The organism is Serratia sp. FS14, from assembly GCF_000695995.1.
Taxonomy (GTDB): domain Bacteria; phylum Pseudomonadota; class Gammaproteobacteria; order Enterobacterales; family Enterobacteriaceae; genus Serratia; species Serratia nematodiphila.
Genome location: NZ_CP005927.1, coordinates 2,581,600 through 2,639,270, shown reverse-complemented (window position 1 = coordinate 2,639,270; position 57,671 = coordinate 2,581,600). Strand labels below are relative to the sequence as shown.

Below are 57,671 nucleotides of genomic sequence, written 5' to 3'. Positions count from 1 at the left end.
GGGCGGTGCTCGATCTGGCGCAGGCGCGGGATCCGTCGCTCGCCGACTGGATCGCCACCGCCGCGACCTTCCCCTGCACCATGGTGGATCGCATCGTGCCGGCCGCCACGCCGGCCACGCTGGATGAGATCGCCGCCGCGCTGGGCGGCGTGCGCGACGAATGCGCCATCGCCTGCGAGCCCTTCATTCAATGGGTCGTGGAAGACAACTTCACCGCCGGACGCCCGGCGTGGGAGTTGGCCGGCGCCCAGTTGGTCAGCGATGTGCTGCCGTTTGAACACATGAAGCTGCGCATGCTGAACGGCAGCCACTCGTTCCTGGCATACTTAGGCTACCTGGGCGGCTACCGCTATATCAACGAGTGCATGGCGGATGAGCACTACCGCCGCGCCGCCCTGCGGTTGATGCTGGACGAACAGGCGCCAACGCTGAGCGTCACCGGCATCAGCCTGCCCGATTATGCCGCACAGCTTATCGCGCGCTTCAGCAATCCGGCGCTGCAACACCTTACCTGGCAGATCGCCATGGACGGCACGCAGAAGCTGCCGCAGCGGCTGCTGGATGCCGTGCGCTGGCATCTGCGGCACGGCGGCGACTATAGCGGGCTGGCGCTGGGCGTGGCGGGCTGGATGCGTTACATCGGCGGCGTCGATGACGCCGGTGAGCCGATCGACATTCGCGATCCGCTGGCAGACCTGCTGCAACAGACGATCGCCGCCACAACGGACGATCGACGGCGCGTAGCGGCGCTGTTGGCGTTGAAATCGGTATTCGGCGAAACGCTGGCGGCGCATGCGGCGTTTAGCGAAGCGGTGACGCAAGCCTATTTATCGCTGCGCGATCGCGGCGCGCGTGAAACGGTGAAGGAGTGGGTAATGCGGTGAGGAGCCTGCAGGGCCGAGAATAACCATGCCGGCGTAACGTTACGCCGGCATGGCGGAACGACTTAACGATAAACGACCGTCATAACAGCGAGTTTCTTCTGTTGGTCTACCCACTTCATTTCGGTTGTGCCTAGATTTAGCGGAAGTTCTTTGCGTGTAGTATCAAAACCTGACAACGCTTGCTGGGCCTGATAACGCTGGCCGTTGCGGTAACATTGCGTATTCGCCTTAGAATCTGCAATATTGACCGTGCAAGGACTTTCAACGATAGAACCGACGAAGCGAATTACCCCACCGGCCACTCCTGCCTGACTCACTGCCGTCCATGAAAACAACATTCCTACGATCAAAAATAACCGAAAGGTATTCATGGCAACCTCATTTTTAGTTAAGCCAATTTAACCATAGAGGATCTTGTTAGGAATAATCGCAAGGAAAGGGACGAGATTTGATCGTTAATCTCGTCATTAACAATGTAAAAACAAGCTACTAACAAAAGTTAACCGCATCTAATACAGGGTTTTATCTAAGAATTTTCTTGTTATAAACGGTGGATTTTGTCGGTTGAAAAGCGCATGGTGACGTGCAAAATTTGCGAGATAGAGCACAAATTAAATCGCGGCCGTTTCACCGACACGGCTGCGTAACTCATTTATTAAGCAGGTTAATTTTTGCGCCAGGAATTATTAATGACCAAAACCAATTTGATTACCGGTTTCCTCGGCAGCGGCAAAACCACCACTATCCGCCATTTGCTGGCTCATAAGCCCGAACATGAACGCTGGGCGGTATTGGTCAATGAATTCGGCGAGATCGGCATCGACGGCGCGCTGCTGGCAGACAGCGGCGCGGTGCTCAAAGAGATCCCCGGTGGCTGCATGTGCTGCGTCAACGGCCTGCCGATGCAGGTGGGCTTGAATATGCTGTTGCAGCAGGCCAAACCGGATCGGCTGCTGATCGAGCCGACCGGGCTCGGGCATCCGAAACAAATCCTGTCGCTGCTGACCCAGGAGAGCTATGCCGGCTGGATCGATTTGCAGGCCACCCTGTGCCTGCTGGATGCCCGCCAGCTCAGCCAGCCCCGCTACCGCGACAACGAAAACTTCCGCGATCAGCTGGCCGCGGCCGACATTATTTTGGCCAGCAAAAGCGATACCTACCGGCCGGAAGACAGGCTGGCGCTGGAGGCCTGGAAGGCGCAAGACCCGCTGCAGCGACCCTGCTACGCCATCGCGCAAGGCGAAGCGGATGTCGCGCTGTTGTCACTTCCGCGCACGAATCGTACAGAATTGCCGGACGCGCAGCATCATCATGGTCAGGCGAAAAAGCAGGGGCTGGCGGCGCTGCGGCTGCCGGAGCACGCCCGCTGGCGGCGAGCGTTGAATGAAGGGCAAGGCTTCACCAGCTGCGGCTGGATTTTTGACGGCGATACCCGGTTCGACACCGTCGGCTTCATGGAATGGGTGCGACTCGCGCCGGTCGAACGCGCCAAAGGCGTGGTACGCATCCCCGAAGGCACATTGCTGATCAATCGTCAGGGGCAGGATCTCAACATCGAAACCCGCCCGGTCGCGCCGCTCGACAGCCGAATTGAGCTTATCCACAGCGAAAATGCCGATTGGAATGCCCTGCAATCCGCCTTGTTTAAGATTCGTTTAAGTTAGACCCCGTACCGTTGCCCCCCGGTTGCCGCAGGGCTGCCGGGTTTTATTTCGTTTTCATTTTTCCAACAGGTTATGTCATGACACGCCGCAATTTACCCCTCATTCTCTTCTTCAACTTACTGGGCGTTGCGCTGTTTCTGTCCTGGTTCCTGCCGGCCAATCACGGCGGCTGGTTTACCCTGGATTCGGCGATTTTCTTCTTCTTTAACCGCCATCTGGCCACCGACCCGGCGTTTTTACACCTGGTCGCCATCACCAACAACCGCGCGTTCGATGTGATTTCGCTGCTCGCCATGGGGCTGCTGTATCTGTACTTTTATCTGAAGCAGGACGCCGCCGGCCGCCGCCGTCTGGTGATCACCGGCGTGGTGATGCTGCTGACCGCCGTGGTGCTGAACCAGCTTGGCCACCTGCTGCCGGTGAAACATCCAAGCCCCACCCTGACCTTTGACAATATCCATCGCGTCAGCGAGCTGACCGGCATCCCCACCAAGGACGCTTCCGGCGACAGCTTCCCCGGCGACCACGGCATGATGCTGATTATTTTTTCCTGCTTTATGCTGCGCTATTTCGGCCGCGGCGCCTTCGCCGTCGCCCTGCTGATTACGTTGGTCTTCTCATTGCCGCGCGTGATGATTGGTGCCCACTGGTTTACCGATATCGCCGTCGGCTCATTGTCCGTGGTGCTGGTTGGCGCCAGCTGGGTGCTGATGACGCCTTGCAGCGACTGGATCGTCGATCGGTTGAATCGCCTGTTGCCCGGTAAGCACCGCCCCGGCCAACCATAATTTGTGTCTATGACTCATGCCGGGAGGCTTACGCCTCCCGCCCTCTTCCCCTCGCCGCGCGCAAAAATTTCCCCACCGTTCGTTAACGCTTTTGCAACCTGATTTCACGCCAGATTCATACATCGGACAATTGGCGTTTTTTATATGAAGATTTACATTATGTTACATCACAAATTCATATAAAAAAGACGGGAAAAAGGCTCGCAATCCCCTATTGGTTCCGGTAATCTCAGATGCGTTTGTGCCTGGTTTAAGTCGAATCAGTATGAAATCCGATAAAAATGTGCGTTCTCGCACGTTTTCAACGGTAACTGGTTGTCGATGCAACAGGTGCGGACTAGGCTCGTTTCGTTTGGCATTTTTCAGGTAGCGACTTTCGTCGTTAAGGACTTCAAGGGAAAACAACAACAATGGTCAAATCTCAACCGTTTCTGAGATATTTTTTGCGGGTAGTCCCTGCAATTGCCGCTGCGGTTATGCTGTCAGCGTGCAGCTCGACTCACACTTCGAACTTGAATAACGCACAAACTGAGATGCGTGCAGTTAATGACAAAGACGGTCTTTTACTGCAAGCCTCTCAGGATGAATTCGAAGCGATGGTCCGCAACGTTGACGTCAAGTCAAAGATTATGGATCAGTATGCGGATTGGAAAGGCGTTCGCTACCGCTTAGGCGGTGACACCAAGCGCGGCATCGATTGCTCAGCGTTTGTACAGCGCACCTTCCGCGAACAGTTCGGCATGGATTTACCGCGTTCGACCTATGAACAGGAAGATCTCGGCAAGAAAATTCAGCGCACCAAGCTGCGCGCCGGCGATTTGGTGCTGTTCCGCGCCGGTTCTACCGGGCGCCATGTCGGTATCTATTTAGGCAACGATCAGTTCGTTCACGCCTCCACCAGCAGTGGGGTCATGATTTCCAAGCTGACCGATAACTATTGGAATAAACGTTATCGAGAAGCGCGCCGGGTGCTGACCAACGGTTAACGGCGCAACGCCCTGAAGATCCTGAATACCAAACGAGCGATAAGCGCCGCCCACGGGCGGCGTTTTTTTTTGGTTGTCGAACAGGTATCATCAAAATTGATCCCTGCCTTATCGTCACCTTTCCCTGCTTAACGCCGCCGCACGCCATTATTTTGATAAACTGTTGGCGGGAAATCGCCCCGTCGAGGAAAAACTCGCCTATTATCGTCAGATGACGGCAACGGCGCCCCGGCGTTATTTAAAACGTTTCCGCTGATATTATGCGCATGATATTTCTGTCGGCGACGCCGCATATTTAAATGGCGCCGCCGGTTGGTACGGGATAAAAAGGCAAAAATGAAAAAAAAGCCGTTGGCACAATCCATTAACTGGCTGCGCGACACGCCTGACGCCCGGTTGCAGAGGACTCGGTTATGGGCTTGAAAAGAGCTTTCGCCCGCAGCGTGTCTCACCGACAACGCAGCCTGGCTAAAAGCGGTGTCGCCGCCCTGGTATTTTTTACGCTATTCACCGCGGTCACGCTTTCTTTGATCAACCACCAGCGCACGCAATATCAACATAAGGTCGAAGCGCGCACGCAAAAGTTCACGCTGGGTTATATCTCGCATCTGACGGCGGTGATGCGGCAAATGATGCCGCTGCTGGACAAGCCTTGCCTCTCCAGCCAGTCGGATATTACCTACCAGGCGGCCTTTACCAGCGGCGTGCGCACCTTCCTGTTGGTGAAGGACGGCTACGCCTATTGCTCCTCCGCCACGGGCGACATGATGTTGCCGATGAAAAATATCTACCAGGATATCGACTGGGATCTGCCTTTGGATCTCAAGCTGCAGCAGGGTACGCCGATGGTGCCAAATAAACCGGCGGTTGCGGTTTGGCTGCGACATCCCGGCGAAAAGGCCACCGGCATCCTCGCTACGCTGGACATCGATCTGATGCCCTACCTGCTGTTCACCTCGCACGACGAACAGGCGCCGGGCATCGCCATCGTGATGGGCAACCGCGCGCTGACCACTTTCAGCCCGAACCTGATGCCGGTCAATCAGCTACCGAAGGGCAAGGCGGATACCCTGACGCTGCCCAATCTGCCGCTGACCATCCTGTTCTACAACGAGAAACTGACCCCCAACGACATTCGCCTGACGCTGCTGGGCAGCCTGGTGCTGTCATTGATGACCGGCGTACTCTGCTACTACATGCTGCTGCTGCGGCAAAGCCCGGAACGCGCGCTGCTGCGCGGCATCAAGCGCAACGAGTTCTTTATCGAATACCAGCCGGTGTTCCATATCGATAGCAACAGCATCGGCGGGCTGGAAGCGCTGATCCGCTGGCAGCATCCGATCGAGGGCCGCATCCCGCCCGATGTCTTTATCCCCTACGCCGAAAGCAACGGGCTGATCGTGCCGCTTACCCGCCACCTGTTCAGGCTGATCGCCGAAGATGCGCCACAGCTCGCCAAAGCGCTGCCACGGGGAGGTAAAGTCGGCCTCAACATTTCCCCCGCCCACCTTAGCGCACCGTCGTTTCACCAGGACGTGTATGAACTGTTGACGCAGCTGCCGGGCGATTACTTTACGCTGGTGTTTGAAATCACCGAACGCGGCATGGTGGAAGAAGAGAGCGCGCTGACGGAGTTTGACTGGCTGCACAAACAGGGCATCGAGATCGCGGTGGATGATTTTGGCACCGGGCACAGCGCGCTTATTTATCTTGAGCGCTTCACCATGGATTATCTGAAGATTGACCGTGGCTTCGTCAACACCATCGGCCAGGATACGGTCACCGCGCCGGTGCTGGATGCGGTGATCTCGCTGGCGAAAAAGCTGAAAATGCTGACGGTGGCCGAAGGCGTGGAAACCGCCGAGCAGATGCAGTTTCTGCAAGAACACGGCGTCAACTTCATGCAGGGGTACTACTTCAGCAAGCCGCTGAGCATCGATGATTTCGTCGCTTACTGCAATGCTAATCAGGTCTTTGATTATCAGGAAAAAAATAGTTAATCTTTAAGCATCTTTACCCTGCGCCCGTCCGAAGAATGTTATGCTGGGCGCAGGTTGTACTTTATTCCACAGCAGGAGCTTACCGTCTGATGTCCGTGCGCATTTTCGCTGCTCTGGTGCTCTCGGCACTGAGCTTCGGTCTGCGGGCCGAAGCCCTCAACGAAAGCTACGCTTTCGCCCTTCTCGGTGAACCGAAATACGCCACCGACTTCAGCCATTTTGACTACGTCAATCCGGCGGCGCCCAAGGGCGGCGACGTGCGACTGGCGGCCATCGGCACCTACGACAACTTCAACCGCTTCGCTACCCGCGGCGTGCCCGGCGAGCGCACGATGGAGCTGTACGATACGCTGTTCACCAACTCCGACGACGAACCCGGCAGCTATTACCCGCTGATTGCCGAATCGGCCCGTTTCCCGGCCGACATGCGCTGGATGGAATTGGATATCAACGCCCGCGCGCGCTTCCAGGACGGCAGCCCGATCACCGCCGCCGACGTGGCCTTTACCTTCAATAAATTCATGACCGAAGGCGTGCCGCAGTTTCGCTCCTATTACAAAGGCGTCACGGTCAAGGCCATTTCCCGGTTGACGGTGCGCATCGAGCTGCCTAAGGCGAACCGTGAGCAAATCCTCAGCCTGCTCAGCCTGCGCGTATTGCCGGAAAGCTTCTGGAAAAACCATAAGCTCAACGAACCGCTCAGCACCCCGCCGCTCGCCAGCGGCCCGTATAAAATCGGCGATTATCGCCTCGGCCAGTACATCACCTATCAGCGGGTGCGCGACTACTGGGCCGCCAATCTGCCGGTAAACCGCGGCCGCTACAACTTCGACAGCATTCGCTACGATTATTATCTGGACGATAAGGTATCGCTGGAAGCCTTCAAGGCCGGCGCCTACGATTTCCGCATCGAGCCGTCGCCCAAGAGCTGGGCCACCCAATATCAGGGCGGCAACTTCGCGCGCAACTACATCATCAAGCAGGACGAGACCAACCAGGCGGCGCAGAATACCCGCTGGCTGGCGTTCAATCTGCAAAAACCGCTGTTCGCCGATCGTCGGGTACGGGAAGCGATCGGCCTGGCTTTCGATTTTAACTGGATGAACAAGGCGCTGTATTACAACGCCTATCAGCGCGCCGACAGCTATTTCCAAAACACCGCCTACGCCGCCCGCGGCTACCCGGACGCCGCTGAACTGGCCTTGCTGGCACCGCTCAAGGGCCAGATACCGCCGGAGGTATTTACCAGTATCTACCAACCGCCCTCCTCCGACGGTAGCGGCAACGATCGACAAAACTTGCTGAAGGCGACCCAACTGCTGAAAGAAGCCGGTTGGGTGGTCAAAAATCAAAAGCTGGTCAACGCCAAAACCGGCCAGCCGTTCACCTTTGAACTGATGCTGCTGAGCGGCAGCAACTTCCAGTACGTGCTGCCGTTCCGCCACAACCTGCAGCGGTTGGGCATCGAGATGCAAATCCGCGAGATTGACGCCTCGCAGTACACCCGCCGCATGCGCGAGCGCGATTTCGACATGATGTCGACGGTGTATATGGCGATGCCGTTCCCCAGCGCCGATCTGCAAATTCTGTGGGATTCGCAGTACATCGATTCCAGCTATAACACCCCCGGCGTCAAAGATCCGGCGGTCGACAGCCTGGTCAGGCAAATCGCCGCCCATCAGGGCGACGAAAACGCCCTGTTGCCGCTCGGCCGCGCGCTGGACCGGGTGCTGACCTGGAACAACTACATGCTGCCGATGTGGTACTCCAGCCACGATCGCTACGCCTATTGGGACAAGTTCTCCACGCCGTCGGTCCGCCCGGCCTATGCGATCGGCTTCGACAACTGGTGGTACGACGTCAACAAGGCGGCGCGCTTACCGGCTCAGCGGCAATAAGGAGTCGGAATGGCGGCCTATCTGATACGCAGACTGTTACTGGTGATCCCCACGCTGTGGGCGATCATCACCATCAACTTTTTTATCGTGCAAATCGCCCCCGGCGGTCCGGTCGATCAGGCCATCGCCGCCATTGAGCTGGGGCACGGCAGCGGGTTTGGCAGCGGCGGTGTCGGCGAAGGCCTGGGCCACGCCCGGACGGGCATCGCGGCTGGCGACGGCCAATATCGCGGTTCGCGCGGCCTGGATCCGGAGGTGATCGCCGAGATCACTAAGCGTTACGGCTTCGACAAACCGCTGCACGAGCGCTACTTCACCATGCTGTGGAACTATATGCGCTTCGACTTCGGCGACAGCCTGTTTCGCGGCGCTTCGGTGATGCAGCTGATCGGCCAGAGCCTGCCGGTATCCATCACGCTGGGCCTCTGGAGCACGCTGATCATCTATCTGGTGTCGATCCCGCTCGGCATCCGCAAAGCCGTCCACAACGGCAGCGCGTTCGATACCTGGAGCAGCACGCTGATTATCATCGGCTACGCCATTCCGGCTTTTCTGTTCGCCATTCTGATGATCGTGCTGTTCGCCGGCGGCAGCTACCTGGACTGGTTCCCGCTGCGCGGCCTGGTATCGAGCAACTTCGACACCCTCTCATGGCCGGCGAAGATCGCCGACTACCTGTGGCACATCACCCTGCCGGTGCTGGCGACGGTGATCGGCGGTTTCGCCACCCTGACCATGCTGACCAAGAACTCATTCCTCGACGAGATCCGCAAACAGTACGTCACCACCGCCCGCGCCAAGGGGCTGGACGAGAAAAAAATCCTGTACCGCCACGTGTTCCGCAACGCCATGCTGCTGGTGATCGCCGGTTTTCCGGCCACCTTTATCAGCATGTTCTTCACCGGCTCGCTGCTGATTGAAGTGATGTTCTCGCTCAACGGCCTGGGGCTGCTGGGCTACGACGCCACGCTGCAGCGCGACTACCCGGTGATGTTCGGCACGCTGTATATCTTCACCCTGATCGGCCTGCTGTTGAATATCCTCAGCGATATCACCTACACCCTGGTCGATCCGCGCATTGACTTCGAGGCTCGCCAATGAGCCGCCTTAGCCCGATCAACCAGGCGCGCTGGGCGCGTTTTCGCCGCAACCGCCGCGGCTACTGGTCGCTGTGGATCTTTTTGGTGCTGTTCACCCTGAGCCTGGCCGCCGATCTGATCGCCAACGACAAACCGCTGTTGGTGCGTTATGAAGGCCGGTTGTACCTGCCGTTTATGATTAGCTACAGCGAAACCGCCTTCGGCGGCGAACTGAATACCGAAGCCGACTATCAGGATCCGTTCGTGCAGCGGCAGATCGAACGGCACGGCTGGGCGGTCTGGGCACCGATCCGCTTCAGTTACGACACCATCAACTTCGCCACCGAGGTGCCCTTCCCTTCGCCGCCTTCGCGGCACAACCTGCTGGGCACCGACAGCAACGGCGGCGACGTGCTGGCCCGGGTGCTGTACGGTTTTCGCATTTCGATGTTGTTCGGTCTGGCGCTGACGCTGTTTTCCAGCCTGATCGGCGTGTGCGTCGGCGCGACGCAGGGGTATTACGGCGGGCGTTTCGATCTGTGGGGGCAGCGCTTTATCGAAGTGTGGTCGGGCATGCCGACGCTGTTTCTGATCATTCTGCTGTCGAGCATCGTCCAGCCCAATTTCTGGTGGCTGCTCGGCATCACCATCCTGTTCGGCTGGATGAGCCTGGTGGGCGTGGTGCGCGCCGAATTCCTGCGCACCCGCAATTTTGACTATATCCGCGCCGCGCGCGCCATGGGCGTGCCGGATCGGGTAATCATGTCCCGCCATATGCTGCCCAACGCCATGGTGGCGACGCTGACCTTCCTGCCGTTTATCCTCTGCGGCTCGATCACCACCCTGACGTCGCTCGATTTCCTCGGTTTCGGTCTGCCGATAGGCTCGCCGTCGCTCGGCGAATTGCTGCTGCAAGGCAAAAACAATCTGCAGGCGCCGTGGCTCGGCATCACCGCCTTCCTGGTATTGGCAGTGCTGCTGTCGTTATTAATCTTTATCGGCGAAGCGGTGCGCGACGCCTTTGACCCCAGCAAGGCGCATTGATATGGCCACTCCTTTGCTCGCTATTCAGGATCTCAGCATCGCCTTCCGTCAGGGCGACAGCGTCACGCCGGTGGTCAACGAACTCTCGCTGCAAATAGCGCCGGCGGAAACGCTGGCGCTGGTGGGAGAATCCGGCTCCGGCAAAAGCGTCACCGCCCTGTCGATACTGCGTCTGCTGCCCGCGCCGCCGGTGGTTTACCCTGCCGGCGATATTCTGTTCAACGACGAGTCGTTGCTGCATGCGCCGGAGACTGACCTGCGCAAGGTGCGCGGCAATCAGATCGCGATGATCTTTCAGGAACCGATGGTGTCGCTTAACCCACTGCACACCATCGAGAAACAGCTGGCGGAAGTGCTGATGCTGCACCGCGGCCTGCGGCGCGAAGCCGCGCGCGCAGAGATCGTCGAATGCCTGGAGCGCGTCGGCATCCGTCAGGCCAAAAAACGGCTGCAGGATTATCCGCACCAGCTGTCCGGCGGCGAACGCCAGCGGGTAATGATCGCCATGGCGGTGTTGACCCGCCCGAAACTGCTGATCGCCGACGAACCCACCACCGCGCTCGACGTGACTATCCAGGCGCAGATCCTGACGCTGCTGCAAGAATTGAAGCAGGAAATGGGCATGGGGTTGCTGTTCATCACCCATAATCTGAATATCGTGCGCCGCCTGGCGGACAACGTGGCGGTGATGCGCCAGGGGCGCTGCGTAGAGCAAAACGGCCGCGCGCAGCTGTTCAGCCGGCCGCAGCATCCCTACACACAGCAGCTGCTGGCCGCCGAAGACGTCGGTGAGCCGCTGCCGCTGCCCACCGCGCGCCCCGGCGACGAGCGGCCGCTGCTCAAGGTGGAAGATCTGCAGGTGCGCTTCCCCATTCGGCGCGGCCTGCTGCGCCGCACGGTGGATTATCACTATGCGCTGAAATCGTTGAGCTTCGAGCTGCGCGCCGGGGAAAGCGTGGGGCTGGTGGGAGAATCCGGCTCGGGTAAAAGCACCACCGGGCTTGCGTTATTGCGTCTGCTGGCCTCGCAGGGCGCCATCTGGTTCGACGGCGAACCACTGCACCCGCTCACGATGAAGCAGATGCTGCCCTACCGCAGCCGAATGCAAATCGTCTTCCAGGATCCTTATTCCGCCCTGAATCCGCGCCTGAACGTGCAGCAGATCATCGCCGAGGGGCTGGAAGTGCACCAACGGCTTAGCGCCGAGCAGCGGGAGCAGCGCGTGATCGAGGTGTTGCGGGAAGTCGGCCTGGATCCGCAGCTTCGCCACCGCTATCCCACCGAGTTTTCCGGCGGCCAGCGCCAGCGTATCGCCATCGCGCGCGCGCTGATCCTGCAACCGCAGCTGCTGATCCTCGACGAGCCGACCTCTTCACTGGATAAATCGGTGCAGGCGCAGATCCTGACGCTGCTGAAATCGCTGCAGCAACGCCACCGGTTGGCTTATCTGTTCATCAGCCATGACCTGCAGGTGGTGCGTTCGCTATGTCACCAGGTCATCGTACTGCGACAGGGGGAAGTGGTTGAACAGGGAGACTGCCGGGCGATTTTCGCGGCGCCCGCAGCCGACTATACCCGTCAACTGCTGCAGTTGGCGGATTAGCGGCGAATTCAGAAGGGGTATTGCGCGCTGAGCGGTTCGGCGATCGCGGCACCGACGTTTTTCAGGCGGCACATGGTGGCGCTCTCATCGCTGCGCAGCACGAACAGGCAAGGTTCCCCTTCCCATTCGACGATCGCACAGTCGACCTGAATCTCCTGCAGCGACAGATTGAGCTGTTGCATTACCTGCCAGGCCTCGGCCCCTTCATGGCTGAGCAGCTTCAGCCCAATCAGGTTGTTATCTTCGTCTATTCCGTTAAACGGAATCGGTTCGACCTTCACGCCGGTGAAACCGGATAGCCAACGATAACTTTGCGGCAAGCGATGCACTACCGAAAGTTGGATACTCTCCACATGAAATCCCTAGTTTGAAAAGGTGAAACACTTTTACCTGACAGGGTTACTAAGTTATAGCCGTTGACTCCCGACTCTGCCGCGCACAAATGTTATTTAAATGTAAATTTTGCCGCAAGCCATTAACCTGACCCCGTGCTTGCCGATGCCGTGCCACTTTTTGGCGCGCCGTGCGGTGTTATTTCACGGCATTTTGCGACTCAGCTCGCATTTTTGCGTTATATGTAACCCTTTCCCGCAGCGATCTCAACTCTTTTTTCTTGCAATGCGACTACTTTTTCGTCGCCATATTTTTACAATGAAGAAACATCTTACCCGTCACGTTAGCGCCGCCACCGCTGCTAATACTTTGATTTACATCAATCCTAATACAAACCCCCCGCGCGGCTCAGCCGACAGCGCGCCGCGCCTCCCGGGGAATATTGGGCGGCACGGCGGCGGAATTTTTTAACAAAAAGCACACAGGTGAGAAAGCGGTCAATTGATTAGCTTGCGTATATTTAGCAACAAATTTTTCATTGCCGGTTGCACCCTGAAATGGCAGGGCGCAACCCCGTGACGATGCGGAGCGACACGCCCCGAATCGGGAGAACGTCAGGCTGCGCGATCGCGCGGCCGGCTGGCGTAAACATAGAACAGCACCGCCACTATGCTGCACAGCGCCATCGAGGTGACCATTGGCCAAGCGCTTTTGCCCGGCGCCATCGACAGCACCGCCCCCACCAGCGCACCGATGCTGAAGCGCAACGTGCCGGCCAGTGAAGAAGCGGTGCCCGCCATATGCGGAAAATCATCCAGGATCACCGCCATGGCGTTGGAGGAGATCATCGCGATGCACCCCAGATAGACCGCAACGCCGAGCACCAGCGCCCAGAAGCCCAGGCCCACGGTGCTCACCGCCATTAGCCACAGCCCCATCGCCAGCTGTACCAGCAGCCCCAGCTTGAACATCTTGACCGCGCCGAAGCGCCGCACGTTGCGGCTGTTGATCAGCGTCGTCAGGAACAGGAAGACGATGTTCAGCGCAAAATAGTAACCGAAATGCTGCGGCGAAACGTGGTTCAGTTCGATGTAGACGAACGGCCCGGCGCTGAGGAACGAGAACATGCCCGCAAACGAGAAGGCGCTGGCCAACATGTAACTCAGCACCCGCTTATGGCGGAACAGCGAACCGAAGTTGCCCAGCGTGGTGCGCAGGTGGAACCGCTGGCGCCGCTCTTTCGGCAGCGTCTCCTTGATGAACAAGGCCACCAGCAGCGAACCGATCAGCGCCGCGGCGCCCATGGTCCAGAAGATGGCGTGCCAGCTGAACCACAGCAGCAGCGCACCGCCGATCATCGGCGCCAGCAGCGGCGCAATGGTCATCACCAGAATGACGAACGACATCATGCGCGAGAACTCATCCTTGGTGAACATATCGCGCATCAGGGCGTTGATCACCACGCTGGCGGCGGCCGCCGCCAAACCGTGCAGGAAACGCAGCCCGATCAGTTGATCGATCGACTGCGCCATGGCACAGGCGCAGCCGGCGATGGCGAAGATCAGCGTTCCCCACAGGATCACCGGCTTGCGGCCGATGCTGTCCGACATCGGCCCATAGAACAGCTGCCCGAAGGCAAAGCCGAGCATATAGGCGCTGAGCGTCATCTGCACGCTGCCGGACTCGACGCCAAACTGAGCAGCGATCACCGGCATACTGGGCAGGTACATGTCGATGGCCAACGGCATCAACATGGACAACAGGCCCAGAATGAAAATCAAACCGAGATGAGAGGTTCGGTTCTGTTGCACGTTCCACGACTCCTTAATCGGCCGCAATCAATGATCGGTTATCAGTCCTGCAGGTGCGGCGCGCCCACGCTGGCGATCTCTTCTTCTGTCAATGGGCGGTATTCGCCCGGCGCCAGATCGTCATCCAGCACGATGGCGCCGATGCGCTCGCGGTGCAACGCGATCACCCGGTTGCCGACGGCGGCGAACATCCGCTTCACCTGGTGGTAGCGCCCTTCGCTGATGGTCAAGCGCACCACGTGCTCGTCGACCTGCTCCAGCGTCGCCGGCCGCGTCAGATCTTTCTCGTTGTGCAGTTGCACCCCTTCAGCGAAACGCTGCGCGGTGTCTTCCGCCAACGGGTGCTCCAACGTGACCAAATAGGTTTTCTCGCAGTGGTGGCGCGGCGACGTGACACGGTGCGACCATTGACCGTCGTCTGTCATCAGCACCAGCCCGGTGGTGTCGATATCCAACCGCCCGGCGGCGTGCAGCTTGTACGCGACCGGCTCATCGAGGAAATACAGCACCGTCGGATGATCGGGATCGTCGGTAGAGCAGACGTAGCCCTGCGGTTTGTTGAGCATGAAATAACGCGGGCCGTTCTGCTGCTGCAGCGGATTGCCGTCGAACGCCACTTCTTGCTCCGGGGTCAGTTTGACAGCCCCGCTCTTCACTACCTCACCGTCCACGGTGACGCGTTTAGCCCGAAGTTCGCGCGCGACCAGCGCACGGCTGATGCCTAACTGCTGAGATAAAAACTTGTCCAATCGCATGGGATCTGCTTTGCCTGTCGTTGTTATGATCGCATTGATCGTATTGCCAAAATATGACGCCCGCCGTTGCACCGGGTGCAAATAGCAGGTTCAGGGGGGGAATCGCGTGGGGGAACAGCGATTGCTGTCACACAAGTATAGCGACACAACGCGTTGCCCGACAGAGGTAATTTTCACGCTTCTCGCACCGCGCGTGCGCAGAAGGCATAATAGTAGAAATTTTTCGGCCGCCCGGGGCGTAAAATGTCGCTGTTTCTGTGGGAACGGGGGCGACAAGACCTGTACCCGGCGGCCCATTCCACTCTACGGCGTTCATTTTATGGCCTTTACCCTACGCCCCTACCAACTGGAAGCGGTCGAAGCCACCATCAACCATTTCCGGCGGCGTCCCGAACCGGCGCTGATCGTGCTGCCGACCGGCGCCGGCAAAAGCCTGGTGATCGCCGAACTGGCGAAGCGAGCCCGTGGGCGGGTGCTGGTGTTGGCGCACGTCAAGGAACTGGTGGCGCAAAACCACGCCAAATACTGCGCCTACGGCCTGGAGGCGGACATCTTCGCCGCCGGTCTGCAACAAAAAGAGAGCGCCGGCAAAGTGGTGTTCGGCAGCGTGCAGTCGGTGGCGCGCAACCTGCCGCTGTTCGACGGCGCCTTTTCGCTGCTGATCGTCGATGAATGCCACCGCATCAGTGACGACGACGACAGCCAGTACCAACAAATCATCCAGCATTTGCAGAAAACCAACCCGCAGCTGCGGCTGCTGGGGTTGACCGCCACGCCCTATCGTCTGGGCAAGGGCTGGATTTACCAGTATCACTACCACGGTTTTACCCGCGGCGACGGCGCCAGCCTGTTTCGCGACTGCATCTATGAGCTGCCGCTGCGCTATATGATTAAGAACGGCTTCCTGGTGCCGCCTGAGCGGCTGGACATGCCGATTGTACAGTACGATTTCAGCCGGCTGGAGGCCAGAAGCAACGGCCTGTTCAGCGAAGCGGATCTGAACCGCGAGCTGAAGCGGCAAAACCGCGTCACGCCGCACATTATCAGCCAGATTGTGGAGTACGCCGACGATCGCAAAGGGGTAATGATCTTCGCCGCCACCGTCGAGCACGCCCGCGAGATCCACGGCCTGCTGCCGAACGGCGAGGCCGCGCTGGTCAGCGCAGAAACGCCGCCCGCCGAGCGCGATGCGCTGATCGAGGCGTTCAAACAGCAGCAGTTGCGCTATCTGGTCAACGTAGCGGTATTGACCACCGGTTTCGACGCGCCGCACGTCGATCTGATCGCGATCCTGCGCCCGACCGAGTCCGTCAGCCTGTATCAGCAGATCGTCGGCCGCGGGCTGCGGCTGGCGCCCGGCAAGGAGGATTGTCTGATCCTCGACTATGCCGGCAACCCGCACGATCTGTTTACGCCTGAGGTCGGCGTCAGCAAGCCGCACGGCGACAGCCAGCCGGTGCAGGTGTTCTGCCCGGCCTGCGGCTTCGCCAATCTGTTCTGGGGCAAGTGCACCGAGAACGGCGATATCATCGAGCACTACGGCCGCCGCTGTCAGGGCTGGCTGGAAGACGACGACGGCCACCGCGAACAGTGCGATTACCGCTTCCGGTTCAAGAGCTGCCCGCACTGCGGCGCGGAGAACGACATCGCCGCACGCCGCTGCCATCAGTGTCAGGAGGTGCTGGTCGATCCCGATGACATGCTGAAGGCGGCGCTGAAGCTGAAAGACGCGCTGGTGCTGCGCTGCGGCGGCATGGAACTGCAGAGCGGCCGCGATGACAAGGGCGAATGGCTGAAGGCCACCTATTACGACGAGGACGGCACCAGCACCAGCGAGCGCTTCCGCCTGCAGACGCCGGCGCAGCGCAAAGCCTTCGAGATGCTGTTCCTGCGCCCGCACCAGCGCGCGCCGGGCGTGCCGTTCGCCTGGCACACCGCCGCCGACGTGCTGGCGCAACAACAGGCGCTGCGCCATCCGGATTTCGTGGTGGCGCGCAAACGCGGCCAGTTTTGGCAGGTGCGCGAGAAAGTGTTCGATTATCAAGGCCGTTTCCGCCGCGCCAATCAATTGACCTGAGCGAACGGTCCCCAATCTGGACAGGTTTTCGTTGCCCTGCAGGCGGCTTTCCGTTAAAATGCCGCGCGCTTTACCTGGGCCTGCCCAGCGTTAAAGCGGATTCCCGAACTTGCTACTTGGGTCGCCTGTAGCAGGGTAAATTTTCTTTTAAGAGAAAAAACAATGTTCACTATCAATGCAGAAGTACGTAAAGACCAGGGTAAAGGTGCGAGCCGCCGCCTGCGTGCAGCAAACAAATTCCCAGCTATCGTTTACGGTGGCAAAGAAGCTGCAGTTTCCATCGAATTGGACCATGATTCTGTTAAGAACATGGAAGCTAAACCAGAATTCTACAGCGAAGCAGTAACTCTGGTTATCGACGGTAAAGAAACCAAAGTTAAGGTTCAGGCTGTACAGCGTCACCCGTTCAAGCCAAAACTGGCTCACATCGACTTCGTTCGCGTTTAATCGCTACGTTTTCGAACCTTTCGGGACGCCGAAATAAAGAACGCCGCAATTGCGGCGTTTTTTATTGTCTGCGATCCGGCGCGCTTACTTGCCGCTGCCGGTCCGGCGCTGCAGCTGATCGCGCAGGTTCGGCGGCGTGCCTCTGATGGTCAGCGTGTCGGTGGCCGCATCCCAGAAAATGCGCTCGCCCAACAGCATGGCGTCGAAATTCAGGCTGATGCCGCCGCCGCTGCCGGCAAATTTGGTCAGCTGGCGCAGCGTGCCGCGATCCGCCGGGAAGCTTTCCTCCAACTCATACCCTTGCTCGCTGGAGAACTGCATGAAGTCTTTCTCACCGACCGGCGACAGCTCCTGCGACAGGGCCTGCAGTTCAATCTCTTCGCCCGCCTGCAGCTGTTCGTTGCAGTAGCTGTACACCTGTTGGCGCACCGACTGGCGCTCGTTCTTGTCCAACTGCGCATCGGCGCAGTAGTCGTCCACCGCCTGCAGCAGCCCGCGGTTTTGCGCCTTGGTGTCCAACCCTTCGGACGCCGCCAGGAAATCCATGAAGAAGTCGGCGACCTTGCGGCCTACGCGCCCGCGCAGGAAGGTCAGATAGCGGGTCGATTCCGGGTTGGTTTCCCATTCGGTCAGATCGATGCGCGCGACGATATCGGCGTTGTTGATGTCCAGATAGTGCGTGGTGTTGATATCCAGCTCTTCGTTGACGCGCATGCTGTTACGGCTGTTCAGCACCGCGATCAGCAAGTACTCCACCGCCAGATAACGGTATTGGCCGAACAGCACCACGCCGCCTTCGGCAAACGGATACTTCGCCAGTTCGTCGCGCAGGCGGCCGGTCGCCGCGCGGCTGAAGGCCAGAAAGTCCTTATCGTCCTTGCGGCAAGTGCGCAGCGCTTCCGCCAGTTCGCTGCCTTCGTTGAACAGGCCCAAGGCCTTGCTCTTGGCGCTGTAGACGCGATGCAGTTCCGTCATCATTTCTTCCACCGCCGCGTTGGTGGGAAGCAAGGTATCGCGCAACACCACGTCCAGCGTTTGCTCGTCGCGTTTCACCAATTGGTGCAGAGCGATCTGGTCGATATCCAGACTCATGATAAATCCTCCTGTTCTTTAGGCGCGTATTCAAACACTGAAGACCCCGCCCTGCAATACTAAAAAGCTGCGGCCAACCGGAAAGGCGCAGCGGGGCCCCGCCCCGGCGCGGGCGAACAATTTCCCGAATGACAGGAAGTGATAAAAGAGCGGAAAATCACTGCCCTATACGGTAAGATAGGGCACTTTGCAGATTACTAAGCGCAATTTTATGCCACAATCATCCCGTTACAGTGACGAACACGTTGAACAACTGCTCTCAGAGCTGGTCAATGTTCTGGAAAAACACCATACCCCCACCGATCTTTCCCTGATGGTGCTGGGCAACATGGTCACTAATTTGATCAACACCAGCGTTGCCCCCGCGCAGCGGAAAACCCTGGCGAGATCGTTCGCGGAAGCCTTGCAGGCTTCTGTCCGTGAAGATAAAGCACATTAATATTGACTTATGGTGACAAACCGTCAGCGTTATCGTGAAAAAGTCTCCCAGATGATCAGCTGGGGGCACTGGTTCGCCTTATTCAACATCCTGCTCGCCCTTGGGCTGGGCAGCCGCTACCTGTTTGTCACCGACTGGCCCGCATCCCTGCTGGGCCGGGTCTATGCCTTTGTCAGCCTGCTGGGGCATTTCAGCTTTATCGTGTTCGCCGGCTATTTGCTGGTGATCTTCCCGCTCACCTTCGTGGTGATGTCGCAGCGGCTGCTGCGATTTATTTCCGCCGCGTTGGCCACCATCGGGCTCACGCTGTTGCTGGTCGACAGCGAAGTGTTCTCCCATTTCCACCTGCACCTCAATCCGGTGGTGTGGGATCTGGTGGTCAACCCGGATCAAAGCGAGCTTTCGCGCGACTGGCAGCTGATGTTTATCTGCGTGCCGGTGATCTTCCTGGTGGAGATGCTGTTCGGCACCTGGAGCTGGCAGAAGCTGCGCAGCCTGAACCGCCGCCGCTTCGGCAAGCCGCTGGCGGCGCTGTTTATCAGCGCCTTTTTCGCGTCGCACCTGATTTATATCTGGGCCGACGCCAACTTCTATCGCCCGATCACCATGCAGCGAGCCAACCTGCCGCTCTCGTACCCGATGACCGCGCGCAAGTTCCTCGAGAAACACGGCCTGCTCGACCAGCAAGAGTATGAGCGCCGTCTGGTGCAACAGGGCAACCCGGAAGCGGTGTCGGTAGAGTATCCGCTCAGCAATCTCAGCTACGGCGATAAAGGCAGCGACTATAACCTGCTGATGATCGTAGTGGACGGCATTCGCGCCAAAGACGTGGCGCAGGACATGCCAACCCTGACCCGCTTCGCCCAGGAAAACGTGCGTTTCAGCGATCACTACAGTTCGGGCAACCATGCCGATACCGGGCTGTTCGGCCTGTTCTACGGCATTTCCCCGACCTATCTGGACAGCGTGCTCGCCGGCCGTAAGCCGTCGGCACTGATCAATGCGCTCGGCGATCGGGGCTACCAGCTGGGGCTGTTCTCCTCCGATGGCTTCAATGCCAGCCTGTACCGCCAGGCTCTGTTGACCGACTTCTCGCTGCCGACGCCGGCGCCGCAAAGCGACGCCCAAACCACCCAGCAATGGCAACGTTGGTTGGCAGACCAGGGTAGCAAAGAGCCGTGGTTCTCCTATATCAACTTCAGCGGCGCCGAGCCGACCGAAGGCGACAAAAAACCGGTTCCGGCCGACTTTATTCGGCGCTACCGCACCGGCGCGCAAGATGTGGATGCCCAGATAGGCCAGGTGCTGGACACGCTGAAACAGCGCGGCCTGCTGGATAAAACCGTGGTGGTGATCACCGCCGAGCACGGCGTCGAGTTCAACGACAGCGGCAAAGGCCAATGGGGCGCCGGCACCGCCTTCAACCAGGCGCAACTGCAGGTGCCGTTGGTGATCCACTGGCCGGGCACCCCGGCGCAGACCATCAGCAAGCTGACCGGCCATAACGACGTCATGCGCACCTTAATGCAACGCCTGCTGCACGTGCAAACCGCGCCGAAAGACTATTCGCAAGGCGAGGATCTGTTCACCGCCCAGCGCCGCAACAACTGGATCGCCACCGGCGATGGCAACCAGCTGGTGATCACCACGCCGACACAAACGCTGATGCTGGACAACAGCGGCAACTATCGCGTCTACGATCAGAACGGCGATGAGATAAAAGACGAGAAACCGCAGCTTGCTCTGCTGTTGCAGGTGTTGACCGATGTAAAACGCTTTATCGCCAACTAACTGCTTAAAACTAAAGCAATCAAGTGGCGAGGCGCTTGCATTAACATCGGGAATCGGTAGTATGATTTTTCATAGCGTCGGCATGTAGCGCAGCCTGGTAGCGCACCGTCATGGGGTGTCGGGGGTCGGAGGTTCGAATCCTCTCATGCCGACCAAATTTAAGAAAACCTGCTGTTACAGCAGGTTTTTTTCGTCTGCCGTTTACGCGGAAAGTTTGACGATCGCCGCCGGAATACCCTGACGCACCGCCGCACCGGTCACCCAATCCAGCCAGGTATTCGGCACTTCGCGCGTCGGATCGGCAAACCCCAGATCGTTGAGGTTGATGCCGGCGGCGATGCGCTCATCCATCGCCAGCGGTTCGCCATCCAGGTAGTGCTGGCTGGCCCCCATCTCCCGGTGGCCGTAGCCGTGTTCCACCGCGATCACGCCGGGCATCACCCCCGCCAGCAAGCTGATCTGCGCCTCGCGGCTGCCGCCCGGCGTGCTGATGCGCACCCAATCACCGTGTTGAATACCGAAACGCGCCCCGTCCGCCGGGTTCAAGGCCACCAGGTTCACCGGCTTCACGTCGTGCAGGCGCCGGATCACCGCGGTGGAGCTGCTCATCACATTCGATTTGAAGGACATCAGGCGCAGCGGCCACTGCCGTTCTGGGTAGAGCGCTTCCACCGCGCGGCCGTCCGACAAACGCGCCGGGTAGCAGGTGGGACAGCCGCTGAAACGCTCGCCGGTGATCGCATGCCGGTGCTTCGCCACTTCCGCATTCCAGATCTGCAGCGGTTTCTCCCAGCGGTTGCCCACGCTGCCGTCGCGGCGGCCGCTGTCGTGATCGGCGAAGCGGCCGCCGCGGCTGTAGATAAACGCCACGCGGTCGATCTCATCGGCGCGCAGCGTCTGCGCCAGCTGCGGCAGCAAGCGATCGACACCGCTCAGCGCCAGTTCGTCCGCCCTCGCGGCCGGCACCGGCGCCTTGCCGGCAAACGCCACGTTGGCGGCGGCGCGCAGATAATAATCCTCGGCACGGTTGAGCGGCAGCAGCCCGCCCTGGCCGTCGCCGATAGCGCGATCGCCGAACCCCGGCAATGCCAGGCGTTTGGCGATGGCAATGCAAAACGACTCCATGGAAATCGGCTGCCCTTGCGCCGTTTGCGCAGTCGCCGGCGTCACTATCGGCCAGCGCGCGGTGGTGGTCTTACTGGCGACGCCGCCCCAGGGGGCGCTGAACCCCCAACTCTCAAAATTATGGGTGTCCGGGACGATATAGTCGGCCAACGCCGTCGTTTCGTTGATAAACGCATCGATAGCGATAAACAGCGGCAAACGCGCCGGATCTTTCAATCGTTCCTCCGCCACGCCGCGCAACCCGGCGATGCCGTACAAGGGGTTGGTCATGTTCGAGATCCAGGCTTTCAGCCCGTACGGGTACCCTGCCAGCGCCGAGGTCAGCAGCTCGGTCAACTGCCCGGCGACGAACGGATACCAGGGCGCTTTGGCCGGCCAGGGCGAAATGCCCGCTGCCGCTTTTTCGCGGTATTCGTCGGAGGTTTCATAGGCGGCCCTGCTGCGCGCGATATTCAGCCCTTTCGGTTTTACCAGGCCAGGAAACTCGACCAGGTTATAGCGCGGCCCCTCGGCGAAGCCGTTGAATTTACCGCCGCCGACGAACACGCCCCCCGCCAGGCTCAGGTTGCCGATCAGCACGTTAAGCATCATCACCGCCCAGGTATTGTAAAACCCGTTCGCCGCCATCATCCCGCCATGGGCGATCACTGCCGCCTTGCGCCCGTGGGCGGTAAAGGCCTCGGCCAGTGCCGCGATGCGTGCCACCGGCACACCGCATTGCCGGCTGTACGCCTCCGGCGACAGCTTGTCGGCGGCCTCTTTCAAACACTGGAAGCCGCTTTTCACCTCCACCTGCGCGCCATCGTACAGCGTCACCGTACGGGTTACCCACAGCTCGGCGTTGTCGCACGTCTCGGCCGCCACCAGCTCACCCGCGCCGTTGACCACCAGCGGCGACGCCGACCCGGCGCCGTTGAGATCGGCCAGCGTCAGGTGCTGCCCCGCGCGCGGATGCTCGCTCTCGGCGATCACCAGATGCGTGGCATTGGTCCAGCTCTTCTCGCCGGCGCATTGCATGGCGGCCTCCGACGGGATGGCGAGATAATCGGCCTGATAACGCCGGTGGTCGAGGATCCAACGGATCATCGCCATCGCCAGCGCCGAGTCGGTACCCGGCAATATCGGGACCCAATGGCCATGATCGTCCGCCAACGTGGTGGTCAGCGGCAGCGCCGGCGCCACCACCGCATAACGGAATTCGCTGCGCAATCTGGCGCTGGCCAATTGCCGGGCCTGGCGCTTGAACGGGTTGCCGGACTGCGCCGGTGAGGTCCCCATAAACAGCGCGAATTCGACCTGTTCCCAGTCCGGTTTCACGTGCGGGTTCTTGTCCAGATCGTTCATCAACGCGCCGGAACCGGCACGGTAGGCCAGCCCGCAGTAAGCGCCGTGCGCGCCGAAGTTTTTGCTGCCGAAACTGTTCTGGGCGAAGCGCCGCAGGAAGCTATCGCGCCCATCGTCACCGGCGTTGGTCACCAGCAGCTGATTGGCTTTCGGCCCCAGCCCCGGCTGTCGGGCATCGATCGGCGTCTCCAGATCGCGGATCGCCCGCAGGCCGTCCACATGCCCCTCGCCGAACAGATCGCCGCCTTCCACCACTTCAGCGATCAACTGCTCGAAGCTGATGCGCTGCCACTTGCCCTCGCCGCGTTTGCCGACGCGCTTCATCGGCTCCAGCACGCGCAGCGGGCTGTAAAGCCCCTCCAGCAGCGTGGCGCCGCGTGCGCAGGCAGTGGAGCGGGCATCGAGGCCGCGTTCGCCACCCAACTGCGCCAACGCGTCCTGCAGCGGCAACGCAGAGTCGACGTGCCGTTCCTGAGACAGCGGATGATAAGGGTTGCCGGCAATGCGCAATACCCGGTCGGTCTGCCTGTCCACCCGTACCCGCACGCCGCATTGCGTCCAGCAGCCGAAACACTGGGTCATCGAGATGGCCTGTTGCGGATTGCCTTGCCATTCCGGCATTGCCCGCCCTTCGGGCGGCAGGGAGTTGCCGTTGATGCGATCCAAAGTCACCCGCCCTGAGGTGCCGTGAATCAAGCCGTCGATCGCCCGTTTGGCGACTTCGCGATAGCTCAGGCCGAAAGCGGACAATCCGCCGAAGGCCAGGCCCACTTTCAACCACTGACGCCGGGTGAGTTTAGCCATGTTGTTTTCTCCGCAGTAAAAACGCCTGTGCTTCACGCACCATGATCATTAACGCCAGCCACAAGCCGAAGGTGCCGACGATCGCCAGCAAACCGTCGGTGCCGAGCGGCAGGCTATAAGAGGAGTTAGACGCGCTGTATTTCGGGATGGTTTGTACTTCGATCAACAGCGTCCAGCGCATCAGCCAGCTCAGCACCAGAGCACCGGCCACCAGCAGCGGCGCACCGCCGCGCGGCAAGCGCCGATAGCCGGCCCAGGCGGCGCACGCCAGCGTCAGCCCCCACAGCGCAATCCATCCTGCGGCATACCGGCGCGCCATCGCCTGCGTCTGCAGCCAGTGGCGTACCGCCGCGCCGGATAACGTATCGCCGCATACCCACAGCAGGATCGCCCCGCCGAGCAGCAGCAGTGTCAGCAATATCCCGCGCGCCAGCGGCGCCTGCAGACCGGGCCGTTCGCGCATCGCCAGCAGCAGCAAAGCCAAGAGCGCCTGCAGCGCGCTGAGGAACATCACGATCGGAAACCCGTAGCTGAACCAGATTGGGCGGGCGCGCACGATGGAAACCTCTCGCCCGGTGTACAACAGCAGGCCGATAGCCACCAGCGCGCAGGCGGGCGCTATCCCACGCAACAGCGCAACCGGTCTGCCCGTCAGCCGCGTAAATTCAATCGCGATAAACCACAGGCCGATCAGCAGGGTAAACAGCGGCAAGAACAGCGCGCCCCACGGCATCCACGACCAGGGCGTCGGGTAGGCGTAGAAATGCCAGAAACGGGCGGTTTGATGCAGGTCGGCGGTCAACGCCAGCGGCGCGGTAATGGCGCACGTCAGCCCGATAAACAGCGCCATGCGCTCCAGATGCGCGGCGTTATCTCCACCGCGCCAGCGCCACACGCAGGCCAGCAGCGCGGCGCAGGCGGCGATGCCGATAAAGAAGAAATATTGTACGGCCCACGGCAGCCAGCTCACCGCCTGCGGCTGGCTCAGCACTTCTGCGATCATCAGTTGGCGGCTCATCGTCTTTCTCCCCATAAGGCGACTTGCGCCCGCCCCGGCAGCGGCGTGACGAAGGCGTCATCCAGCCCCAGATAGAACACGTGGGGCGCGGTTTGGTTCTCCGGCTTGAGGACTTTTATCTCGGCCTCGTGGCGCCGCAGCAGCTTGCTCAGCGTGCTGTGCGGATCGCGCATATCGCCGATGATCCGCGCCCCTCCCACGCACGACTCCACGCATGCCGGCAACAATCCCGCCTCCAGCCGGTGCACGCAAAAGGTGCATTTGTCCGCCGTTTGGGTTGTGTGATTGATAAAACGGGCATCGTACGGACAGGTCTGTACGCAATAGGCGCAACCCACGCAGCGTTTGTTGTCGACCACCACGATCCCGTCCTCGCGCTGGAAGGTAGCCTGCACCGGGCACACCGGCACGCAGGGCGGGTTGTCGCAGTGATTGCACAGCCTGGGCAACAGCACGTTGGTCGCAGCGGCTTCGCCTTCGAGGCTGACCTGATACTGGTTTACCGTGGTACGAAACTCCCCGTGCGGCGTCTGGTTTTCAATGGCGCAGCTCACGGTACAAGCCTGGCACCCTACGCAGCGCCGCAGGTCGATCAGCATCGCGTAACGGCGGCTCGCATCCCCCTCGCGCCGCGTCGGTGCTAACGTCAGCCCGGCCTCCGCCACGGAGATCAGCGAAGCCCCCGCCGTCAACACGCCCAGCCGCTGTAAAAACTGCCGTTTACCGAAATCCATGCGCCTCTCCCACGTCCTGGGCATCACTCCGATCACGCTATTGATGCCCGTTAGATGAATAAACAATGTCGATGATTTACAGTGTAAAAATGACATTGGGCTCAGCTCTATTGTGGTTAACCACATACCGGACCTAACGTTGATCTAAAACAAGTGACGGCAGGCAGATTGCCCATCAGGAGGGGCCGTGAGGGTCGTGTTATTACTGCTGCTCAGTCTCGGCTGGGGGATGGCGGCACAGGCGGGCGAGTGGTCGGTCGGCGTGCTGGCGATGCGCGGCGATGCGGCGACCGCGCGTGACTGGCAGCCGCTGATCGACAGGCTCAACGGCAGCGTCGGCGATGAGCGCTTCCGCCTGCAGCCGCTCGATCTGGCGCAGATGCGCGAAGCGGTCAATCGGGGCAGCGTGCAGTTCGTGGTCACTAATCCGGCGCAGTTCGTGCAGTTGAACAGCCACTATCATCTGCGCTGGCTGGCGTCGTTGCGCGCCGCCAACGGCGATCGGGCAACGGGCAACATCATCGGCAGCGTGATTTTGGTGCGGCGCGACAGCGGCATAACGACGCCGCAGGCGCTGATGGGCAAAACGGTGGGCGCCATCGCTCCGCAGGCCTTCGGCGGCTATCTGACCGGCTATAAGGCGCTCAGCGATGCCGGTATGCGGCCCGAGCGCGATTTTCACCTGCGCTTTACCGGGTTCCCTGCCGACGCCCTGCTCTATCTGTTGCGCGAGCGCGCCATTCAGGCCGCTATCGTTCCCGTCTGTCTGCTGGAGAAAATGGGTCGGGAAGGCTTGATCAACCCGGCGGATTTTCGCCCGCTGTTGCAACGGCCCACATCGGTTCCCTGCGTCACCAGCACGCCGCTTTATCCCAACTGGTCGTTCGCCGCCCTGCCCGGTCTGGATAACTCACTGGTGGATGCAGTAGCAAGAGCCTTGCTGACCGCACCGCCGCAGTCTCCCTTTCAGTGGGGCGCACCGGCCTCGACCAGCACAGTGGAAGCGCTGCTGCGCGCCGTCAATCAGCACCCGGAACAGCGGCGCCTGTGGCTGGATATCAAGAGCTGGCTGATCCAGCATCAGACGGCCGTCAGCCTGTCGCTGGCGGTGCTGGCGCTGTTGATCGTCAACCATATCTGGATCGCGCTGCTGGTGCGCCGGCGTGGGCGACAGCTGCTCCATGCCGGAGAACAACTGCGCCGTCAGGAGCAGGCGCTGGAGAACGCCAGGCAGTTGAACGTGCTGGGAGAGATGGCCTCCGGCTTTGCGCATGAGCTCAACCAGCCGCTGGCAGCCATTCGCCACTATGCGCAAGGGTGTCTGATCCAACTGCGCAAAACGGACGCCGGGCACCCGCTGCTGACGCCGCTGGAAAATATTGATCGGCAGGCGCAGCGCGGCGGCGAGACGATTCATAACCTGCGCCAGTGGGTGCAGCCCCCCACCGAGACGGTAGACAAGGCGAGCTGGCGCCCCATCTCGATAAACGAAACCGCCGAGCGGGTGTGGGCGCTGCTGCGCCTGACGCAGCGCTACCCCGACCTGAAACTGTTCAACAACGTGGCGCCTTCGCTGACGCTAACCCTGCCGCCGGCGCTGCTGGAACAGCTGCTGGCGAACCTGCTGCTGAATGCGGCGCAGGCCGGCGCCAACGCCGTCTGGCTTTCCGCCGACGAGCACGAACGGGCGCTCGATGTGCGTTTGCAGGACAACGCGGGCGGGATGAGCGCGGTCGGGCTGGAGCAGGCTTTCCGCCCCTTCAACACCACCAAGACCGGCGGCATGGGGCTGGGGTTGGCCATTTGCCGCCGCCTGGCCCGGTATGGCGGCGGCGAGATCCAACTGGCTAACCGCCCCGCCCCCGACAGCCGCAATGGGCTACGCGTCACCCTGCATTTCATATTTAACGATGAGGAAAACCATGTCGCTAATTCATCTGGTGGATGATGACGTCGCCGTCACCGACGCCTGCCATTTTTTACTGACCAGCCTCGGCCACGACGTGCAATGCTGGAATGACAGCACCGACTTTTTGGCGCAGGCCGATCTGTTTCAGACCGGGATCGTCTTGCTGGACATGCGGATGCCGAAACTCGATGGGCACCAGTCCTACGCTGAACTACGCCGCCTCGGCAGCACGCTGGCGGTGGTGTTCCTGTCCGGCCATGGCGACGTGCCGATGGCGGTGGAGCAGATGAAGTACGGCGCGGTGGACTTCCTGCAAAAACCGATCGCCGCTGAACCGCTGATCGCCGCCCTCGAACGGGCGCGGCAGGTCTCGGCCAAAGCCTGGCGACGCCATGAAACTTGCGGCCGCTACCGCACGCTCACGCCGAAAGAACGCGACATCGCGCAGCTGGTGGTGCGAGGCATGATGAACAGGGAAATGGCGGAGCGGTTGAATATCGCCCTGCGCACCGTAGAGGTTCACCGGGCGAAAGTGATGGAGAAAATGCAAGCCGCCAGCCTGGCGGAATTAGTGGTTCAGTTGCAGGGGTTACCGCACGCCGCGCAAGAATGATCGCATCATGCAAAATTCCGCGCCCCCTCTTGCCAACCGGCCTTCCTCAGGTCAGAATACTGTACATTAATTCAGTATTTACAGGTGAGTCATGTTTGTAGAATTGGTGTACGACAAACGCAACGTCGCTGGGCTGCCCAACGCCGCCGAGATTATTCGCAACGAGCTGGAAAAACGCGTGCATGCGCTGTTCCCGGAAGCTGACGTGCGCGTGAAACCGATGCAGGCCAACGGCCTGAACTCCGACGCCAGCAAAAGCGATCGTGAGAAGCTGAACCGAATGTTGGAAGAGATGTTCGAAGAAGCGGATCAGTGGCTGGTCACTGATATATAAACCCAACCTGATGGCTGGGCTCCTCAACCGGCTATTTTACCGCCAGAATACAGCAAACGCTCAGCCCTTGATTAATGGGCTTGACGCGGTGCCTCCCCCATCCGGTTATCGGTTGGTTAGTGTGCACTTTTCCAGCGCATATATACCATAACAAAAAGCCCCAGCATCGCTGCTGGGGCCTCTGTCATGGTGCCGGCTACCGGAATCGAACTGGTGACCTACTGATTACAAGTCAGTTGCTCTACCTACTGAGCTAAGCCGGCTGAATTTGGCGGAAGGACAGAGATTCGAACTCTGGGAGCTGTTACACTCGACGGTTTTCAAGACCGTTGCCTTAAACCACTCGGCCATCCTTCCAATGGGCGCTGATATTAGCGATACCGTTATGAAATGTCTATCATTTTGATGCAAAAAAATGGCATGGGCGATGCAGTTGCCTAAACTTCAGGCCTTAAACGCTTAAAAAATGAAAAGCCCCGCAAAAGCGAGGCTTTTATGTTCGGCTGAAACGCGATTACTTCGGCTGCGAATCGTAGTCGGAACAGGTTTGATAGCCCTTGTTCATGACATGGCCCGTGTCGTTGTAGCTGACAAAGTACGTTTGCACTTTGCCATCGCGCGGCGCGACCGCATAGGTATCGCAAGTGCCTTGCGCATGAATCAGCGTGGCAGACGTCGACGGCGGACCGGCAATCGCCCGCACCTGCTGCTTGGTCATCCCTACTTTGACATCGCTGACCACCGGCTCATTGACATAACTGGTTGCACGGTCATAGGCGGTGCAGCCGGCAAGAATGGAAAATACCGCTGCAGTACCGACGGCCAAAACCAACTTCTTCGTCATAGCTTGTCCTCTTGGAGTACGTTTGTTGTCCCCTAAGTCTAGAAGTGGAAAGGCTTTTCTACAAATTCCCGTTTGTCGATCGGTGCGGTTTACGCTCGTCGATCAGCGTTTGACGTTTTCCTGTCGTTTCAGCTGCTCTTCAAACCCCTGCTGTGACTCCTGCACGTAACGCTGCAGCCCTGCGGGATCGATAAATGCCTGCGCATCGCCGGCCTGCAAACGCCGCCATTTGTCGGCTAAAGCGAAACGCGTCCCTTTATTGGCGATAAATATATCCGCCTGCACCCGTGCCAAACGGGCGAAACTGCCGCGAATGTCCTCAATCAGCTGCGGATAGTTTTTGTTGCCGATCAGGTAGTAATCCGGTGTAGCCAGGCTGTCAGCATAGATAAAGCGATACGGCTTGCCGTTATGCCGTAGCGTGGTCAACCACGACGTCGCGCCCGGCAGATGCCCCGGCGTCATCATCGCGGTCAGCGTCAGGCCGCCAAGGGTGATGCTGTCGCCATCGGCAACCACAATATCCGTTTGCACGGCCGGGAAAGTGAGCGTATCCCCCAACGCGAAATCCTGCCGTCCACCTAACGCCAACTGGCGCGCATTGGCCGCGCTGGCCACCAGCCTCGCGCCGCTCCAGCGTTTCAGCTGCGCAATGCCGCCGGCCTGATCGAGCCTTGCATGGCTGTTCAGGATATATTTCAGATCCTTAATGCTGAACCCCAGCCGTTCGATATTCGCTTTGATGCCCGGCGCACTGCTCTCCAACCCCGCATCGATCAAAATCAATCCCTGCGGCGTGCTCAACAATACCGACGACAGGTTGCTCGTGCCGACGTAATACACCTGCTCAAAGATCTGGAACGGCGCTATCGGCTGCGCCCACTCTTCAAACAGCGAGTATGGCGGAGCGCTAGACAACGGCTGCGCCGGGTCTAACTTCGCCTGCGTGGAGAAGCTCAAGGAAAAGGCCATCGCCATCAGATAATGCATGCTTTTTTTCATTTTTCTCTTCTGTCTGTGTCAACCGGGCAGGAGTATACTCGGCCTAATATTGAACAGTATTCAATTAAAAAAAGGACAATTGATGAATATTCTACAAATGGACATGAATCTGCTGAAAGTGCTGTATCTGCTGATGGTAACGGGTTCCAGCCGTAAAACCGCCGAGCGGCTGGGCATCAGCACCTCCGCCGTCAGTCATGCGCTGGCTCGCCTGCGGGAAGTGTTGGATGACCCGCTGTTTCGCCGAGAAGGACATCGCCAGGTTCCCACCCTGTTTGCCCTGTCGTTGAAAGACAAGTTGGCGCCGCTGTTCTCCTCGCTGGACAGTGAAATGTTCGGCCAACAACCGCAGGCGCCGCGTCGCTTCACGCTGGTGGCGCCCCCCGCTCTGCACCCTATTCTGTTGCCTTTGCTGGCGGAAAAGGGCGCCGCTTGCCATGCCGATATTCACTGCCAAAACTTTGAACGACGCGCCTGGCGCGAAGAGCTGCTTGAGGGGAGCGTCGATCTGGTGCTGGCGGTGGGCGATCATCAACAACGCACCAGCGCACTGCATTATGAAGCGCTTGGGCGCACTCGCCTGATTGCGCTGTATGGCCCGCCGCTATACCCAGTTCTGCAAGATAAACGCGCGCTGGCCTTCAGCGAACTGGCGGATTACGCGCATTATTATTGCCATCCGTGGCCACAAACGGAAAACGAGCTGGATCGGCAGCTTGAGCGCCAGGGGTTGCACCGCCGCATTGCCCTGAACTGCGCCGACTACGCACAACTTCCACCGGTGCTGCGCCGCGCGCCGTTGCTGGCGGTAGTGCCTCAACCATGGTTTACCGCCCAGCCCGACAAGCACGGGTTAAGCGCACTGCCGATTAGCGATAACCTGGCTATCGGTCACCTTTTTTCTCAATACCGAAAAGGCGAGCCGGAGTGGCGAAAGCGGCTGATTTCCGCCATCCACGACGAGCTGCGACACTACTACCGCTAAGTAGGATCAGAAACCGAAATCGCTCAGCGCCGGGACATCGTCCGGGCGCCGACCGAGCGGCCAATGAAAACGCCGATCCTGTTCGCGAATCGGCATGTCGTTGATGCAGGCATGGCGGTTAATCATCAATCCATCCTGATTAAACTCCCAGTTTTCATTGCCAAAGCTGCGATACCAGTTGCCGGAATCATCGCGCCACTCATAGGCGAAACGCACCGCGATGCGCGCGCCGTCAAACGCCCACAGTTCCTTAATCAGCCGATACTCCAGCTCTTTCGCCCACTTGCGTTGCAAAAATGCGACCACCGCCGCGCGGCCGTCGACAAACTCTGCGCGATTACGCCAATGGGTATCGAGAGAATAGACCTGCGACACCCGCTCAGGATCGCGGCTGTTCCAGGCATCCTCCGCCAACCGCACTTTTTCGCTGGCCGATTCACGGGTGAAAGGCGGCAATGGGGGTTTAATGCTCATGATCATCTCCTGCGTAATAATGTAGACAACTCTCTCTACATTATTACGCTAGCGCATGTAGACAGAGTTGTCTACAATCACTCGAAAATAGCCTGGGAGAAAATGATGACCGCCGATCGCAATACCTTACCCGCCCACCAGCGCATCCTGTTGACGGCCCACGATCTGTTTTATCAGGAAGGGATCCGCGCCACCGGCATCGATCGCATCATCAAGGAATCAGGCGTCACTAAGGTGACGTTTTATCGCCACTTTCCCAGCAAGAACGATTTGATTACGGCGTTTTTGGCCTATCGCCACCAGCAGTGGCTCACCTGGTTCAGCACAGCGCTGGATCGCCATGTGGCACAGAGCGGCGGGTTGCTGTCGGCGCTGGCGCCCTGCCTGGCGGAATGGTTCGACGATCCGCGCTTTCGCGGCTGCGCGTTTATCAATACGGCGGTGGAAATCGCCGATCTGCTGCCGGAAAGCCTGCAAATCGCCGGCCGGCATAAACGGCAAATGGCGGATGAACTGGCGCGTCACCTGCCCGCCGGCCCACAGCGGGAACAGCGGGCGGCAATGCTGGCGATGCTGATCGACGGCGCCATCGTCAGAGTGCAGATAGAGCGGCAACCGCAGGCCGCGCTGCAGGTGCTGAATGCCGCGTTGGACATGTTGGCGCAAGGCGGGTTCGATCAGTAATTGGCCCAAATGCCCGGCGTCACCAGTTCCAACAGATGGGCGTCGGGATCGCGAAAATAAATGCTCTCCCCGCCGTGTTCCCAGCGCATCCGCCCCTCAATCTCCACGCCGTTGGCCACCAGATGCCGTTCCCAGTGCGGCAACTGCTCTTTCGCCACCGCCAGCCCGATATGCGCCGGCCCCACGCCATCGTGCGCAGGAATAAACCCGGTCGGGTAGTGCGCCCCGCGCAGCGAATCACCTTCGATAAACAACAACAGTACGCTCCGATCGCCGACGTTGTAGGCGCGAAACCGTTCGTTGGCGGCCATCGTCGGCAGCTTCAGCACCTCCTGGTAAAACGCGTCCGCGCGTTCAATATCGCTGACGTACAGCACCGTTTCTATCACCCTGTCGATCTTGAGTTCCATAATAGCCTCCGCTCTGTTTTCCGTTCTGACAGCGTAGGTCGAACGGAGGCGAGCCGAAGCGCTTCCCGAGCCGACAACGGATCAATCCGTGCTTTTTACCAGCAAAAAAAACGCGGCCCGAAGGCCGCGCTGTGTGATTCACACGCTGGTGCTTAGAACTGGTAAACCAGGCCCACGGCAACCACGTTGTCGGTGTTGATGCCGGCAGCGTCGGTGAAGTCGTTGTTGTCCACCAGGTTGATTTTGTAATCAACATAGGTAGACATGTTTTTATTGAAGAAGTAGGTCGCACCCAGGTCGACGAATTTGACCAGATCTTGATCGCCGTAGTCCTTGCCGTTGCCGGCGCGGCCCAGGTCTTTACCTTTGGTCTGGTTATAGCCGACGAACGGACGCAGACCGAAGTCGAACTGGTAGTGCGCATAGGCTTCGAAGCTCTGCGCCTTATTGGCGTAGCCGTAAACGCTGCTGTCGGAGCTGCCGAAACGCGCCGCGTTGTAGGACTGGGTGAACATCACCGCCAGGTAGACATCGTTGGCGTCATATTTCAGACCGCCGGAGTAGCCTTCCGCCTTATCGCCGCGGCCCATGATGTTCTGGTGACCGTTACCGCCGTTCTGCTCGCTGGTGCGGCGAGAGTTGAAGAAGGCGCCCGCGGCGCTGATGCCGTAGCCCATGTCATAGCTCATGGACATGCCGTAGCCTTCGCCGTTTTGGCCCAGAACGTCACGACCATTGTTGGTCTCTTCGCCGTTGCCGTTTTTACCCTGGTACTGCAGGGCGAAGTTCAGGCCGTCAACCAGACCGAAGAAATCATTGTTACGGTAGGTCGCCAGGCCGCTGGAACGCTGGAACATGAACTGGTCGGCGCCGTAGGTCATACCGTCGAACTCAGGCTGCAAGTCGGTATACGCCGCGACGTCGTACAGCACGCCGGTGTTACGGCCGTAGTCGAAGGAGCCGTAGTCGCCGAATTTCAGACCGGCGAAGCCGTAACGAGTGAAGTTCTTGTTGTCCTGGCTTTCAGCGTGGTTCAGGTTCGCCTGATATTCCCACTGGCCGTAACCGGTCAGCTGATCGCTGATTTGCGTTTCGCCACGCAGGCCAAAACGCATATAAGACTGATCGCCGTCCACGCCGTTGTTGCTGGAGAAATAGTGAAGCCCGTTTACTTTACCGTACAAATCCAGTTTATTACCGTCTTTGTTGTAGATTTCCGCCGCGCCTGCTGTGCCTGCAACCAGCAGTGCGGGTACCATCAGAGAGAGTACTCGAAGTTTCATCGTTATTATCCTCGTTAATTATGTCGAGCTACGGCCACTGCCCTTTTCGAGCATTATTAGCACGACTGTGCATTACCATTCTGGTAACAAGGGTTATATTAATCCAGAAAGAAAATGATACCAAGTATCCGATAGTGTTTCATTGTAATTAATAAAGGTTTCAAAATGTAAATACGCGCGAACTTTCACAAAACATTACCGACAAACAAAATAAAGCACTTAAAGATAAAAAATAGACTAACTGATAAAAAATCATGTAGTTATACATATCTTTAAGAAAAAAAGCCAACCATACAATTGAGCGAGACAATAAGCACATTGTGCCAAAACGCGAACCACGCGCAGCCGCTATAATCACCTCGCTATCATCATTATTTTCATTATTACCTTCATTATCCGAAGATAATTTCTGCATTCCTTTAACCGGCTTCTGGCCGGTTTTTTATTTTCCTCCCTACTCTCCTCACAATTTCAGCCCGTACAAATAGCACGCAAATAAATAACCCAATGATATAGTTTCATTAATTTACTTTCGCACTAATTGCTAATCTTTTTCCTTATTTTAGCCTACAAATTGAACTTGCTTTTCATTTCGTGCTTTATCTCATCGATTATTTCCCGCCGCAGGCACAATTAGCCGCAGAGATTCAGTTCTGGTAATCTGAAAAAAGCGCACCTTCAGCGAGTAAAATTCATGATGCCCTTTCAACCCGACGTGCTGTGGCGGCGGCTGCAAAGTTCCCCCTTCCGCGCTCGCTTCCGTTTAAATGCCAAGGACCAGACTTATCTCGAGGGTAAGGGATTGCCGCTGATCCTCAGCCATGCCCGCGATTTTATCGACCGCCGCCTGGCCGCCGCCCACCCTAAAAACGACGGCAAGCAAACCCCGATGCGTGGCCACCCGGTGTTCGTCGCCCAGCACGCCACTGCCACCTGCTGCCGCGGCTGTCTGGAAAAGTGGCACGGCATACCGCAGGGCGTCGCACTGGACGAACAGCAAAAGGACTATATTGTCCAGGCTATCGCGCTGTGGCTGGTGCGCAGAGGCGGTGCCAGGGATGTGTCAGGCACGAATATTTTCGACCCGGATCGCGGATTGTGATAAAAACTGTCAGTAACTTTCACCATTCTTTTGACCCAAGATCCTGACGCTTACATGACAGCCACCTTGTGCAATGAACAGCAAACGCCCGGCGTTCCTCAACAGATCGCCACCCGTCTGGCCTTTTTCGTCGCCGGTCTCGGCATGGCCGCCTGGGCGCCGCTGGTCCCCTTCGCCAAAGCGCGCATCGGTATCGATGACGGCTCGCTCGGCCTGTTGCTGCTCTGTATCGGCGCCGGCTCCATGTTGGCGATGCCGCTGACCGGTTTCCTGACCGGCAAACTGGGTTGCCGTGCGGTGATCCTGATGGCCGGGCTCGGGTTATGCATCGATCTGCCGCTGTTGGCGCTGATGGACTCCCTCGGCGGCATGGCCGCGGCGCTGCTGCTGTTCGGCGCGGCGATCGGCATGATCGACGTAGCGATGAACGTGCAGGCGGTGATCGTCGAACGCGCCAGCGGCAAGGCGATGATGTCCGGTTTTCACGGTTTCTTCAGCATCGGCGGCATTGCCGGCGCCGGCGGCGTCAGCGCGCTGCTGGGGCTGGGGCTGACGCCGCTGCAATCCACCCTGCTCACCGTGCTGGCGGTGATCGCGCTGCTGACGCTGGCCAGCCGCCATCTGCTGCGTGAGAGCGGCGCCGATGACGGCGGGCCGATGTTCGTCTTGCCGCGCGGCTGGGTGATGTTCATCGGCATTTTGTGCTTTATCATGTTTTTGGCGGAAGGATCGATGCTCGACTGGAGCGCGCTGTTTCTCACCACATTGCGCGGCGTCGAACACAGCCAGGCCGGTCTGGGCTATGCGCTGTTTTCCATCACCATGACGCTCGGCCGGCTCAATGGCGATCGGGTGGTTAACTCGCTGGGCCGCTACCGGGTGTTGCTGCTGGGCAGCCTGTGTGCCGCTCTCGGCCTGAGCCTGGCCATCGCCTTCAATCACGCTACCGTTTCGCTGGTCGGTTTCATGCTGGTCGGCCTGGGCGCCTCGAACGTCGTGCCGATCCTGTTCAGCGCCGCAGGCAACCAGCGCGACATGCCGGCCAACTTGGCGATCGCTTCCGTCACCACCGTCGGCTATGCCGGTATTCTGGCCGGCCCGGCGCTGATCGGCTTCATCGCTCAGTTTTCCAGCCTGACGGTGGCCTTCGCTTGCGTAGCCGCTCTGCTGTTGGCGGTGGCCGCCAGCGCCAGGGCCGTCACTCGCTGATTCAGGAATGCGCAGCCACTATGCAAAATAAACAATTGACCATAAGCTCCAGCAACATTACCCGCTGCTTCCTGCTGTTTATCGTGCTGCTGACGATCGGCATCGGCCTGTATGGCTACAACTACACCAACGCCTGGCTGGCGGAAAAGAAGTACACGCTGAACAGCATCGCCGGTTCGCTGCAAAAGCGTATCGATGCCTACCGCTATATGACCTATCAGGTCTATGACAAATTCGGCAATGCGCCGGCGCAGAATGTCGATCCCGGTTTGCAGGAAACCCGCCTGCGGCCCGATGTCTATTATGTCGAGAAACCGCACAAGAAAACCGACGCGGTGATCTTCGGCAGCCATGACGAAAACACGCTGGCGATGATCGCCAGCATCTCGGACTACCTGGACACCCGCTGGGGCGCCAAGACCGAGAACTACGCCATGTATTACCTCAATGGTCAGGACAATAGCCTCAGCCTGATCACCACCCAGCCGCTCAAAGAGCTGGCTTCGCGCTTTCGGGAAAGCTACCTGACCACCTCGGCGGACGAACGCCGCGCCGAGATGCTGCAACAGGCCAATATGCTCGACGAACGCGAGAGCTTTTCCGACCTGCGCAAGCAGCGCTTCCAGAACGCCTATTCGTTCTCGATTCGCACCACTTTCAATCAGCCGGGGCATCTGGCGACGGTGATCGCCTTCGATTTGCCAATCAACGACATCATTCCGGCCAATCTGGCCCGCGCCAATTTCCTGCTGCTGCCGGACGATGTCGATCTCGACGATAGCGCCATCCCGGCGGAAACCGTCCTCGGTACCCATGCGACGATGAGCGGCGGCTGGGTGGAGTTCAGCGCCGCTCTGCCCAATGCGCCGCTGAAGGTGATGTATCGCGTTTCGGCCATCAATCTGGCCATCGATCTGCTGCGCAACAACATTTGGCTGATCGCAGTCAACTTGCTGCTGCTGGCGCTGTCGATGCTGAGCATCTACTTTATCCGCCGCCAGTACATTCGCCCGAGCGAAAACATGGCGGTAGAGCTGGAGGCCGAGCGCGCGCTGAATCAGGAGATCGTCTCCAGCCTGCCCTCCGGCCTGCTGGTCTACAGCTTCGCCAACAATACGGTGATCGCCAGCAACAAAATCGCCGAGCACCTGCTGCCGCACCTCAGCCTGCAAAAGATCGCCCATATGGCCGAACAGCATCACGGTGTGATCCAGGCGACGGTCAACAACGAGGTGTATGAAATCCGCATTTTCCGCAGCCAGCTGTCGCCGGACACCTACCTGTTCCTGATGCACGATCAGGATAAAGAGGTGATGGTGAACAAGCGGCTGCAGCAGGCGCGGCGCGAATACGACAAGAACGTGCAGGCGCGCAAACTGATGTTGCACAACCTGGGCATCGAACTGAATCAGCCGGTGCGCCAGATGCACGATCTGGTCGACCGTCTGCACAGCCGGCCGGATGAGGAACAACAGCAGGCGCTGCTGGGCCAGCTGACGGCGGCGTCGGCTTCGGTGCTGGAGTTGATCGATAACATCACCCTGCTGACCCGGCTGGAAACCCAGGACTGGCAACCCACGCGCGAACCGTTCAACCCGACGGCGATGATCGACGAGTTGCTGCTTGAGGCCCTGCCTGCCCTTAATCAGAAGGGGCTGGCGCTGTTCAAGCATTTCCAGCTGGACGTCGAGCAGAACTATATCGGCGACGCCAACGCGCTGCGCAAGGTGATCTCGCTGCTGGTGCATTACGCCATTATCACCACCGCCTGCGGCAAGGTTTCTCTGGTTATCGACCATGAGCCCGAGCACCCTGACCGCCTGATTTTCCAAATCAACGACACCGGCTCCGGCATCTCCAACGAAGAGATCAGCAACCTTAACTATCCGTTCCTCAGCCAGACGCTGGTGGACCGCTTCAACCACGGTTCCGGCCTCACTTTCTTCCTGTGCAATCAGCTGTGCAAGAAGCTTAACGGCCAGTTGGACATTCGCAGCAAGGTGGATATCGGCACTCGCTACACCATCCGCGTCGCCATGGAGATGGAGAAAAAAGAGCCGCAGGAGCAGGAAAAGCTGCTCGACGGCGTCACCGCCTTGCTGGACGTCACGTCGGATGAAGTGCGCGGCATCGTGACCCGTCTGCTGCAGGCTTACGGCGCCGACTGCCTCGTCGCCGAAGATCGCGCGGTCAACCGCGATTATGACGTGCTGCTGACCGATAACCCGCAGCGCGCCGATGATTACACCCTGTTGCTGGCGACCGATGAGCCGGGCTGGCAAGCGCTGGATAAACGCTACATTCGGGTGAACTATAATCTGAACGGCGCATTAATCGACGCCGTGCTGATGCTGATCGAACAGCAAATGGCCGCGCTGGAACAGGAAGAAAGCCCGCTTTCATTGAGCTCAGAAGATATCCAACTCTATGAAAAACAATTGAAATCAAGTGATTACTATGGGCTGTTTGTCGATACAGTACCCGACGATGTCAAAAAACTGTATACTGAGGCGGGCAGCAGTGATTTCAATGCGCTGTCACAAACCGCACACCGCCTGAAAGGCGTGTTTGCCATGTTAAATCTGCTTCCCGGCAAGCAGCTGTGCGAATCGTTAGAACAGCGCATCGCAGAAGGTGATGCGCCCGAGATCGAGAATAACATCAGTCAGATTGATTTTTTCGTCAGCAGACTGCTGAAGCAAGGTAGCCAACAACATGAATAACCTGAACGTAATTATTGCTGATGACCATCCTATCGTACTGTTTGGCATCCGGAAGTCACTTGAGCAAATTGAATGGGTGAATGTCGTTGGGGAGTTCGAAGACTCAACCGCACTGATCAACAATCTGTCCAAGCTGGACGCCAACGTGCTGATCACCGATCTGTCGATGCCGGGTGACAAATATGGCGACGGCATCACGCTGATTAAATACATCAAGCGTCATTATCCGCAGTTGTCGATCATCGTGCTGACCATGAACAACAACCCGGCGATCCTGAGCGCGGTATTGGATCTGGATATCGAAGGCATCGTGCTGAAACAAGGCGCGCCGACCGATCTGCCGAAGGCGCTGGCCGCCCTGCAGAAAGGCAAGAAGTTCACGCCGGAAAGCGTCTCCAAACTGCTGGAGAAGATCAGCGCCAGCGGCTATGGCGACAAACGCCTGTCGCCGAAATAGAGCGAAGTGCTGCGTCTGTTCGCCGAAGGTTTCCTGGTGACCGAAATCGCCAAGAAACTCAACCGCAGCATCAAAACCATCAGCAGTCAGAAGAAATCGGCGATGATGAAGCTGGGCGTCGAAAACGACATCGCCCTGCTCAACTACCTTTCGTCCGTTAGCATGACGCCGTTGGACAAAGACTAAAGCCCGCCTCACGGCAGGTTAACGCCAAACAGGCACGGCATCCGCCGTGCCTGTTTGCTTTTCAGGCCTCGCTGCGGTTGTAGCGTACCTGCTGGCTGTAATAAGCCAATGTCTGCTCCAGCGTCTCCAGCGTAACCGGTTTCGACAGGCAATTATCCATGCCCGCCTCGAGGCAGCGCTGCTTCTCTTCCGCCAACGCGTTCGCCGTCACGCCGATCACCGGCGCGCTGAACTGCATCTCCCGCAGCGCCTGCGTCAGGCGATAGCCGTCCATGTTCGGCATATTGACGTCGGTCAACACAATATCGACGTGGTGCTGTTTCAGCACGCCGAGCGCGTCGACGCCGTCGTTGGCGGTCACCACCTGATACCCCAGCGACCCCAGCTGATCGGAAAGCAGGCGACGGTTGATCGGATGATCGTCGACCACCAGCAGATGAATATCGCCGTTGTCCGCTGCGCTGGCCTTGGCGGGCACCGGCAACTGCACCAGCGCCTCTGCCGCGCCGTTGCCGACGCCGAACAATCGGTTGATCAAGGCCAGCGTTTCACGCGGCGTAGAGGTGCTGTGCATCCAATAGCCTGGCCGGGTTTCCAGCGACGGGCCGATATGTTCGGTCGAGAACTGGATCTGAGCCAGCAGCGGCGTGTTCAGCATCAGCGGGTAATCGCTGAGCATCACCTCGCCGGCGGAGGTATCCTGCCCGTCATAGCGCTGGATATCGGCGCCGTAGCCGCCCAGAATCGCCATCAGGTAACTTTCCAGGCGCTGATTGCGGATATCCAGCCACAGCCGCCGGCCCTGCCAGGTATCGCTGGCCTGCGGGATCGGGAACTGGGCGTTAAACAATGGAATGCGAATGCTGAACAAGCTGCCCAACCCCGGTTCGGACTCGACGGAGACGTCGCCGTCCATCAGGTTGACCAACTTCTCGCAGATCGCCAGCCCCAAACCGGTTCCCTGGAAGTGGCGCTGCACGCCGGTTCCCACCTGGAAGAACGGATCGAACAGGCGCGAGATTTCCTTCTCCGGGATACCGACGCCGGTATCGCGCACGCTGAACTCCAGGTAACTGCCGCGGGTGCAGACCTGCAGCACAATACAGCCGGTATCGGTGAACTTGATGGCGTTGTTCACCAGGTTGGACAGCACCTGCTGCAGCCGCACCGGATCGCCGAAAATGCGCTCCGGCACGTTCTGTTCGATAAAGCAGTACAGCCCCAGACGTTTCTTCACCACCAGCGGCAAATAGTTGCCGGCGATATGGGTGATCACCTCCAGGCAGGAGAACTCGCGCGGTTCGATCTTCAGCTGCTCGGACTCGATTTTGGAGAAATCGAGAATATCGCTGATGATTTTCAGCAGCAGGCCGGAAGAGTTATTCATCGCGTTGACCAGCCGATCGACCCCTTGCGGCAGCGCCTTGGTCTGCAGCAAATCGAGGTTGCCGATAATGCCGTACAGCGGCGTGCGCAACTCATGGCTGACGGTGGCCAGGAACATCGATTTGGACTGGCTGGCCTGCTCCGCCGCCGCCGCCATCTCCTGCAGCGACTCTTCCATCTTCACGCGTGCGCTGACGTCCACCAGTACGCAGATCGCCACTTCTTCGTTGCGGTAGCGCGAGTGGACAAAGCTGATCTGCAGGTTGTTATTGTTGCTGGTCATCACATCGACGAAATTCGCCTGCTGTTCGCAAATGATGCGCGTAATGCGATCGCGATCTTCGTGGGTCAACAGGTTGATGTAGTTGTGCGCCAGTTCGTTACTCAGGATATTGGTGCCGTCGCTGATACGCAGGATGCAGATGCCCACCGGTGCCGAGGCGACAATCTTGCGGTTGAACTGCTCGTGTTCTTCCAGACGGAAGGCGTTCTCCTCCGCCGGCAAGAACATCTTGCGCTCAAACAGCCACGCCAGCGTGAACAGCACGATAGCCGATAACAGGTTCAGCAACAGCGCGTTGAGGATCAGCATCTTGAAGCGTTCCACCACGCTTTTCACCGGCAGCGCATAAACGATGCTCAGCGATGAAGGCGGCAGCGCTTTTTTCAGGATCAGATCGCGGTAGCTGTCGACATAACCGAAGTAAGCATGCTCTTCGGGGTAGCTGTTGAGCGCAGCGGCATAGCGATCGCCATCCGCCAGGCGCAGTATCGGATCGTTGTTTTCATCCAGCAGCGTGACGCCGATCGGCAGGTTGCCGGCGGTGACGAAATCTTCCAGCCGGACAGTTTGCTCGATGCCCAGCAGCGCCTCCAGCTTGTTGCCGATATAGAGAGGCGTCAGCACATACAGATAACCGATATCAGGCCGCTGCGCGCTGGGGCTAATCCAATACAGGTTGTTGTCTTTGTCCAGATTCTTGGCGTTGCGGTATTTCAGAATGCGCTCGTGCAGCAACTTCAGCATGTTTTCCCGGTTGGCGACCGCGTTGCCGCCGCCGAATTCCGCCAGACACAGGCTGTCGCCGCCGATGAAGAACACCCGGTTGAGATCGTAGGCCGCCACGAAGTTCTCTTTCCAATACTGGATCAGGCCGCTCAGCGAATCGAGTGAACTGCGGTAAGTGGCGCTCAGGGCGCAGTTAGACTCCGGATACAGCGGGTAGAATTGCGGTGGGCTGCCCTTGCCGGGGATCACGCCGCTGAACATGTCCATGCCGCTGACCGAACCGTTGAGGCGGTTTTCCGCCATGTACTTGATGTCGCGTATGATGTCGGCAGAATGGCGGATATAGCCCTGCGCCTGATCGAAATTGAGGTTGTACTCCTGGCGGATGTCCGATTCTTTCTGATGCAGGATATTCAGAATATAAAAGGTGGTGAGCAGCGCCCCCAACGACCACAGCAAAATCGCCAGCACCCGGAACAGATAGCGGGATATCTTCAGCGTAGTTCGAAAAGAGGCTAAATATTTCAATCGGATACCATACGAAAGTCAGTGGCGGCGCGCGTTGTCGCCGGCGCAGCGGCCGGCGGCTCGGTGCGCCAATTAAACCATATAACTGAAAAAGGGCCTAGCATCGCTGCCAGGCCCTTTTGTCTCAGTGCATTACGGTGTCGGCATGCCGACGCCCTCACCTTGCTTAAACGTTGTCGTCGTCCATCGGCTCAGCCGCGTCGTCGCCATCGTCCAGCGGCGTGGTGTCTTCTTCCACCGCTTCCGCGCCCGGTTCCAGGCTGTCCAGCTCTTCGTCTTCCACCGGCTCGGCCACGCGCTGCAGACCGACGACGTTTTCGTCTTCCGCCGTGCGGATCAGCGTCACGCCCTGGGTGTTACGGCCCACCACGCTGACTTCCGAAACGCGGGTACGCACCAGCGTGCCGGCATCGGTGATCATCATGATCTGGTCGCTGGTTTCCACCTGTACGGCGCCGACCACCTGGCCGTTACGCTCGCTCACCTTGATGGAGATAACCCCCTGAGTGGCGCGCGATTTGGTCGGATACTCGGTCACCGCGGTGCGTTTACCGAAGCCGTTTTGCGTCACGGTCAGGATGTCGCCCTCGCCGCGCGGCACGATCAGTGAGATCACGCTGTCGCCTTCGCCGAGGTTGATGCCGCGCACGCCGGTCGCGGTACGGCCCATCGAACGCACCTGCGTTTCCGGGAAGCGCACCACTTTACCGTTGGCGGAGAACAGCATCACTTCGTTGCTGCCGTCGGTCAGATCGACGCCGATCAGCTCGTCGCCCTCGTTGAGGTTGACGGCGATGATGCCGGCGCTGCGCGGACGGCTGAACTCGGTCAGCGCGGTTTTCTTCACGGTACCGCTGGCGGTGGCCATGAACACGTGGCGCCCTTCTTCATACTCGCGCACCGGCAGAATGGCGGTGATACGCTCATCGGCTTCCAGCGGCAGCAGGTTGACGATCGGGCGACCGCGTGCGCCGCGGCTGGCTTCAGGCAGTTGGTACACCTTCATCCAATACAGGCGGCCACGGCTGGAGAAGCACAGGATCGTATCGTGGGTGTTGGCCACCAGCAGGCGATCGATAAAGTCTTCTTCTTTAATACGCGCGGCGGACTTGCCTTTGCCGCCGCGGCGCTGCGCTTCATAGTCGGACAGCGGCTGATACTTCACGTAACCCTGGTGAGACAGGGTCACCACCACGTCTTCCTGGTTGATCAGGTCTTCGATGTTGATGTCGGAAGTATTGGCGGTGATCTCGGTGCGACGGCCGTCGTTGTACAGCTCTTTGACCGCCACCAGCTCTTCGCGGATCACTTCCATCAGGCGCTCTGGGCTTTCCAGAATAAAGATCAGCTCGGCGATAAAGTTGAGCAGTTCTTTATATTCGTCCAGCAGCTTCTCGTGCTCCAGGCCGGTCAGTTTCTGCAGGCGCAGATCCAGAATCGCCTGAGCCTGCTGCTCGGTCAGGTAGTATTTGCCGTCGCGGATGCCGAACTCCGGCTCCAGCCACTCAGGGCGAGCGGCGTCGTCACCGGCGCGTTCCAGCATGGCGCTGACGTTGCCCAGATCCCACGGCTGCGCCACCAGCGCGACTTTCGCTTCCGCCGGGGTCGGCGCACGGCGAATCAGCTCGATAATCGGGTCGATGTTGGCCAGCGCGATAGCCAGCGCTTCCAGAATATGGGCGCGGTCGCGGGCCTTGCGCAGTTCGAAGATGGTGCGGCGGGTGACCACTTCGCGGCGGTGGCGCACGAAGGCTTCGAGGATGTCTTTCAGGTTCAGCAGCTTAGGCTGCCCCTGATGCAGCGCGACCATGTTGATGCCGAAGGTGACCTGCAACTGCGTCAGCGCATACAGGTTGTTCAGCACCACTTCGCCGACCGCGTCGCGTTTGACTTCGATCACGATGCGCATGCCGTCTTTATCGGACTCGTCGCGCAGCGCGCTGATGCCTTCCACGCGTTTTTCTTTCACCAGCTCGGCGATCTTTTCGATCAGACGCGCCTTGTTCACCTGATACGGGATCTCGTGAACGATGATGGTTTCGCGCCCGGTCTTGGCGTCGGCTTCCACTTCCGCGCGCGCGCGCAGGTAGACTTTCCCGCGCCCGGTGCGGTAGGCCTCTTCAATGCCGCGGCGGCCGTTGATGATCGCCGCCGTCGGGAAGTCCGGCCCCGGGATGTGTTCCATCAGCCCTTCGATGCTGATGTTTTCATCGTCGATATAGGCCAGGCAGCCGTTGACGACTTCCGCCAGGTTGTGCGGCGGAATATTGGTGGCCATGCCCACGGCGATGCCCGACGAGCCGTTGACCAGCAGGTTCGGGATCTTGGTCGGCATGACGGCCGGGATCTGCTCGGTGCCATCATAGTTAGGCACGAAGTCGACGGTTTCTTTTTCCAGATCCGCCAACAGTTCGTGAGCAATCTTGGACATGCGCACTTCGGTATAACGCATCGCCGCCGCGGAGTCGCCGTCGACGGAACCGAAGTTACCCTGGCCGTCCACCAGCATGTAGCGCAGTGAAAACGGCTGAGCCATACGCACGATAGTGTCGTAAACCGCGCTGTCACCGTGCGGGTGATATTTACCGATCACGTCCCCGACGACACGGGCCGATTTCTTGTATGGTTTATTCCAGTCGTTACCCAATACGCTCATCGCGTACAGAACGCGGCGGTGAACCGGCTTCAGTCCATCACGAACATCTGGCAGCGCACGTCCGACAATAACGGACATCGCATAGTCCAGATACGAGTTTTTCAACTCGTCTTCGATGTTTACCGGTGTGATTTCTCTGGCAAGGTCGCTCATGGAGCTGCTATCCCTCTACTAATGATTCATCTGCCCGCTGCCATAGTGGCAAAGGTGTAAAACTATATCACAAAGCACGCTTTACGGGAAAATAACCGCCGCTGTTTCACGGAAATTGTGCAGATAAGTGCGCTAAAAACGCATCGGCACAGACGATGCCGCGCCGGAACATGTATAATCCGCGCAACGAGAACAAGGAGCCAGACAAGCCCATGAACGCAGAATCATCCAGCCGAGTGCAAAACGTTGACCACCAGGAAATCGCCAAGTTCGAGGCCGTCGCCTCCCGCTGGTGGGATCTGGAAGGCGAGTTCAAACCGCTGCACCGCATCAACCCGCTGCGCCTGAACTACATCATGCAGCGCGCCGGCGGCATTTTTGACAAGCAGGTGCTCGACGTGGGCTGCGGCGGCGGCATTCTGGCGGAGAGCATGGCGCGCGAAGGCGCCAAGGTAACCGGGCTGGACATGGGCGCGGAGCCGCTGCAGGTCGCCCGGCTGCACGCGCTGGAAAGCGGCATGGACGTCACCTATGTGCAGGAGACGGTGGAAAGCCACGCTCAGGTCAACCCGCAGCGCTACGACGTGGTCACCTGCATGGAGATGCTGGAGCACGTGCCCGATCCGGCCTCGGTGGTGCGCGCCTGCGCCCAACTGGTGAAACCGGGCGGCCACGTGTTCTTCTCCACCATCAACCGCAACACCAAAGCCTGGCTGATGGCGGTGATCGGCGCGGAGTACGTGCTGAAGATGGTGCCGCAGGGCACCCACGATCATAAGAAGTTTATTCGCCCTTCCGAACTGATCGGCTGGGTCGACGGCACGCCGCTGCGCGAAAAGCACATGATCGGCCTGCATTACAACCCGATCACCGATCATTTCAAGCTTGGGCGCAACGTTGACGTGAACTACATGGTGCACACCCAGCACGAAGGCTGAGCGCTGTAAACCGCGCCGGCCCTGCGTTATCGGGGTTCGGCGCCAACGCGGTGTTAGGAAAAATACCTAATTTCCGCGACTTCGATCAAAATCGTGGTTGTAGACAGTTTTTTAGAATATTAAATCAGATCAATATGCCGTTTTTTTCTAACGTTTAATAAAGCGCCAAACGATCGGTTTTTTCAGTTTTTCAGTAAAATCTGATCTCGCTTATTGACAAGCTTGTCGCGCCAGTCACGGCGCGCACTGCGAACGGCAAGTTACATTTCACCCCCAAGTTATCCACAAATTAGGCCGGTTTTGTTCACTTGCAAACGCCGTTTTTTCTCACTATCTTGTTACCTCACCGACATACAACCCCTATATATAGTGTTTACATACTGAGCAGAGCGACTACACTTCTGCTTAGGGGCACCATACGGACAGGTAAAACACCACATGAACCAAAGTCTGCTTGTAACTAAACGCGATGGCCGTAAAGAGCGCATCAACCTCGACAAAATCCACCGGGTCATCGATTGGGCCGCAGAAGGATTGCACAACGTCTCGGTTTCTCAAGTAGAGTTGCGTTCCCACATTCAGTTTTATGACGGCATCAAAACCGCCGACATTCACGAAACCATCATCAAAGCCGCTGCCGATCTGATCTCCCGCGATGCGCCGGACTATCAGTACCTGGCCGCTCGCCTGGCGATCTTCCACCTGCGCAAAAAGGCTTACGGCCAGTTCGAGCCGCCGAAGCTGCACGCTCACGTGACGCGCATGGTCGAGATGGGCAAATACGATAAACATCTGCTGGAAGACTACAGCGCTGAAGAGTTCGAGCAGATGGACTCCTTTATCGATCACTGGCGCGACATGAACTTCTCTTATGCCGCCGTCAAGCAGCTGGAAGGCAAGTATCTGGTGCAGAACCGCGTCAGCGGCGAGATCTACGAAAGCGCCCAGTTCCTGTACATGCTGGTGTCCGCGTGCCTGTTCTCCAACTACCCGCGTGAAACTCGCCTGGACTACGTCAAACGTTTCTACGACGCGATTTCCACCTTCAAGATTTCGCTGCCTACGCCGATCATGTCCGGCGTGCGCACCCCAACCCGCCAGTTCAGCTCCTGCGTGCTGATCGAGTGCGGCGACAGCCTGGACTCCATCAACGCCACCTCCAGCGCCATTGTGAAATACGTTTCGCAACGCGCCGGCATCGGCATCAACGCCGGTCGCATCCGCGCGCTGGGCAGCCCGATCCGTGGCGGGGAAGCTTTCCATACCGGCTGCATTCCGTTCTACAAACACTTCCAGACCGCCGTCAAATCCTGCTCGCAGGGCGGCGTGCGCGGTGGCGCGGCAACGCTGTTCTACCCGATGTGGCACCTGGAAGTGGAAAGCCTGCTGGTGCTGAAAAACAACCGCGGCGTTGAAGGCAACCGCGTGCGCCACATGGACTACGGCGTGCAGTTGAACCGTCTGATGTACCAGCGCCTGATCAAAGGCGAAGACATCACCTTGTTCAGCCCGTCCGACGTGCCGGGGCTGTATGACGCATTCTTCGCCGATCAGGACGAATTCGAGCGCCTGTACACCCAGTACGAGAAAGACGACAGCATTCGCCAGAAGCGCGTGAAAGCGGTTGAGCTGTTCTCGCTGATGATGCAAGAACGCGCTTCTACCGGCCGCATCTACATCCAGAACGTCGACCACTGCAACACCCACAGCCCGTTCGATCCGCAGATCGCGCCGGTGCGTCAGTCCAACCTGTGCCTGGAAATCGCCCTGCCGACCAAGCCGCTGGAAGACGTCAACGACGAGAACGGCGAAATTGCGCTGTGCACCCTGTCCGCCTTCAACCTGGGCGCGATCGACAGCCTGGACGATCTGGAAGAGCTGGCGACCCTGGCGGTGCGTTCACTCGACGCCCTGCTGGATTATCAGGATTATCCGATCAAGGCCGCGCACCGTGGCGCGATGGGGCGTCGCACCCTGGGCATTGGCGTGATCAACTTCGCCTATTACCTGGCGAAGAACGGCGTGCGCTACTCCGATGGCAGCGCCAACAACCTGACCCACAAAACGTTCGAAGCCATTCAGTACTACCTGCTGAAAGCCTCCAACCGCCTGGCTCAGGAACAAGGCGCTTGCCCGTGGTTCAAAGAAACCACCTATTCGCAGGGTATCCTGCCGATCGACACCTACAAGAAAGACCTGGATGCGATCTGCAACGAACCGCTGCACTACGACTGGGAAACCCTGCGTAAAGAGATCCAGGAAACCGGTCTGCGCAACTCGACGCTGTCCGCCCTGATGCCGTCGGAAACCTCTTCGCAGATTTCCAACGCCACCAACGGCATCGAGCCGCCGCGCGGCCACATCAGCATCAAGGCGTCGAAAGACGGCATCCTGCGCCAGGTGGTGCCGGAGTATGAGCGTCTGAAAGACAACTACGAGCTGCTGTGGGAAATGCCGAGCAACGACGGCTATCTGCAGCTGGTGGGGCTGATGCAGAAATTCATCGACCAGTCGATTTCGGCCAACACCAACTACGATCCGACCCGCTTCCCGGGCGGCAAGGTGCCGATGAAGCAGCTGTTGAAAGACCTGCTCACCACCTACAAGTTCGGCGTGAAAACGCTGTACTACCAAAACACCCGCGACGGCGCGGAAGACGCCCAGGAAGATTTGCAGCCTGCCAAGGCCGGCGATGATGACTGCGAAAGCGGCGCCTGCAAGATCTAAAGTTTGACCTAGCGGGCCGGAATTTTCCGGCCCCTTCATTTAGCCACGTTACGATGGATTCAGGCTTATGGCTTACACCACTTTTTCTCAGACCAAAAACGACCAGCTGCAAGAGCCGATGTTCTTCGGCCAGTCGGTAAACGTTGCGCGTTTCGACCAGCAAAAGCATGAAATCTTCGAAAAACTGATCGAAAAACAGCTCTCCTTCTTCTGGCGCCCGGAAGAGGTTGACGTCTCTCGCGATCGCATCGATTATCAGGCGCTGCCGGAGCACGAGAAGCACATCTTCATCAGCAACCTGAAGTATCAGACCCTGCTGGACTCCATTCAGGGCCGCAGCCCGAACGTCGCTCTGCTGCCGCTGATCTCGATCCCTGAACTGGAAACCTGGGTGGAAACCTGGTCGTTCTCCGAGACCATCCACTCCCGTTCCTACACCCACATCATCCGCAACATCGTCAACGATCCGGCGCTGGTGTTCGACGACATCGTCACCAACGAAGAGATCAAGAAGCGCGCGAAAGACATTTCCGGCTACTACGACGATCTGATCGAGATGACCAGCTACTATCACCTGCTGGGTGAAGGCACCCACCAGGTGAACGGTAAAACCGTCACCGTCAATCTGCGTGCGCTGAAGAAGCAGTTGTACCTGTGCCTGATGAGCGTGAACGCGCTGGAAGCGATCCGTTTCTACGTCAGCTTTGCCTGCTCCTTCGCGTTCGCCGAGCGCGAATTGATGGAAGGCAACGCCAAGATCATCAAGCTGATCGCCCGCGACGAAGCGCTGCACCTGACCGGCACCCAGCACATGCTGAACCTGATGCGTTCAGGCGCGGACGATCCTGAAATGGCAGAGATCGCCGAGGAGTGCCAGCAAGAGTGCTACGATCTGTTCGTGCTGGCCGCCCAGCAGGAGAAAGAGTGGGCGGAATACCTGTTCCGCGACGGCTCGATGATTGGCCTGAACAAAGACATCCTGTGCCAGTATGTGGAATACATCACCAATATCCGCATGCAGGCGGTCGGCCTTGGTCTGCCGTTCGAAACCCGCTCCAACCCGATCCCGTGGATCAACGCCTGGTTGGTGTCCGACAACGTGCAGGTAGCGCCGCAGGAAGTGGAAGTGAGCTCCTACCTGGTTGGCCAGATCGACTCGGAGATCAACGCCGACGACCTGAGCGACTTCGAACTGTAAGCGATGGCGACGCCAACCGTAACGCTGCGCGCCGCCGGCACGCAGCTCTCTTGCCCTAACAGTGAAAACTGCCTGCTCGACGTGCTGGAACTGCACGACGTGCAGGTGGAGTACCAATGCCGCTCCGGCTATTGCGGCGCCTGCCGCCTGAAGCTGGTGAAAGGCGAAGTGGCCTACCGCCAACAGCCGCTGGCGTTTATCAACGCCGGCGAGATCCTGCCCTGCTGCTGCATGCCGCTGACGGATATCGAGCTGGAAATTTAACGTCGGGTGCCGGAAACCGCGCCTGGAGACCAGAAGGCGGGGTTGCCCCCGCCCTATGATTACCGCTTCACCTCACACGCCAACCTGATCAGGATAGTGATATTTTCCTGGTAGATTTTCAGCTCGCACAGCGAGTCTCTTATCATCCAGATAAATAACAAAACCGTAATACATACAACGGTTAGCGAGTGAAACACATGCCTTAAGCGCATGCTTGCCTCCTTGCTGTGAAGGGGCTACCATACCGGTGTCTAGGCGGTATGTGCAGCCCCATTCTGATTGAGAGTCAGTCTGGGGCTTTCATCTATCCGCCTTGTCACACAATGCCCAAGACGAACAGTCTCAAGCACCCGTCAAGAGAGTAACCGCATTCCCTCACCGCGAATATCCACTATAAGATTATGATTAATAAGGGATATATAACTATCCTCAAAGTATTTCGCTTAGCGCCCCTTTCCCGCCGATGTGGAAAAATAACGCGCCGGGGAATCGCCGAAGGCTTTACGAAACATGGCGATAAAATTGCTCGGCGAGGCATACCCCAGCGCCTCCGCAATCTGCAGCACCGTTTCGCCTTCGGCCAGCTTCGCCAACGCATATGACAACCGGGCCTGCTGACGCCACTGGGCAAAACTCAACCCCGTCTCGCCGATCATCAGCCGCCGCAGGGTACGCGGCGACATCGCTCCCCATTCAGCCCACGCCTCCAGTGAACGTTCGCTCCCCGGTTGCGCCAGCAAGGCCTGCAGAACGCCGGCCAGGCGCGGATGGGACGACATCGGTAAATACAGCGGCTCCGTCGGCGCCTGACGTATCTCATCCCGCATCACCTGCGCCATACGATCCTGCTCCAGGGTAAGCGCGCAGCGTTTATCCCAGCCTTCCGCACGCTGAGCCAGCGCCTGCAGCACGGCGCTGATGCCGATAACGCAAGGTGTATTCGACAGCTCGTGGCAGGCCTCCGGCGCCAGCAGCAAACTCCAGCCGCTCAGCGCGCCGCAGACCTGTACCCGGTGCTCCGTCGCCGGCGGGATCCAACCCGCCCGCTGAGGCGGCAGCACCCAATCGCCCTGCGCCGTGCGTACATGCAACAAGCCGCTTTCGACGCACAGCAACTGCCCGCGCACATGCTGATGCCAGTCGTATTCTCGCGTGCCCAACCGATACTCCCGGCCTGCCGCATCGCGGCCGCCAAGGGCGATCAGCCAGGGGCCCGCCGACCATTCGCTGCAGTCAGCGTCGAGGGCATGAAGGTTTGCATCCATATTGGCCACTAATCACTATTTTTAGTCCAGATACCGTTATACCAACCTTTTCCTGCGCCGACATAATGAAATGCTTCCGGCCGCGATCGTCTGTGGCCACTGTTTCACGAGGGAATATGATGACAACACTCAGCATTGGCATTATCGGCGCAGGGCCCGGCGGCCTGTGTCTGGCTCAGGGACTGCGCCGCTTCGGCATCCACGCCACGGTATTTGAACGCGACGCCACACCGCAGGCGCGCGATCAGGGCTACCGGCTGCGCATCGATCCGTCGGGCCAGCAGGCGCTGGCCGCCTGCCTGCCGCCGGCACACTACCGGTTGCTCTGCGCCGGCAGCGCGCAAAACAGCGGCGAGAGCAATCTATGGGATCCGCAGCTTGCCCCGCTCACCAGCCGACGCCCCGAGCACTGGTTGCCCTCCAGCCAGCGCCAAACGCAAGAACCGAGCGGCGATCTCGGCATTCATCGCCAAACGCTGCGCGAGATCCTGCTTGCCGGCCTGCAAGACCAGGTGCGCTTCGGCCATACCTTGCGTGAATTTGCACAAACGCCGCAGGGCGTGGAACTGCAGTTCGCCAACGGCGAGCAAGTGCGGGTCGATGTGCTGATCGCCGCCGACGGCGTCAACTCGCTGGTACGGCGGCGCTGCCTGCCTGAGGCAGGGCCCAAAGACAGCGGCGCGGTCACCCTTTACGGTAAAACGCCGCTCGATGCGGCGACCGGGGCCCAATTGGCCCCCGAGCTGCTGAACGGCGTATCGGTGATCTTCGCCGACGGCGTGTCGCTGGTGGTTGAACCGATGCGCTTTCAGGCCCCCATGGCGCAGCTGGCGGCCGACTACGCGCCCGATTGCCGCCTCTCACCGGTCGACGACTATCTCTATTGGGCCTGTATCGGATCGGCTGGGCGTCTCGGCGGGCCGGTGCGAACTGAGGGAACCGCTGCGCTGCAGGCGCGCGTACGGCATATCTCGCAGGGATGGGCGCCCGCCTTGCAAACGGCGTTAGCGCTGGCGGATCCCCTGTCGCTCAGCGTGCGGACGGTGCAGGTTACGGCGGCGATGCCAGAATGGCACAGCGAACGCATCGCCTTTCTCGGCGACGCCGTGCACGCCATGAGCCCGGCGGGTGGGCTCGGCGCCAACACCGCGCTGGTAGACGCCGCCAGCCTAGCGGCACATCTGACGCACTCAGACAGCGCCGCGCAGGCGCTCAGGAACTACGGTACAGAGCTGCAAACGCGAGGCGCGGCGGCAATACGTCTTTCACGCCTGGCGTCCGAACGGCTACAACAAAACAGTGAGGCAGACAACTCAGCGCCATGAGCGTCACTCGATAATGTCCACCACCTCCAGCCAGGCGTTTTTACCGCACGCCTGGCCCCCATTCAGCCAGCGGCGCAGCATATCCAACGCCAGCATCGCGACCGACTCCTGCCGCAGCCGCAGGCCGTGGCGCGACGCGCGATAACGCACGGTCTGGCCAATGCCGCCGCGCGGCGTGTGCAGCGCAATGCTCACCTGCTCATCGCGCATGGCGCTGACCGCCAACGCCAACGGTGCACCGGTCAATTCCGCCAGCGAGCGGGCGCGCGCCAGCGTCGTTTCCAGCGTTTCGATGCAGTGCGCCGGCAGCAGCTCGCCACCCGCCAGCGGCGCCCCTTCGCTCTGCAGCTGCAGATTGATCAAACCGCCGCTGAACTGCTCGCTCAACGCCAGCTTCAGCCCTTGCTGATTCAGACGCTGCGTCAGCGTCGCCGGCAACCCGTCGGTGCCTTCAAAGATGCAGTTGTCCCCCGCCACTTCGCGCACGCGTCGCCAGGCCAGCTCCATCTCCGCACGCCGGCTTTCCGGCCCGGTCAGCTTCAGTTCGATGATCGGGCTGGAGGAACGGTAACCCAACACCACATCCGGCGGCAGCGGCATGCCGTCCAGCTCGGCGGCCAGATCGCTCTCGGAGGTGCCGAAGGTGGTCAGGCGCAAGCACAGCGGCGGCGCCGGCAAGGTGAAGCGCTGGCGCAGACGCGGCACGATCTGCTGTTCGACCATCACTTTGAATTCCGACGGCACGCCGGGGGTGAAGAACATCAGGCATTGGTTCAGCTGCAGCGCGAACCCGCAGGCGGTGCCTACCGGGTTATCCAGCATTTCCGCGTTGGCCGGGATCTGCGCCTGCTTGCGGTTGGAAGGGGCCATCGGCCGCCCGCGCTCGGCGAAATAGGCTTCCATGCGCGCCAACCAGTCAGCCCGTTCGACCAGCTCTACACCGCTGGCTTTCGCGGCGGCCAGCGCGCTGAGATCGTCGCTGGTCGGCCCCAGGCCGCCGTTGACGATCAACACATCGGCGATGTGGCTGCGTTCCTGCAGGATCTCGATCAACGCAGAGAGGCTGTCCCCAACCGTTTCACGCCCGCTCATCGGCACGCCCTGCTGGAACAGGTAGTCCGCCAGCCAGGCGGCGTTGGTATCAATAATTTGCCCGTGCAGCACCTCATCGCCGGTGCTGAGCATCTCCACCCTTAACATTGATCTCTCCCACATTTTTTGGTCATTCCACTATAGAAGCCCGTAAATAACTTTTCACTAGCCGCCTGCGGATAATTTCAGCCATGGGTTCGTTTCTCATGCGCCATGCAGCCCACTGCAATGTAAACATTAATGTACACCATGCGTAACGTCGGTTTGACACAAATTAGGGCTTCCACTATCCTGCCATCCTCATAAATCGTTACCTATAATTTTCAAAATCTTTCGGCTGGTAGAGAAAAAACGTGAAGAATCGCACTCTTGGCAGTGTTTTTATCGTGGCGGGCACCACCATTGGCGCCGGGATGCTGGCGATGCCGCTGGCGGCGGCCGGCGTCGGCTTCGGCGTCACGCTGGCCTTACTGGTCGGGCTGTGGCTATTGATGTGTTACACCGCGCTGCTGCTGGTAGAGGTTTACCAGCATGAGCAGGTGGATACCGGTCTGGGTACCCTCGCCAAACGTTATCTCGGCGGCGGCGGCCAGTGGCTGACCAGCTTCAGCATGATGTTTCTGATGTACGCCCTCACCGCCGCCTACATCAGTGGCGCCGGCGAACTGCTCGCCACCAGCATCAGCCAATGGACATCGCAGGACTTCCCGGTGTCGCTCGGCGTTCTGTTGTTCACCCTGGTGGCCGGTGGCGTAGTGTGCATCGGTACCCACTCGGTCGACTTGTTCAACCGCATCCTGTTCAGCGCCAAAGTGGTATTTCTGGTGGTGATGCTCGGCCTGATGTTGCCGAATATCCACCAAACCAACCTGATGACGTTGCCGCTGGAGCAAGGCCTGGCGCTGTCGGCCATTCCGGTGATCTTCACCTCTTTCGGTTTCCACGGCAGCGTGCCGAGCATCGTCAACTACATGGGCGGCAACATTCGCAAACTGCGCTGGGTGTTTATCATCGGCAGCGCCATCCCGCTGATGGCCTATATCTTCTGGCAACTGGCGACGCTGGGCAGCATCAGCTCCGACACCTTCGTCGGCATTCTGGCGCAGCAGGCCGGGCTGAATGGCCTGTTGCAGGCGGTGCGTGATGCAGTAGCTTCGCCGCACGTTGAACTGGCGGTGCACCTGTTCGCCGATCTGGCGCTGGCGACCTCGTTCCTCGGCGTGGCGCTCGGGCTGTTCGATTTCCTGGCTGACCTGTTCAAGCGGCAAGATAACGTGCGTGGCCGCCTGCAAACCGGCGCCATCACCTTCCTGCCGCCGCTGGCCTTCGCGCTGTTCTATCCACGCGGCTTCGTGCTGGCGCTGGGATTCGCCGCCATCGCCCTGTCGGTGCTGGCGCTGCTGCTGCCTTCACTGCTGGTGTGGAAGACGCGTCAAAAGCATCAGGCGCAGTATCGCGTCTGGGGCGGCACCCCTGCGCTGGCGCTGGTGTTTGTCTGCGGGGTAACGGTGATCGCCATCCAACTGGGCATCGCCAGCGGCATGCTGCCGGCGGTCGGGTAAGCGACGAAAGACAAAGAATGATAAAGAGAAAGGGGCCGCAACGGCCCCTTTTTGCTGAGCGTCAGAAGCTCAGCCCTACGCCGACATAAGGGCCATCGGCCAGGGTGTTGTCGCGACGCCCGTCTTTGCCTTCCATCTGCATGTAACGGTAGCCCACGTCCACGCTCAGCGGACGGAACTTCCAGCGCAGGCCGCCGCTGGCTTCGTTATAGGCCTTCACGCCGCTGGTGAAAGACTCAGGGGCAAAGTAACCTTCGCCGTGCAGGCTGAAGTAACGGTTAATTTCCCACTCCAGGCCGCCGCCCAGCGCCACCGCCCCGCCGCTCTTCCCGTCTTTCGGGCTGAGGTACAGCGCTTTGGCACCCACGGTCGCCGTCAACGGCCCCAGCGGCACGCCGAAGTTCAACCCCACGCTGCCGACGTTGCCGTCGTGGTCGCTGCGCGCCCAGTTGCCGGTCAGGCCCAGACCTGAAGAGCCGGTGCTCATGCCAACGCCCAGGTTGGTGTAGTGCTGCCCGGCTTCGCCCGACACGCTGATGGCGTTCGCCGCGCCGGTCACCAACAGCAATCCTGCCGCGCACGCGACCCAAGTCTTTTTCATCATCTTTCCCTCTGGTTTGTCATCCGTATCGAATGATCGAATCAACGCATAATAATAACGTCACGAGTCTATACCAAAGCGCAATGCGTATTTAAGGGATAAAAGCGAAAAAATTCTTCAATAATCAAATAAATGTAAATATTTGCAAACAACAATCTATATTCGTCAAGGCGATGCCAACGATAACCGAGACCTATTTGCCGTCGCTCGGCAATAGGGCTACAACTAGTAGTGGCTTTGACCAAGGTCAGGGGAAGAAGCCCCGCCAAAGGACTATGCTGATGAACGCTTAAACCGCCCGAGTCTTTACTTAACTGCACTACGATAAGGAGCAAGTGATGAGCAAGAAAGGACTGACCACCGCAGCCGGCGCCCCGGTTGTCGATAACAATAACGTGATCACCGCAGGCAAACGCGGCCCGATGCTGTTGCAGGACGTGTGGTTCCTGGAAAAACTGGCCCACTTCGACCGTGAAGTCATCCCCGAGCGCCGCATGCATGCCAAGGGCTCCGGCGCCTACGGCACCTTTACCGTCACCCACGACATCACCCGCTACACCCGCGCCAAGATCTTCTCCGAAATCGGTAAGCAGACCGACATGTTTATCCGCTTCTCCACCGTCGCCGGTGAACGCGGCGCCGCCGACGCCGAACGCGACATTCGCGGCTTCGCCATGAAGTTCTATACCGAAGAAGGCAACTGGGATCTGGTGGGTAACGATACGCCGGTGTTCTATCTGCGCGATCCGCTGAAATTCCCCGATCTCAACCACGTGGTGAAACGCGATCCGCATACCAACCTGCGTAACCCGGTCTACAAGTGGGACTTCTTCTCCCACCTGCCGGAATCACTGCACCAGTTGACCATCGACTTCAGCGATCGCGGCATTCCCAAGTCCTACCGCCACATGCACGGCTTCGGCAGCCACACCTTCAGCTTTATCAATGCCGCCAACGAGCGCTTCTGGGTGAAATTCCACTTCCGCTGCGAACAAGGCATTGAAAACCTGATGGATGAAGAGGCAGAAGCGATCAT

48 protein-coding genes, 3 tRNA genes and 1 pseudogene (2 of these 52 only partly in view) are annotated in these 57,671 nt (G+C 59.2%); 30 read left to right on the top strand and 22 right to left on the bottom strand.

Going from position 1 to position 57,671, the window contains the following annotated elements:
* Positions 1-884 carry the 3' portion of a fructuronate reductase gene (locus tag L085_RS11995; RefSeq protein WP_044030823.1) on the top strand. It extends 589 nt beyond the left edge of the window, so the window shows 884 of its 1,473 coding nt (coding positions 590-1,473); its start codon lies beyond the left edge, outside the window; the stop codon is at positions 882-884.
* Positions 885-946: 62 nt separating this feature from the next.
* Here the strand turns inward: L085_RS11995 and L085_RS11990 are convergent, their stop codons facing one another.
* Complete coding sequence (locus tag L085_RS11990; RefSeq protein WP_033632558.1) at positions 947-1,255, bottom strand: type 1 fimbrial protein; 309 nt, start codon at positions 1,253-1,255, stop codon at positions 947-949.
* 318 nt (positions 1,256-1,573) lie between these two features.
* Here L085_RS11990 and L085_RS11985 point away from each other — a divergent pair, with 318 nt between their 5' ends.
* From L085_RS11985 to yejF, 8 genes are all read left to right on the top strand, one after another.
* Entirely contained in the window at positions 1,574-2,548 is a 975-nt protein-coding gene (locus L085_RS11985; RefSeq protein ID WP_004935738.1) for a GTP-binding protein, read from the top strand.
* Between the two features lie 77 nt (positions 2,549-2,625).
* Complete coding sequence (locus tag L085_RS11980) at positions 2,626-3,336, top strand: phosphatase PAP2 family protein (RefSeq protein ID WP_004935741.1); 711 nt, start codon at positions 2,626-2,628, stop codon at positions 3,334-3,336.
* 410 nt (positions 3,337-3,746) lie between these two features.
* Positions 3,747-4,322, top strand: a complete 576-nt coding sequence (gene mepS, locus L085_RS11975; protein ID WP_025303553.1) for a bifunctional murein DD-endopeptidase/murein LD-carboxypeptidase — start codon at positions 3,747-3,749, stop codon at positions 4,320-4,322.
* 413 nt (positions 4,323-4,735) lie between these two features.
* Positions 4,736-6,322 (top strand): cyclic di-GMP phosphodiesterase, encoded by a 1,587-nt coding sequence (locus L085_RS11970; protein ID WP_044030822.1) that lies wholly within the window; start codon positions 4,736-4,738, stop codon positions 6,320-6,322.
* 89 nt (positions 6,323-6,411) lie between these two features.
* Positions 6,412-8,220, top strand: a complete 1,809-nt coding sequence (locus L085_RS11965; protein WP_021505924.1) for an extracellular solute-binding protein — start codon at positions 6,412-6,414, stop codon at positions 8,218-8,220.
* A 9-nt stretch (positions 8,221-8,229) separates the two neighbouring features.
* A complete protein-coding gene (locus L085_RS11960) occupies positions 8,230-9,321 on the top strand; it encodes a microcin C ABC transporter permease YejB (RefSeq protein ID WP_004935753.1) in 1,092 nt (363 codons plus the stop codon).
* A complete protein-coding gene (locus tag L085_RS11955; RefSeq protein ID WP_015378535.1) occupies positions 9,318-10,343 on the top strand; it encodes a microcin C ABC transporter permease in 1,026 nt (341 codons plus the stop codon). The genes L085_RS11960 and L085_RS11955 overlap by 4 nt, the downstream gene beginning before the upstream one ends.
* A gap of 1 nt (position 10,344) precedes the next feature.
* Positions 10,345-11,946: a microcin C ABC transporter ATP-binding protein YejF gene (yejF, locus tag L085_RS11950; RefSeq protein ID WP_044030821.1), complete on the top strand. Its 1,602-nt coding sequence runs from the start codon at positions 10,345-10,347 to the stop codon at positions 11,944-11,946.
* 8 nt (positions 11,947-11,954) lie between these two features.
* On the opposite strand, the gene L085_RS11945 is transcribed toward yejF, so the two are convergent.
* From L085_RS11945 to rsuA, 3 genes are all read right to left on the bottom strand, one after another.
* The gene (locus L085_RS11945) at positions 11,955-12,299 is read right to left on the bottom strand and encodes a YejG family protein (RefSeq protein WP_044030820.1); all 345 of its coding nucleotides are present in this window, start codon (positions 12,297-12,299) and stop codon (positions 11,955-11,957) included.
* Between the two features lie 594 nt (positions 12,300-12,893).
* On the bottom strand, positions 12,894-14,090 hold the full coding sequence (locus L085_RS11940) for a Bcr/CflA family multidrug efflux MFS transporter (protein ID WP_044030819.1): 1,197 nt from the start codon (positions 14,088-14,090) through the stop codon (positions 12,894-12,896).
* A gap of 41 nt (positions 14,091-14,131) precedes the next feature.
* Positions 14,132-14,845, bottom strand: coding sequence for a 16S rRNA pseudouridine(516) synthase RsuA (rsuA, locus tag L085_RS11935; protein ID WP_004935770.1), 714 nt, complete (start codon positions 14,843-14,845; stop codon positions 14,132-14,134).
* Positions 14,846-15,164: 319 nt separating this feature from the next.
* Between rsuA and L085_RS11930 the strand changes: the two genes are divergently transcribed.
* Both L085_RS11930 and rplY read left to right on the top strand, forming a co-directional pair.
* Complete coding sequence (locus L085_RS11930) at positions 15,165-16,922, top strand: DEAD/DEAH box helicase (protein WP_004935773.1); 1,758 nt, start codon at positions 15,165-15,167, stop codon at positions 16,920-16,922.
* Between the two features lie 162 nt (positions 16,923-17,084).
* Positions 17,085-17,369, top strand: coding sequence for a 50S ribosomal protein L25 (rplY, locus tag L085_RS11925; RefSeq protein WP_004935776.1), 285 nt, complete (start codon positions 17,085-17,087; stop codon positions 17,367-17,369).
* Positions 17,370-17,453: 84 nt separating this feature from the next.
* Here rplY and yejK read toward each other — a convergent pair whose 3' ends face one another.
* The gene (yejK, locus tag L085_RS11920; protein WP_004935779.1) at positions 17,454-18,461 is read right to left on the bottom strand and encodes a nucleoid-associated protein YejK; all 1,008 of its coding nucleotides are present in this window, start codon (positions 18,459-18,461) and stop codon (positions 17,454-17,456) included.
* A gap of 211 nt (positions 18,462-18,672) precedes the next feature.
* Here yejK and L085_RS11915 point away from each other — a divergent pair, with 211 nt between their 5' ends.
* The 3 genes from L085_RS11915 to L085_RS11905 all read left to right on the top strand — a co-directional run bounded on the left by L085_RS11915 (position 18,673) and on the right by L085_RS11905 (position 20,846).
* Positions 18,673-18,900, top strand: coding sequence for a YejL family protein (locus L085_RS11915; protein ID WP_004935782.1), 228 nt, complete (start codon positions 18,673-18,675; stop codon positions 18,898-18,900).
* Positions 18,901-18,909: 9 nt separating this feature from the next.
* Positions 18,910-20,691 (top strand): LPS biosynthesis-modulating metalloenzyme YejM, encoded by a 1,782-nt coding sequence (yejM, locus tag L085_RS11910; protein ID WP_044030818.1) that lies wholly within the window; start codon positions 18,910-18,912, stop codon positions 20,689-20,691.
* 78 nt (positions 20,692-20,769) lie between these two features.
* Positions 20,770-20,846: transfer RNA gene (locus L085_RS11905), tRNA-Pro, on the top strand.
* A 46-nt stretch (positions 20,847-20,892) separates the two neighbouring features.
* Here the strand turns inward: L085_RS11905 and ttrA are convergent.
* From ttrA to ttrB, 3 genes are read right to left on the bottom strand one after another with little or no spacing between them, the layout of a single operon-like run.
* Positions 20,893-23,964 carry a tetrathionate reductase subunit TtrA gene (gene ttrA, locus L085_RS11900; RefSeq protein WP_044030817.1) on the bottom strand — a complete coding sequence of 1,024 codons (3,072 nt, stop codon included), beginning with the start codon at positions 23,962-23,964 and terminating at the stop codon, positions 20,893-20,895.
* Positions 23,957-24,982: a tetrathionate reductase subunit TtrC gene (gene ttrC / locus L085_RS11895; protein WP_044030816.1), complete on the bottom strand. Its 1,026-nt coding sequence runs from the start codon at positions 24,980-24,982 to the stop codon at positions 23,957-23,959. Before ttrC ends, ttrA begins: the two co-directional genes overlap by 8 nt.
* Positions 24,979-25,716, bottom strand: a complete 738-nt coding sequence (ttrB, locus tag L085_RS11890; protein WP_044030815.1) for a tetrathionate reductase subunit TtrB — start codon at positions 25,714-25,716, stop codon at positions 24,979-24,981. Before ttrB ends, ttrC begins: the two co-directional genes overlap by 4 nt.
* Before the next feature lie 229 nt (positions 25,717-25,945).
* Between ttrB and ttrS the strand changes: the two genes are divergently transcribed.
* The 3 genes from ttrS to L085_RS11875 all read left to right on the top strand — a co-directional run bounded on the left by ttrS (position 25,946) and on the right by L085_RS11875 (position 28,572).
* Entirely contained in the window at positions 25,946-27,664 is a 1,719-nt protein-coding gene (gene ttrS / locus L085_RS11885; protein ID WP_226988597.1) for a tetrathionate respiration histidine kinase TtrS, read from the top strand.
* Complete coding sequence (gene ttrR / locus L085_RS11880) at positions 27,639-28,238, top strand: tetrathionate respiration response regulator TtrR (protein ID WP_044030814.1); 600 nt, start codon at positions 27,639-27,641, stop codon at positions 28,236-28,238. Before ttrS ends, ttrR begins: the two co-directional genes overlap by 26 nt.
* Before the next feature lie 91 nt (positions 28,239-28,329).
* Complete coding sequence (locus tag L085_RS11875) at positions 28,330-28,572, top strand: DinI family protein (RefSeq protein WP_004935803.1); 243 nt, start codon at positions 28,330-28,332, stop codon at positions 28,570-28,572.
* 187 nt (positions 28,573-28,759) lie between these two features.
* Here L085_RS11875 and L085_RS11870 read toward each other — a convergent pair.
* The 4 genes from L085_RS11870 to blaSPR all read right to left on the bottom strand — a co-directional run bounded on the left by L085_RS11870 (position 28,760) and on the right by blaSPR (position 30,418).
* Positions 28,760-28,835: transfer RNA gene (locus L085_RS11870), tRNA-Thr, on the bottom strand.
* Positions 28,836-28,841: 6 nt separating this feature from the next.
* Positions 28,842-28,929: transfer RNA gene (locus L085_RS11865), tRNA-Ser, on the bottom strand.
* A gap of 157 nt (positions 28,930-29,086) precedes the next feature.
* A complete protein-coding gene (gene osmE, locus L085_RS11860) occupies positions 29,087-29,416 on the bottom strand; it encodes an osmotically-inducible lipoprotein OsmE (RefSeq protein WP_004935874.1) in 330 nt (109 codons plus the stop codon).
* Positions 29,417-29,518: 102 nt separating this feature from the next.
* The gene (gene blaSPR / locus L085_RS11855) at positions 29,519-30,418 is read right to left on the bottom strand and encodes an SPR family subclass B3 metallo-beta-lactamase (RefSeq protein ID WP_044030813.1); all 900 of its coding nucleotides are present in this window, start codon (positions 30,416-30,418) and stop codon (positions 29,519-29,521) included.
* Positions 30,419-30,500: 82 nt separating this feature from the next.
* Here blaSPR and L085_RS11850 point away from each other — a divergent pair, with 82 nt between their 5' ends.
* Complete coding sequence (locus L085_RS11850) at positions 30,501-31,403, top strand: LysR family transcriptional regulator (protein ID WP_031300728.1); 903 nt, start codon at positions 30,501-30,503, stop codon at positions 31,401-31,403.
* A 6-nt stretch (positions 31,404-31,409) separates the two neighbouring features.
* On the opposite strand, the gene L085_RS11845 is transcribed toward L085_RS11850, so the two are convergent.
* On the bottom strand, positions 31,410-31,877 hold the full coding sequence (locus L085_RS11845) for a nuclear transport factor 2 family protein (RefSeq protein ID WP_004935882.1): 468 nt from the start codon (positions 31,875-31,877) through the stop codon (positions 31,410-31,412).
* 105 nt (positions 31,878-31,982) lie between these two features.
* Here L085_RS11845 and L085_RS11840 point away from each other — a divergent pair, with 105 nt between their 5' ends.
* Positions 31,983-32,561 carry a TetR/AcrR family transcriptional regulator gene (locus L085_RS11840; RefSeq protein WP_044030812.1) on the top strand — a complete coding sequence of 193 codons (579 nt, stop codon included), beginning with the start codon at positions 31,983-31,985 and terminating at the stop codon, positions 32,559-32,561.
* Here L085_RS11840 and L085_RS11835 read toward each other — a convergent pair.
* The 3 genes from L085_RS11835 to L085_RS25315 all read right to left on the bottom strand — a co-directional run bounded on the left by L085_RS11835 (position 32,555) and on the right by L085_RS25315 (position 34,669).
* On the bottom strand, positions 32,555-32,971 hold the full coding sequence (locus tag L085_RS11835) for a VOC family protein (RefSeq protein WP_021505936.1): 417 nt from the start codon (positions 32,969-32,971) through the stop codon (positions 32,555-32,557). The two genes, L085_RS11840 and L085_RS11835, sit on opposite strands and share 7 nt — an antisense overlap.
* Before the next feature lie 152 nt (positions 32,972-33,123).
* Complete coding sequence (ompC, locus tag L085_RS11830) at positions 33,124-34,254, bottom strand: porin OmpC (protein WP_031300730.1); 1,131 nt, start codon at positions 34,252-34,254, stop codon at positions 33,124-33,126.
* Between the two features lie 160 nt (positions 34,255-34,414).
* Positions 34,415-34,669, bottom strand: a complete 255-nt coding sequence (locus L085_RS25315; RefSeq protein WP_144240686.1) for a hypothetical protein — start codon at positions 34,667-34,669, stop codon at positions 34,415-34,417.
* A gap of 279 nt (positions 34,670-34,948) precedes the next feature.
* Here L085_RS25315 and L085_RS11825 point away from each other — a divergent pair, with 279 nt between their 5' ends.
* The 4 genes and pseudogenes from L085_RS11825 to rcsB all read left to right on the top strand — a co-directional run bounded on the left by L085_RS11825 (position 34,949) and on the right by rcsB (position 39,931).
* Positions 34,949-35,356 (top strand): DUF4186 domain-containing protein, encoded by a 408-nt coding sequence (locus tag L085_RS11825; protein ID WP_015378553.1) that lies wholly within the window; start codon positions 34,949-34,951, stop codon positions 35,354-35,356.
* 54 nt (positions 35,357-35,410) lie between these two features.
* Complete coding sequence (locus L085_RS11820) at positions 35,411-36,565, top strand: MFS transporter (RefSeq protein ID WP_044030811.1); 1,155 nt, start codon at positions 35,411-35,413, stop codon at positions 36,563-36,565.
* Positions 36,566-36,585: 20 nt separating this feature from the next.
* A complete protein-coding gene (gene rcsD / locus L085_RS11815) occupies positions 36,586-39,288 on the top strand; it encodes a phosphotransferase RcsD (RefSeq protein WP_044030810.1) in 2,703 nt (900 codons plus the stop codon).
* Positions 39,281-39,931, top strand: a pseudogene (gene rcsB / locus L085_RS11810) (response regulator transcription factor RcsB). Before rcsD ends, rcsB begins: the two are co-directional and overlap by 8 nt.
* Before the next feature lie 61 nt (positions 39,932-39,992).
* Here the strand turns inward: rcsB and rcsC are convergent.
* On the bottom strand, positions 39,993-42,854 hold the full coding sequence (rcsC, locus tag L085_RS11805; protein ID WP_044030809.1) for a two-component system sensor histidine kinase RcsC: 2,862 nt from the start codon (positions 42,852-42,854) through the stop codon (positions 39,993-39,995).
* A gap of 166 nt (positions 42,855-43,020) precedes the next feature.
* Positions 43,021-45,663: a DNA topoisomerase (ATP-hydrolyzing) subunit A gene (gene gyrA / locus L085_RS11800; protein WP_004935906.1), complete on the bottom strand. Its 2,643-nt coding sequence runs from the start codon at positions 45,661-45,663 to the stop codon at positions 43,021-43,023.
* Positions 45,664-45,875: 212 nt separating this feature from the next.
* On the opposite strand from gyrA, the gene ubiG reads away from it, so the two are divergent.
* The 4 genes from ubiG to yfaE all read left to right on the top strand — a co-directional run bounded on the left by ubiG (position 45,876) and on the right by yfaE (position 50,790).
* Entirely contained in the window at positions 45,876-46,601 is a 726-nt protein-coding gene (ubiG, locus tag L085_RS11795; RefSeq protein ID WP_044032019.1) for a bifunctional 2-polyprenyl-6-hydroxyphenol methylase/3-demethylubiquinol 3-O-methyltransferase UbiG, read from the top strand.
* Positions 46,602-47,039: 438 nt separating this feature from the next.
* Positions 47,040-49,328 carry a class 1a ribonucleoside-diphosphate reductase subunit alpha gene (gene nrdA, locus L085_RS11790; RefSeq protein ID WP_004935912.1) on the top strand — a complete coding sequence of 763 codons (2,289 nt, stop codon included), beginning with the start codon at positions 47,040-47,042 and terminating at the stop codon, positions 49,326-49,328.
* Positions 49,329-49,395: 67 nt separating this feature from the next.
* Positions 49,396-50,526 carry a class Ia ribonucleoside-diphosphate reductase subunit beta gene (gene nrdB, locus L085_RS11785; protein WP_004935915.1) on the top strand — a complete coding sequence of 377 codons (1,131 nt, stop codon included), beginning with the start codon at positions 49,396-49,398 and terminating at the stop codon, positions 50,524-50,526.
* Positions 50,527-50,529: 3 nt separating this feature from the next.
* Positions 50,530-50,790: a class I ribonucleotide reductase maintenance protein YfaE gene (yfaE, locus tag L085_RS11780; RefSeq protein WP_019453695.1), complete on the top strand. Its 261-nt coding sequence runs from the start codon at positions 50,530-50,532 to the stop codon at positions 50,788-50,790.
* 59 nt (positions 50,791-50,849) lie between these two features.
* Here the strand turns inward: yfaE and L085_RS11775 are convergent, their stop codons facing one another.
* Positions 50,850-51,002 carry a Hok/Gef family protein gene (locus L085_RS11775; protein ID WP_004935921.1) on the bottom strand — a complete coding sequence of 51 codons (153 nt, stop codon included), beginning with the start codon at positions 51,000-51,002 and terminating at the stop codon, positions 50,850-50,852.
* 231 nt (positions 51,003-51,233) lie between these two features.
* On the bottom strand, positions 51,234-52,055 hold the full coding sequence (locus tag L085_RS11770; RefSeq protein ID WP_015378559.1) for a helix-turn-helix transcriptional regulator: 822 nt from the start codon (positions 52,053-52,055) through the stop codon (positions 51,234-51,236).
* A gap of 116 nt (positions 52,056-52,171) precedes the next feature.
* Between L085_RS11770 and L085_RS11765 the strand changes: the two genes are divergently transcribed.
* The gene (locus tag L085_RS11765) at positions 52,172-53,380 is read left to right on the top strand and encodes an NAD(P)/FAD-dependent oxidoreductase (protein WP_226988594.1); all 1,209 of its coding nucleotides are present in this window, start codon (positions 52,172-52,174) and stop codon (positions 53,378-53,380) included.
* Between the two features lie 3 nt (positions 53,381-53,383).
* Here the strand turns inward: L085_RS11765 and L085_RS11760 are convergent, their stop codons facing one another.
* On the bottom strand, positions 53,384-54,580 hold the full coding sequence (locus L085_RS11760; RefSeq protein WP_044030807.1) for a nicotinamide mononucleotide deamidase-related protein YfaY: 1,197 nt from the start codon (positions 54,578-54,580) through the stop codon (positions 53,384-53,386).
* A gap of 245 nt (positions 54,581-54,825) precedes the next feature.
* On the opposite strand from L085_RS11760, the gene tyrP reads away from it, so the two are divergent.
* Complete coding sequence (gene tyrP / locus L085_RS11755; RefSeq protein WP_044030806.1) at positions 54,826-56,034, top strand: tyrosine transporter TyrP; 1,209 nt, start codon at positions 54,826-54,828, stop codon at positions 56,032-56,034.
* 61 nt (positions 56,035-56,095) lie between these two features.
* Here tyrP and L085_RS11750 read toward each other — a convergent pair whose 3' ends face one another.
* Positions 56,096-56,635: a YfaZ family outer membrane protein gene (locus tag L085_RS11750; protein ID WP_004935943.1), complete on the bottom strand. Its 540-nt coding sequence runs from the start codon at positions 56,633-56,635 to the stop codon at positions 56,096-56,098.
* Positions 56,636-56,973: 338 nt separating this feature from the next.
* On the opposite strand from L085_RS11750, the gene katA reads away from it, so the two are divergent.
* Positions 56,974-57,671, top strand: partial view of a catalase KatA gene (katA, locus tag L085_RS11745; RefSeq protein WP_015378563.1) — the beginning only. It continues 739 nt past the right edge of the window; 698 of the gene's 1,437 nt are visible here — the first part of the coding sequence; it begins with the start codon at positions 56,974-56,976; the stop codon falls past the right edge of the window.

Excerpts from the sequence above, each read along its gene's own strand:
- L085_RS11990 (WP_033632558.1), bottom strand. The coding sequence starts at position 1,255 with ATGAATACCTTTCGGTTATTTTTGATCGTAGGAATGTTGTTTTCATGG.
- L085_RS11985 (WP_004935738.1), top strand. The coding sequence starts at position 1,574 with ATGACCAAAACCAATTTGATTACCGGTTTCCTCGGCAGCGGCAAAACC.
- L085_RS11980 (WP_004935741.1), top strand. The coding sequence starts at position 2,626 with ATGACACGCCGCAATTTACCCCTCATTCTCTTCTTCAACTTACTGGGC.
- mepS (WP_025303553.1), top strand. The coding sequence starts at position 3,747 with ATGGTCAAATCTCAACCGTTTCTGAGATATTTTTTGCGGGTAGTCCCT.
- L085_RS11970 (WP_044030822.1), top strand. The coding sequence starts at position 4,736 with ATGGGCTTGAAAAGAGCTTTCGCCCGCAGCGTGTCTCACCGACAACGC.
- L085_RS11965 (WP_021505924.1), top strand. The coding sequence starts at position 6,412 with ATGTCCGTGCGCATTTTCGCTGCTCTGGTGCTCTCGGCACTGAGCTTC.
- L085_RS11960 (WP_004935753.1), top strand. The coding sequence starts at position 8,230 with ATGGCGGCCTATCTGATACGCAGACTGTTACTGGTGATCCCCACGCTG.
- L085_RS11955 (WP_015378535.1), top strand. The coding sequence starts at position 9,318 with ATGAGCCGCCTTAGCCCGATCAACCAGGCGCGCTGGGCGCGTTTTCGC.
- yejF (WP_044030821.1), top strand. The coding sequence starts at position 10,345 with ATGGCCACTCCTTTGCTCGCTATTCAGGATCTCAGCATCGCCTTCCGT.
- rsuA (WP_004935770.1), bottom strand. The coding sequence starts at position 14,845 with ATGCGATTGGACAAGTTTTTATCTCAGCAGTTAGGCATCAGCCGTGCG.
- L085_RS11930 (WP_004935773.1), top strand. The coding sequence starts at position 15,165 with ATGGCCTTTACCCTACGCCCCTACCAACTGGAAGCGGTCGAAGCCACC.
- rplY (WP_004935776.1), top strand. The coding sequence starts at position 17,085 with ATGTTCACTATCAATGCAGAAGTACGTAAAGACCAGGGTAAAGGTGCG.
- yejK (WP_004935779.1), bottom strand. The coding sequence starts at position 18,461 with ATGAGTCTGGATATCGACCAGATCGCTCTGCACCAATTGGTGAAACGC.
- L085_RS11915 (WP_004935782.1), top strand. The coding sequence starts at position 18,673 with ATGCCACAATCATCCCGTTACAGTGACGAACACGTTGAACAACTGCTC.
- yejM (WP_044030818.1), top strand. The coding sequence starts at position 18,910 with ATGGTGACAAACCGTCAGCGTTATCGTGAAAAAGTCTCCCAGATGATC.
- ttrA (WP_044030817.1), bottom strand. The coding sequence starts at position 23,964 with ATGGCTAAACTCACCCGGCGTCAGTGGTTGAAAGTGGGCCTGGCCTTC.
- ttrC (WP_044030816.1), bottom strand. The coding sequence starts at position 24,982 with ATGAGCCGCCAACTGATGATCGCAGAAGTGCTGAGCCAGCCGCAGGCG.
- ttrB (WP_044030815.1), bottom strand. The coding sequence starts at position 25,716 with ATGGATTTCGGTAAACGGCAGTTTTTACAGCGGCTGGGCGTGTTGACG.
- ttrS (WP_226988597.1), top strand. The coding sequence starts at position 25,946 with ATGGCGGCACAGGCGGGCGAGTGGTCGGTCGGCGTGCTGGCGATGCGC.
- ttrR (WP_044030814.1), top strand. The coding sequence starts at position 27,639 with ATGTCGCTAATTCATCTGGTGGATGATGACGTCGCCGTCACCGACGCC.
- L085_RS11875 (WP_004935803.1), top strand. The coding sequence starts at position 28,330 with ATGTTTGTAGAATTGGTGTACGACAAACGCAACGTCGCTGGGCTGCCC.
- osmE (WP_004935874.1), bottom strand. The coding sequence starts at position 29,416 with ATGACGAAGAAGTTGGTTTTGGCCGTCGGTACTGCAGCGGTATTTTCC.
- blaSPR (WP_044030813.1), bottom strand. The coding sequence starts at position 30,418 with ATGAAAAAAAGCATGCATTATCTGATGGCGATGGCCTTTTCCTTGAGC.
- L085_RS11850 (WP_031300728.1), top strand. The coding sequence starts at position 30,501 with ATGAATATTCTACAAATGGACATGAATCTGCTGAAAGTGCTGTATCTG.
- L085_RS11845 (WP_004935882.1), bottom strand. The coding sequence starts at position 31,877 with ATGAGCATTAAACCCCCATTGCCGCCTTTCACCCGTGAATCGGCCAGC.
- L085_RS11840 (WP_044030812.1), top strand. The coding sequence starts at position 31,983 with ATGACCGCCGATCGCAATACCTTACCCGCCCACCAGCGCATCCTGTTG.
- L085_RS11835 (WP_021505936.1), bottom strand. The coding sequence starts at position 32,971 with ATGGAACTCAAGATCGACAGGGTGATAGAAACGGTGCTGTACGTCAGC.
- ompC (WP_031300730.1), bottom strand. The coding sequence starts at position 34,254 with ATGAAACTTCGAGTACTCTCTCTGATGGTACCCGCACTGCTGGTTGCA.
- L085_RS25315 (WP_144240686.1), bottom strand. The coding sequence starts at position 34,669 with ATGCAGAAATTATCTTCGGATAATGAAGGTAATAATGAAAATAATGAT.
- L085_RS11825 (WP_015378553.1), top strand. The coding sequence starts at position 34,949 with ATGATGCCCTTTCAACCCGACGTGCTGTGGCGGCGGCTGCAAAGTTCC.
- L085_RS11820 (WP_044030811.1), top strand. The coding sequence starts at position 35,411 with ATGACAGCCACCTTGTGCAATGAACAGCAAACGCCCGGCGTTCCTCAA.
- rcsD (WP_044030810.1), top strand. The coding sequence starts at position 36,586 with ATGCAAAATAAACAATTGACCATAAGCTCCAGCAACATTACCCGCTGC.
- gyrA (WP_004935906.1), bottom strand. The coding sequence starts at position 45,663 with ATGAGCGACCTTGCCAGAGAAATCACACCGGTAAACATCGAAGACGAG.
- ubiG (WP_044032019.1), top strand. The coding sequence starts at position 45,876 with ATGAACGCAGAATCATCCAGCCGAGTGCAAAACGTTGACCACCAGGAA.
- nrdA (WP_004935912.1), top strand. The coding sequence starts at position 47,040 with ATGAACCAAAGTCTGCTTGTAACTAAACGCGATGGCCGTAAAGAGCGC.
- nrdB (WP_004935915.1), top strand. The coding sequence starts at position 49,396 with ATGGCTTACACCACTTTTTCTCAGACCAAAAACGACCAGCTGCAAGAG.
- yfaE (WP_019453695.1), top strand. The coding sequence starts at position 50,530 with ATGGCGACGCCAACCGTAACGCTGCGCGCCGCCGGCACGCAGCTCTCT.
- L085_RS11775 (WP_004935921.1), bottom strand. The coding sequence starts at position 51,002 with ATGCGCTTAAGGCATGTGTTTCACTCGCTAACCGTTGTATGTATTACG.
- L085_RS11770 (WP_015378559.1), bottom strand. The coding sequence starts at position 52,055 with ATGGATGCAAACCTTCATGCCCTCGACGCTGACTGCAGCGAATGGTCG.
- L085_RS11765 (WP_226988594.1), top strand. The coding sequence starts at position 52,172 with ATGATGACAACACTCAGCATTGGCATTATCGGCGCAGGGCCCGGCGGC.
- L085_RS11760 (WP_044030807.1), bottom strand. The coding sequence starts at position 54,580 with ATGTTAAGGGTGGAGATGCTCAGCACCGGCGATGAGGTGCTGCACGGG.
- L085_RS11750 (WP_004935943.1), bottom strand. The coding sequence starts at position 56,635 with ATGAAAAAGACTTGGGTCGCGTGCGCGGCAGGATTGCTGTTGGTGACC.